Raw genomic sequence first — 56,557 nt, 5'->3', positions numbered from 1 at the left:
GACCCTCACCAGGCATGCAGTAGCAGCGTGCCGACAGGCAAAACACCCCGCAAGCCAAGCACCCAGCCCTCGCCACCCACCCACTCACTCCCGATGCGAAGCGAGCCACCCCGATGCGAAGCGAGCCACGCGCAACCATCGCACCGTGGGGGTCTGGGGGCTCGGCCCCCAGGAAGAAATGCGAAGAGGCCCCCTGCTCCGCGTTCTCCGCGGACAGAAGGCCCCTAGGACTCGTAGCGGGGACAGGATTTGAACCTGCGACCTCTGGGTTATGAGCCCAGCGAGCTACCGAGCTGCTCCACCCCGCGTCGGCTTGTTAACACTAGCGCAACCCGGAGGCCGCCTGCAAAACGGCCTCCGGGTTGCGCGCGTCACGTTATCCGCCGCTGGCGCTGGGGGCGGGGTTGACGGGTGTGCTCGCCCCGGCGCTGGGGGCGGGTGTGCCGGAGGGGTTGGCCGACGGCGTGGTGCCGTTGGCGCCCTTCTGGGCGTTCTGGAACTTGCTCATGGCCGCGTCGAGGGCGGACAGGGCTTCACCGTATTTCGCGAAGTCGCCGGACTGCTGGGCGGTCTTCACGTTCTGGATGGCCGTGTCGAGTTCGGAGGCGGCTTGGGCGAGTTCGGTCGGCAGGGTGGCCGGCGGGGCGCCGCCGGTGTTACCCGTGTTGCCGGTGTTGCCCGGGTTACCGGTGCCGGCGTTGTTGCCTGCCTGTTTGCCCTGGTTGGCAAGGGCTTGCAGGCCGGATTTGAGGTTGTCGGCGAGGACCACGTAGGTGCCGCCGTCGCCGTACGACATCAGGATCTTCTGCAGCAACGGGGCCGCGGTTTCCTGGTTGCCGGTCTTCACGTAGACCGGCTCGACGTACAGGATGCCGCTTTCCACCGGCAGCGAGATCAGGTTGCCGTAGAGGACCTGGGCCTGGCTGTTGTTCGTCGACAGCAGGCTCAGCTGCTGTCTGACCGCGGCGTTGTTGGTCATCTTCTGATGGACCTGCACCGGGCCGGGGATGACCGTCTGGTCGGGTAATTCGAGCACTTGCAAGGTCGGCTGGTTGTTGACGTAGGAGCCGGAGACCAACGCCGCCAGGTTTTCCCGGTTGAACGGGGTGACCGCGGCGGTCAGTTGGAACCTCGTGTCGTCCTGCTCGGGCAGTTTGAGGTTCAGGTAGTACGGCGGCTGCTTGACGTTGCTCGACGGCGCGTCCGGCGCGTTCGGCACCTGCCAGAAGTCCTGGCCGGAGAAGAACGCCCGCGGGTCGGTGACGTGGAACTTGGTCAGCAGGTTGCGCTGCACCTTGAAGAGGTCCTGCGGGTAACGGAAGTGCGCCGCGAGCGAGGGCGGGATCTCCGCCTTCGGGACGATCAGGTCGCCGCCGAACGCCTTGTTCCAGGCCTTGAGGACCGGGTCCTTGTCGTCGAACTGGTACAGCTTGACCGTGCCGTCGTACGCGTCGACGGTGGCCTTCACCGAGTTGCGCATGTAGTTGACGTCGTCGCGGGCGAGGGCGAACTGCCCCTGCCCGGTCAGTTCGTCCTTGGTCTCGTTGGCCAGGTTGATCTTCTGGGAGTACGGGTAGCTCTGCGACGTCGTGTATCCGTCGAGGATCCACACGATCCGGCCGTCGACGGCGGCCGGGTACGGGTCGCCGTCGATGGTCAGGAAGGGCGCGACCTTCTCGACCCGGGAGCGCGGATCACGGATGTACATCAGCTTCGACTTGGAGTTGACCGCGTCGGAGAGCAGGAAGTTGCTCTCGGTCATCTTCACCGAGAAGACCAACCGGCGGAAGAACGAGCCGATCGCGACGCCGCCCTTGCCGTCGTAGGTGTAGAGCTCCTCGGCGTTGTTGTTGCTGACCTGCGGCCGGTCGAACTCGACGTTGCGGGCCTTGTCCTCCTGGCCGACGATCGCGTATTCGGTGGACTGCTCACCGAAGTAGATGCGCGGCTGCTGGACCGGGATCTGGTCGGTCGCCGACGAACAGTTCGCCTGCCGGTCGTCACCGAGGAAGCCGGAGACGAAGTACGGCAGACCACCGCAGACGACCTGGTTGGCGGGCGCCGCCACGAGGCCGTAGCCGTGCGTGTAGACGGTGTGCCGGTTGATCCAGTTGCGCTGCTGCGGGGTCAGCTTGTCGTCGTTGATCTCCCGGGCGCCGACCACGTAGTCGGAGGTCGTGTTGCCGACCGTGTAGCGGTCGACGTCGAGCTTCTTGCCGAAGTCGTAGAAGCCGCGGGACTGCTGCGACTGGGTGAACGCCTGCGACACCAGCTGCGGGTCGACGAGCCGGGCGTTCTGCGCGCTGGTGTCGCTGCTCAGCCCTTCCTGCGGGGTCACGTTGTTGGCCTGATACTGCGCGATCTTCGTGGTGTTCAACCCGAACGCGTCGCGGGTCGCGTTGATCGACCGCTGGATGTACGGCGCTTCCTTGTCGGCGAGGCTGGGCTTGACCGAGAAGCTCTGCACGGCCAGCGGGTAGATGCCGCCGATCGCGACGGCCGAGATGGCCAGCAGCGCCAGCGAGATGCCCGGCCACACCAGGTTTCGCATGCCCGCGTTGGAGAAGATGATGATCGCGATGGCCACCACGATGGAGATGTACGCGAGGATCTCCTTGGCCGGGAGCAGCGCGTTGACGTCGGTGTAGCCGGCGCCGTACAACCCCGGGGATACGTGCTGCTCGAGCAGCAGGGCACGCCTGTCGAGAACGTACGCCACCGCTTTGAGCAGCACGAAGACCGCGACCAACGTGGTCAGGTGGGCCCGCGCGGCGGTCGTCATCCGGTCGCCGACGCCCTGCAGGCGCACGCCGCCGAAGATGTAGTGGACGGCGAGCGAGCCGAGCACCGAGAGCACGACCGCGGTGAAGGCGACGCCGAGGAGGTAGCGCCAGAGCGGGTATTCGAAGACGTAGAACCCGATGTCCACCTTGAACTGCGGGTCGGTGACGCCGAACGGCTGGGCGTTCTGGAAGAGCATCCAGTCTTTCCAGCGGCCTTGGGCGGACAGGCCGGCGAAGAAACCGATGATCACGCAGAGTACGGAGATCCAGGTGCCCAGGCGCGGGCCGATCACCATGCGGTAGCGCTCGAGCGTCGCCTGTTCGGCCGAGTGCGGCCGGAGCAGGGGGCGCAATCGGTACGCCAGGTAGAGGTTGGCGCCGATGATCAGTGCCACGGCCAGGCCGATGACCAGGAAAAGAAGCAGTCGAGTAATCAGTACGCCGGAGAAGACGTTGACGAAATCCACCTCATGGAACCAGAGGTAGTCCGTATAGGCGTCGATTCCCCAACCGAGCAGCGTGAATAGAAGGAAGACCCCGACCAGGACGCCGACAGTGACGCGACCGCGCCGGCTCATCCTCGGTAGCGGACTGTTACGCATCACCAACGTGGGCTCCACACATCATTTGGGCGGCGGTGTCTCACATTACGACATCTGTCAGGACGCTGAGCAGGGCTTCGGGGTGCCGCCGGAGGTGAACGTCTTGAGCGCGGTGAGCGCGTCGTCCACGGTGGCCACCTCGGCCATCGGGAGTCCGTCGACCGCGTTCTTGAGGGCCTCGGCGCAGTTGTCCTTCGGCACCAGGAACAGTTGAGCGCCGGCGCTCTTGGCGCCGACCAGCTTCTGCGGGATGCCACCGATCGGTCCGACGTTGCCTTCGTCGTCGATGGTGCCGGTCCCGGCGATGATCTTGCCGCCGGTCAGATCCGCCGGCTCGAGCTTGTCCATGATCCCGAGGGTGAACATGAGGCCGGCGCTCGGTCCGCCGATCTTGTCAAGATCAATCTTGATCTTGAACGGGTACGGCTGTTTCTTCTCGATCTCGATGCCGAGGCGCGGGGTCTTGTCGTCACCCGTCGCCTTGGTCGTGATCCGGGCGGTGCCGGCCTTGCCCGCACGGGTGTAGGCGACCGTGAACGTGGTGCCGACCGACTTGCCGCGGACCACGTCGGTCAGCTTGCCGGGATCGGTGATCTTGGTGTCGTCGACGGCGGTGAGCACGTCACCGGCCTCGAGCAGCCCGGTCGCCGCGCCGCCCGCGGTCACGTTCTTGACCACGGTCTGCACCGGGTAGCCGAGCTTGGTCAGGGCCACCGTGACCGCGCTGTTCTGCGACTCGGTCCACTCCTGCGCGTTCTGCGCCTCGACCTGCTTCTCGGTGGTGTCGGGCGGGTAGATCAAGGCGCGCGGCACGACCGCGTCCTTGTGGCTGAACCACCCGCTGATCGCCCACACCAGCTCCACCTGCGACTGCACGTTCACCGTGGTCAGCCGCAGCTGACCGGCCGAGGTCGAGGTCTTCGCGTCCGTCACCTGGATCACCTCGGCGCCGTTGCTGGAACCAAGGGTGTTCACCGTGGGCCCCGGCTTCAGCACGACGTACGGCAGGGGGGCAGCCATGACACCGACTGCCAGCAGCGCGGTGAGCAGGGCGCCGAGGATGACGGTGACACCGCGACGTCTCATGCGCGTGAGACTATCGCCCTACCCTGAGTTCTCTCTGAGCTGACTCCGCCCTAGGTCCGAAGCGGGCGTTTCGCGCGTACGGTTGACACGTGCCTGATATCCCGTTCGGCTTCTCACTGCCGGGCGCCCAGCCGCCCGACCCCTCCGACCCGCAGCAGATGCAGCAGTTCATGGCCCAGCTGCAGCAGATGTTCGCCGGTGGCCCCGACAACGGTCCGGTCAACTGGGACCTCGCCCGGCAGGTCGCGGCAAGTCAGCTGGCCGGCTCCGGCGACCCGGCCGTGACCATGTATGAGCGCCATCATGTCGAGGAGGCCCTCCGCCTCGCCGACCTGTGGCTCGACCCTGTCTCCGCGCTGCCGAGCGGCATTCGGGTCGCCGCCGCGTGGAACCGCAACGAGTGGATCTTCAACACTCTCGAGGTCTGGAAGAAGCTCTGCGATCCGATCGCCGGGCGGATGGTCGGCGCGATGGGCGACCTCGTGCCCGACGAGGCGAAAGCCCAGCTCGGCCCGATGCAGTCGATGGTGGCCACGCTCGGTGGCGCGCTCTTCGGCGGCCAGCTCGGGCAGGCGCTGGGTCAGCTCGCCGCCGAGGTGCTCTCGGCGGGCGACATCGGCCTCCCGCTCGGACCGACCGGCACGGCCGCGTTGGTCCCGGCCAACATCAAGGCGTACGGCGAGGGCCTGGAGCTTCCGGAAGACCAGGTCCGGCTGTACGTGGCTCTGCGCGAGGCCGCCCACCAGCGCCTTTTCGGGCATGTCCCGTGGCTGCGGGCACACGTGCTGACCGCCGTCGAGACCTACGCGAACGGCATCACGGTCAACCGTGAGGCGATCGAGGAGGCGATGAGCCGCGTCGACCCGAGCGATCCCGAGTCGATGCAGGCCATGGCCCTCGAAGGCATCTTCACGCCGGAGGACACGCCGCAGCAGAAGGCGAGTCTGGCCCGCCTCGAGACGGCGCTCGCGCTGATCGAGGGCTGGGTCGGCCACGTCGTCGACTCGGCTGTCGCCGACCGCCTGCCGAGTGTCGCCTCGCTGGCCGAGGCGTTCCGCCGGCGCCGGGCCGCCGGTGGCCCGGCCGAGCAGACCTTCGCCGCGCTGGTCGGCCTCGAGCTGCGCCCGCGTCGTCTGCGGGAGGCCGGCGCGCTGTGGTCGGCGGTCACCGAGCAGCGGGGCATCCAGGGCCGGGACGCTCTCTGGGGTCACCCCGACCTGCTGCCGACCGACGAGGACTTCGCCGACCCGCAGGTCTTCGCCCAGGGCAGCAGCGAGTGGGACATCAGCGAGCTCGACGACCTCGACAAGGGTCCCGAGGAGAAATAGCTCAACCGCCCAGGAGGGCTCGGGTGTTCTCCCAGCCTTCCAGGGCGGGGTCGAGCGTGGCCAGCTCGGCGGCCCCGCGAAGCCGGCGCCACTCCGGGGTGGAGCCGACGTCGCCCGGGCGCGGCGCGGTCTTGCGCAGGAGCTGAGCGGAAGCGCTGTCGAGCTCGCAGTCGACCAGCCACTCGGGCACCGGCAGCCCGGCAGCCACGCCCATCAGGCCGTTTCCAGGGCCGCCCGGGGCAACCGTCACCGCTTTGCCGTCGAGCGGCTGGAGCAGTTTCCCGAGGATCATCCCGGGCATGTCGGGCGCGTCGGCCGCGATGACAGCGGCCTGGTCGAAGCCGTCGGCGGCGGCCGCGGCCAGGACCGGCAGATAGGTCGCGGACGGCACCTCGTAGATCCGCATGCCCGGCCAGGCGATCTCCTCGGCCAGTGCCCGGTCGCCGGCGGTGGCGGCGATGGCCGCCTCGGCCTGGGCGAGCCGCGCCAGCAGGTCGACCACGTCCTCGGCGAGAGCGGAGCGCCAGGCCCGCTGATCAACCCCGGGCGGACTCCACGTCACCGGGACCAGAAGCGCCGCAACAACCCGTCGGACCACGGGCCAACCCTAGTCGTCGCTGAGAACCAGGCCGGTGGCGGCGGAGATGCCCTCGAGGTAGCCGCGGGCGCGCTCGGCCTTGGGGAAGCGGCTCACCAGCTCCCAGAAGTCGGCGCTGTGGCTGGGCACGACCAGGTGGGACAACTCGTGCAACAGCACGTAGTCGATCACCCAGTCGGGCATCTCCTGAATGCGGTGGGAGATGCGGATCGTGCCGTCGTCGGGAGTGCAGGAGCCCCAGCGCCCGTTCTGATTGGTCACCCAGCGAACGCTTGCCGGGGCCACCCGGTGCGCGTGATCGCCCAGGTAGCGGCTGGTCAGGCGGCGGGCCCGGGCCAGCAATTCGTCGTCGGTGCGGCGGATGCGTTCCTCGCGGGCCGCAAGCCGGGCGAGCATCCGCTCGACCCACTCCGTCTCCTCGGCCCGGGAGAACCGGTCGGGGATGAGGACGACCACGCGCTCGCCGTCTCGATATGCGGACACCGTCCGACGCCGGCGCTGGCTGCGCCGCACTTCGACGACAGGCTTACGCGTCCGGGCCATTACCGGCTCGCGCGGCCCGGATTCGGGTTCACGTTGAGACGCTAAACCGTGAGACCCATGTCACCGCAAGGGTACGGCCGATGACACGCGCCGGATATGTGCGCTTGCTCCCGGTATAACCGAAAAAATTTTCCGGGCCGCAACATCCGCACGGATTTGCCAACCTAGCGCACGTCACGATGCTGACAAAACGCGTGGAAAGTCCGCTTTGATCACGTTTGCCGGTAATTCTCGGCGTGTTTAGGCGGAACTTCGCGAAAAGGGCGTTTTCTCCCGGCACACTCACGACGGCGGCGACACCGCCGGCGCCGTACCGACTTGACCGGCCAGACATGGAATGGGCCGGACATGGGTAGTGACGGCCACTGGCGGGAGGCCACACATCCACGTGGCCGGGAGGGCCAGCGACAAGCTGCGAAAGCCCGGCCGACGACACGACTAGGAGGAACCGTGGCCGACAACACGTACAACGGCTACTGCGTGAAGTGCAAGGAGAAGCGCGACTTCCAGGGCACCGTGGAGGTCTCGAAGACCGGCATGAACATGGCCAAGGGCAAGTGCCCGGTCTGTGGCACGACCGTGAACCGGATCCTCGGCAAGGCGAAGGCCTGATTCACGCTTACGGGTAGAGCGGTGCCAGGGGTGCCGCTCTACCCATAACCGTGTCGGAGCCGACACGTTGAGTAATCTGTGGACGACCGGCAGAGCCTGTGGATAACTAGCTCGTAGCTGTGGACAACCCGTTCCGCGGGCGCGCCGGCCCTGTGGACAACCAATTCACTCCGCATGCCGTCGGTGACACGCTGTCACCGTGAACCGTCCCACCCTCATCCCCGGCCTGCCTCGGCTCTGGCGTGGCCCCGCCGAGCTGCAGATCGGTTCCGACCCGGCTCGGGCCCTGCTGCTCCAGCTTCCCGACCGCCGGGTCGCCCAGGTCCTCGACCTGCTCGACGGCACCCGATCGGAGCGTCTGGTCGTGCTCCGCGCCGCCGAGCTCGGCGTCCCGGCCGACGAGTGCCGTTCCCTGTTGGCGACGTTGCAGCAGGCCGGCCTCGTCCTGCCCCGGTCGGCGCTGTTGCCGAAGGGCCGGACCGACCATCTCACCGGCGAGGCCGCCGCTCTCGCGCTGCGCGACTCCGGTCCGCCGGCCGACGTCCTGCGCCGCCGCCAGACCGCCCAGGTGGTTCTCGCCGGTCAGGGCCGGCTCGCCGCCGGCATCGCGGTGACGCTGGTCGAGGCCGGCGTGGGGCACGTGCACCCCGACGTGGCCGGCGCGGTCCGGCCGGGCGAGCTGGCCGGCGGCCCACTTCGCGCGTCCGACGTCGGGCGGCCCCGGCGGGCCGCGATCAGTGACGCGATATCCCGCGTGACCGGCCCGACCGGCGGTCGGCAGGGCCCCGCCGACCTGGTCGTCCAGTTCGACCACGACCAGCCCGTCAACCTGCTCGCCGCCGCCATGGCCGCCCGCCGGCAGGCTCATCTGACCGTTACCATCCGCGAGGGCGCGGTGGTGATCGGCCCGCTCGTGCCGGCGTCCGGGCAGCCGTGCCTCAACTGTCTCGACCTGCACCGTAAAGATCGCGACTCGACCTGGCCCGGCCCGCCGGCGACCGCGTCCGTTCCGGAGCCCTGCGCGGTCACCACACTGCTGGCCGCCACCGCGTTCGCGGCCGGGGAGGTGCTGGCCTTCCTCGACGGTGGCCGGCCGCCGACCGCCGGCGCCACGATCGAGCTCACCAGTCCCGGCCGTGTCCGCCGACGCACCTGGCCCGCGCACCCGTCTTGCCCCTGCGCCCGGCAATGACTTATCCGATCTTTTTGCCCATAAGCGGGCGAAGGCCACGCAGGCAGGCGGACGCTCGGCGAACCGTCGGTCACAATGATCTGGTGACCGACATTCCACGTCGTGCTGCCTCCCGCACCGCGAAGCTGGCCGCGCTGCCCCTGGGCTTCGCCGGGCGCGCCGCCCTGGGGCTCGGCAAGCGCGCGGTCGGCATCGCCTCCGACGTCATCGCGACCGACATCCAGCAGCGCACGGCCGAGCAACTGTTCAGCGTCCTCGGCCAGCTCAAGGGCGGAGCGATGAAGTTCGGCCAGGCGCTGTCGGTCTTCGAGGCCGCCATGCCCGAAGAGATGGCCGGCCCCTATCGGCAGGCCCTCAACAAGCTTCAGGAGGCCGCGCCGCCGATGCCGGTGGCCAGCCTGCACAAGGCGCTCGCCGAGCAGTTGGGCCCGGACTGGCGCGACAAGTTCGCCGAGTTCGACGACGTCCCGGCCGCCGCCGCGAGCATCGGCCAGGTGCACCGCGCGCTGTGGAAACTGCCCCCGGCCCGCAAGAACGCGAAGCCCAAGACCATCCCGGTCGCGGTCAAGGTGCAATACCCGGGAGCCGGCGACGCGCTGCTGGCCGACCTGAAGCAGCTGTCCCTGCTGGCCGGCATGTTCAAGATCATCCAGCCCGGCATGGACATCAAGCCGCTGCTGGCCGAGCTGCGTGAGCGCATCACCGAGGAGCTCGACTACGCGATGGAGGCCGAGACCCAGACGGCCTTCGCCGACGCGTTCGCCGGCGACGAAGAGATCTTCGTCCCGCGGGTGATCGCCTCGGCCGAGCGCGTGCTGATCACCGAGTGGGTCGAGGGCACCCCGCTGGCCCGGGTGATCAGCGAGGGCACCCGGGAGGAGCGCGACGAGGCCGGGCGACTCATGGCCACCCTGCACTTCTCGGCGCCGGCCCGGGCCGGCCTGCTGCACGCCGACCCGCACCCCGGCAACTTCCGCATGCTGCCCGACGGCCGGCTCGCCGTGATCGACTTCGGCGCCGTGGCCCGTCTTCCCGACGGGCATCCCGAGCTGATCGGCCGGCTGGTGCGGCTCGCCCTGGCCGGCGAGGCCGAGGCGGTCGTCGACGGGCTGCGCGAGGAGGGCTTCATCAAGCCCGACGACGAGGTCGACGCCGAGGCGGTGCTGACTTTCCTGCGGCCGATGATCGAGCCGTTGGCCGTCGACGAATTCCAGTTCACCCGCTCCTGGCTGCGTGGCGAGGCGACCCGGCTGACCAGCCCACGCTCCCCGGCTTACCAGTTGAGTCGCAAGCTCAACCTGCCGCCGTCCTACCTGATGATCCACCGAGTCACCCTGGGATCGATCGGGGTGCTGTGCCAGCTCGAAGCCGAGGCGCCCTACCGCGCGATCGTCGAGAAGTGGCTTCCGGGGTTTGCGCCGGTCGCCTGACCAACACGGGGCCGACCATGATTCGATGAGGGGCATGGATGCCACCGGCCACATCGACGACCTTGGAAGCTTCATCGCGGCCTCGCCCAGTTCGTACCATGCGGCGGCCGAGGTGGCCCGCCGGCTGGACGACGCGGGTTATGCCACCCTCGACGAGAGGTCCGACTGGCACGAGATCGTGCGGCCGGGAGCCAAACTCGTGCTGGTTCGCGACGGTGCGGTGATCGCGCTGGCGCTGCCCGCCCAGGCCGGCCCGGCCACCCCGTTCCGCATCCTCGGCGCGCATACCGATTCGCCGACGTTCAAGCTGAAGCCGAAGCCGGCACTCACCTCGAACGGCTGGCTCCAGGCCGGCGTCGAGGTCTACGGCGGGCCGATCATCGCTTCCTGGTTCGACCGCGAACTGGAGTTCGCGGGCCGCCTGGTCGACCGGGACGGCATCGTCCATCTGGTGCGCACCGGCGCGTTCGCCCGCATCCCGCACCTGGCCGTCCACCTGGATCGCGAGGTCAACACCGGGTTCACCCCCGACAAACAGCGCGACACCCAGCCGATCTTCGGGGTGTCCGGACCCGACGTGCTCACCCACCTGGCCCATCTGGCCGGCCTGTCCTCGGCTCACGACGTGGGCGGCTTCGACGTGGTGACCGTCGACTCGACACCCGCCGCCCGGTTCGGTGCCGACGATTCGCTGTTCGCCGCGGCCCGTCTGGACAACCTGTCGTCGGTGCACGCCGGCCTGACCGCACTGCTGCGCGCGGCGCCCGGTCCGGCGATCGCGGTGCTGGCCGCCTTCGACCACGAGGAGATCGGCTCGGAAAGCCGGTCCGGCGCGGCCGGCCCGCTGCTCGCGACGGTTCTGGAGCGCGTCTCGTCGGCGCTCGGCGGCACCCGCGACGACCTGGCCCGAGCGATCTTCGCCTCGTGGCACCTGTCAGCCGACGCCGGTCACGCCGTGCACCCCAACCGGCCGGAACGCCACGACCCGGCCAACCGCCCGATCGCGGGTGGCGGCCCACTTCTGAAGATCAACGCCAACCAGCGCTACACGACCGACGCGATCGGCGCCGCGCTGTGGGCCCGCACCTGCGACAAGGCGGGTGTGCCGTTCCAGGAGTTCGTTTCCAACAACGCGGTTCCGTGCGGCTCCACCATCGGCCCGATCACCGCGACCCGCCTGGGGATCCCGACGCTGGACGTGGGCACGCCGGTGCTGTCGATGCACTCGGCCCGGGAGTTGTGCCACGTGGCCGACCCCGGCCGCCTGTCCGCCGCCGCCGAGGTCTTCTTCACCGGCCTGCCGTAGACGTGAAGAAAGGCCCGTCCGCGTCGAACGCGGACGGGCCTTCAACTCATTTCAGCAATCAGAAGCGACCGCCGCCGAGTTCGCGGGAAGCCCGGTGCTGAGCTCGCATGGCTACCAGGCGAGCGGGGCGGTGCGCCTCAGGTGTGAAGTCACGCTGAGGCCGAGGCATTCGAGCCCTGGAGAGCGCTTCTTGGATAAGTCTCATCTTGCTGGCTCCACTCGTGTTCATTTCGTTCTCAGCTTTCGGTTGATGGCCTGATGGCCGTCGGGGAGGGACAGTTCTCAGGCCGCGAGGCGGACCTGGTTGCGGGAGTCGAGACCGTTCGCGGCGAGCCGCTCCTCGACCTCCACGGCGAGCTCGGCGTCGCGAGCCACGTCCGCCTTACGCGGACGGCCACGCGGCCGCTTGCGGGGAACCACGGCTCCACGCTCGAAGATCTCGCCGCCCCAGACACCCCAGGGCTCGTTCCGCTCGACCGCACCGGCGAGGCACTCGACGCGCAGCGGGCACTCCCCGCAGAGCGACTTGGCCAGCTCCAGCTGGGCCGGGGAGTCCGAGAACCACAGGTCCGGGTCGAACTTCCGGCAGGGCAGGTTTGCCTCGATGTCGACGCTCACGTCGATCGGGGCCAGCGCCAGACTCATAAAGCCCGGTCACCTCTCTCTTTTTCAGCGATCTTCTGGATCGTCGGGTGTTACACCGACCGGTGAGCCGGCAAAAAATTAAGGCCGCGGGACCCTGTAAGGGTTCCGCGGCCTCGAGGTGAGCCGGAGGTCTGATTAATCAGACCGGCCTTCCTCGAGGCGGGACACCGCTGCCACCATCCGCGTAGCGCTTCGTGGAGACTTTGGAGCCCTTGAACCCAGTGGTGGTGCCATTGGTGCCATTGATCCCGTCGGTGCGCAGCAGGGCCATGGCCAGCTCGGCCTGGACCTGGACCTGGTGCACCCGCGAAACCGGAGCCCGCTCGGCGGCAAGAATCGCCATCGGTCGGACGGCCTCGGCCGGGACCCAAGCCCGCTCAGCGGCCGGCGCCACGGGGGCCACCGGCAACAGAGCGGACGGAGCGCAGGCAAGGGTCAGCGGCATCGACAGACTCGTCATCGTGTAGATCTCCATCGTTGCCACCTCCTCCATTCGCATTGCGCTCGTAGTTCGTTTTACGTGCTCAGCCACCCGGTAGAGCAGGACGCCCCGCAAGGTGTGCACTGAGGCTAAGCCTCTCGCGCAAGCGAGGGCAAACGAATTAACGGACTAGTTTTCAAAGTTTTTTTACGAGGCCGTGTCGGGTGTGGTGCCGCCCACGAGAGCAAAGACCGCGGCGCCGTACTGGCCGAGCTTGCGCGGCCCGATCCCGGCGATCGCCAGCAACTCGGCCGGTGACGACGGCCGGCGCTCGGCCAGGGCCACCAGCGTCGCATCGGTGAACACGACATAAGCAGGAACTTTGAGCTCGGCCGCGGTCGCCGAACGCCACTCGGTGAGGCGGTCGAGCAGGTCCTGATCGAGGTCGGAGGGGCACGTCGGGCAGCGCCCCAGCTTGCGATCGGCGCCGGCCAGCAGGGTGGCCCCGCAGATGCGGCAGGAGGACACCTGAGAGCGCCTACGGTCGGGTTTGCGACTGCGGTCGGCGGCACCCGCCCGTTCGGTCGGTGAATGCCGCTCCAGCTGCGGCAGGAAGCGGCACGGACGGCGCGCCCGGCCGCCGCCGGACCGTGTCTGGCCGTAGGAGAGCCACAGCCACTCGCGGGCCCGGGTCACCCCGACGTAGAGCAGCCGGCGCTCCTCCTCGAGCTGGTCGGGCGTCTTCGCGTACGTCGTCGGAAGAGTGCCGTCGGCGAGGCCCACCAGGAAGACCGCATCCCATTCGAGGCCCTTGGCTGCGTGCAGTGAGGCGAGCGTCACACCGGACAGGGTCGGGGCATGCTGCTGCTCGGCGCGGCGAGCCAGCTCGTCGTTGAAAGCGGACAGCGTGACGTCCCGTTGCACGGCACCGGCCTGCCCGATCGGCAGGAGTGCGGGTGCTTTCTCATATTCCTCGGCCAGCGTGACCAGCGCCGCGAGCGCCTCCCACTGCTCGCGCGCCGCACCGCCGGTCGGGGGTTGCCCGCGCGCCCAGCCGGTCGCGGCGAGCGCATCGACCACCGCGGTCACCAGCGGGGTCTCGCCGGGCGTGGACCGCACAGCCGCACGCAACGCGATCATCGCCTGCCGGACCTCGGGCCGTTCGAAGAACCGCTCGGCGCCACGCACCATGTAGGGCACCTGGGCCTCGGCGAGCGCCTCCTCATAGGCCTCGGACTGGGCGTTGATGCGGAACAGCACAGCGATCTCGCTGGCCGGCGTGCCGGCGGCGATCAGCTCGCGGCACCGGCGGGCCACCGCGGCGGCCTCCCCGGCCTCGTCGGGGAAGATCTTCAGTTCGGGCTCGGCGCCGGGCGGGCGCTGGCCGACGAGTTCGAGGCGGAGCCGGGCCTCGTTGCCGCGCGCCTGCCGGATGACCGCGTTGGCGAGGCCGACCACCTGCGGGGTCGAGCGATAGTCACGGACCAGCCGGACCACCACGGCCGCACGCCGCTGCCGGGCGAAGTCGATCAGGTAGCCCGAGGTGGCACCGGTGAACGAATAGATCGTCTGGCTCGCGTCGCCGACCACTGTGAGATCGTCGCGACCACCCAGCCAGGCGTCGAGCAGGCGCTGCTGGAGCGGGTTGACGTCCTGATATTCGTCGACCACGAAATGCCTGTACTGCGCGCGGATCTCGTCGGCCACGTCGGCGTGTTCCTCGATGCCCCACACGACGGCACGCAGCATGTCCTCGAAGTCGATCACGCCCTGGCGCCGCTTGAGGGTCTCGTAGGCGGCGAAGACCTCGGCGACCCTGGCCGGCTCGTGCGGCGGCTCCCGGTGCGCTTTGGTGGCGGCCACCGCGTACTCCGCGGGCTCGACGAGCGACGACTTGGCCCACTCGATCTCGCCGGCCAGGTCCCGGGCGCCGGTGCGGTCGGCGCGCACGCCGGCCTTGGCGGCGGCGAGACCGATCAGCCGCACCTTCGACTCGACCAGCTCGGGCACCGCCCGGCCATCGAGCAAGCGGGGCGCGAAATAGCGCAACTGGCGCAAGGCGGCAGCGTGGAAGGTGCGCGCCTGCACGCCGGTCGCCCCGAGCGCTCCGAGCCGGGCCCGCATCTCGGCGGCGGCTCGGGCGGTGAACGTCACGGCCAGCACGTGCCGGGGGCTGATCTCGCCGGTGAGGGTCCGGTAAGCGATGCGGTGGGTGATCGCCCGGGTCTTGCCGGTGCCCGCGCCCGCGAGGATGCAGACCGGCCCGGCCGGGGCGGTCACCGCCGTCCGCTGCTCGGGGTCGAGCCCGGCCAGCACCGCATCACTCAGCACGTCGGGAATCATGGCACTCCGGTCCGACGTTATGTCGCAGGGCGGAGTGCCATGTGACCCAGCCGAGAGGATCCTGACCGATGTTGACCATGTATTCGACGTCCTGGTGTGGTTACTGCCACCGACTCAAGTCGCAGCTGGACCGGGAGGGCATCGCCTATGACGTCGTCGACATCGAACAGGACGAGGTGTCGGCCGAGTTCGTGCAGAGCGTCAACGGCGGTAACCGGACCGTTCCGACCCTGAAGTTCGACGACGGTTCGGCGCTGACGAACCCGTCGATCATCCAGGTCAAGGAACACCTCGCGGCTCTCGCCGCGTAACCCCTGCAAGATCAGGACCCCGCTCACGTACGTCGTGAGCGGGGTCTTCGTCTTCACGCCGGAACGAGGGCCGACACCTTCTCCTCGGCCTCCGCGACGATCGCGTCGAGTTCCTCGTCACCGAGTGCCAACTCGTCCGCGATCGACGCGAAGAGCAGCAGGTGCACGGCCACCAGGACGTCGCCGGGAAGGTCGCCGACCGGGACGATCTCGCCGAGCGCGTGGCGCACGAGCATCTCGGCGTCGAGTGCCGGCAGCCCCGCCGCCGCGTGTTCGTGCACCGCCGTCGCCACGGTGCGGCTGATCTCGGCGAGCGGCGAGTCCGGTTCGAAGCGACGTCGCACCACAAGACCGAAAGCGATCTCCCACACCTGTCGGGCCGCGTCGTCCACCGCACCGGTGGGCGCACCGAACCGGGCCGGCGCGTCGTCCCGCGCGGCCCGCCGCAGGTAACGCCCGGCCTCGGTGGAGATCTCGCCGGCCCGGTATTCCGTGCCGTGCGGCAGTTGTCCGGAGAGCGCCCCGACGGTGTGCTCCGCGCTCGGCTCCGGCGCGGCCGTCCCGGCATCCGGTGCCGACCGGCGGCGGCCTCGGCCCGCGCGCTCCGGCTCAGCCGGGTCCAGCCGGGGCTGCGCGCCGGCGCCCTCCGGCTGTCCCTGCGCGGGGCGACGCCGGCCCCGCTCGGCCGGCGGTTCCGCCGCTGCGGAGCGACGGTTCCCCTCCGCGTCCCAGTGCGGATCGGCCTCGGCCGGCGGGATCGACCGGCGGCGGCCGTTGCTCGCGCCGGGCGCCGGCTCCTCGATCGCGTCGGCCGCGAGCGACGGTGCCGCGGGAGTGGGCTGGAGTGATCGGCGACGGCCCCCGGCCACTGTCGGCGACGTACCGGCGGTGTCGCTCAGCTGCTCCCGGATCGCGGCGGTGCTTTGCGTGGAACGGCGACGGTTCTTGCTCACATCGACCTCCGGCCGACGACACGGTTGCGCGGACGGTCGAAGCGGGCCACCCGCTTCTCGGCCTGGTCGACCAGCGCGAACAGCTCGGCCGCGGGCACGCCGGGCGGCCGGGTCAGGTCGCCGATCACGTGGCAGATCAGCTCGAAGCGGCGCAGCTCGGGCACCCCGTGCGCCAGTTCCGGCTCGCCGATGGCCCCGCGGATCATCGCCTCGGCCTGGCGGGCGAGCTCGCCCCCGGCCGGCAGCGTCTGATATTCGAGCAGGTCGCGGACGTACCGCGTGACATCTCGCGGATCACGGCCGACGAAACTGCGGCGGACCGCCACGGTGAACAGCTCGCGCAGCAGGCGGACGGCTCGTGGTGAGTCGTTGAGACGAGACAGCGACCGCGCCGGGCGCTCCTCCCCCATTGCCTCGAGGATGAGCCGGCCCGCCGCGGTCGCTGCTTTGTCTAATGTCCCGGTTTGCCCCACATGCGGACTCTAACCGGTGAAAGGGCCCTACGGGATGAGAGCCGGAATGCTGGAGTCGAGCAGACCCCGCTCCTTGAGAGCGCCGTAGAGCGGCGTGGTCTCCGGGTAGTGGCCCCAGGCGTGGTCGCCGCTGCCGTCGCCCTCGGGGCAGTGGCCGAGCAGCTGCTTCTGCACCGGGTTGAGGCCGTCGAACCACTCCTGCTGCGGCAGGCCGGCGGTGTCGTCACGACCGGCGATCCAGCGCGGGGTGTAGCCGAAGAACGCGCCCATGCGGGTGACGGGCGAGTAGTTGTCGGAGCGGGCGTGCCAGATGCGCCGGTCGAAGACGACCAGGTCACCCGGGTTGGCGGTGATCTGGGTGGCACCCTCGGGCTGCGGCCACGGCACGCCACGGCTCGGCGGGCCGGGGAGCCAGTTGGTCTTGTGGCTGCCCGGGATCACCGTGAAGTTGCCGCGACCGGTCTCGCTCACGTCGGAGAACCAGAACGCCAGCTTCACCGAGAACATCGGGCGGGGGTCGGTCTCGATCTCCCGGTTCTGGCGGCCACCGTCCTGGTGCCAGTGCCACCACTCCTTCTGCTTCTCGTGGATCTGCGGGTGCACGTCCACGTGGGAGTGGTAGATGTGAATGTTCCACCCCAGCAGCGACCAGATGTACTTGAACGCGGTCGGGTGGTCGATCAGGTAGGCAAGCTCGGGGACCGAGGTCACCGCGGAGAGCTGGTGCAGGGCGCCGGTCGCGTTGAGCCCGTGACCGCCGGGCTCCTGAGCCCGCTCGTACGCGCCCTGGATCGCCCTCTGCCCCTTCTCGATCTCGCTCTCGCTGAGCACCCCGGGCACGACGAGGATGCCATCCCGGTCGAACGTGGCACGCTCGTCCTCCGTCATGGAGGTCCATGCGGGCGCTTCCACCTGCGTCATCGAATATCCACCTCTCGGTCTTTGTCTTTCGAGACGCGGTCGAGGCCCGTTTTGGTTACTCCGGAAGCAGAAAACTTCTCTACTTCGAGCAATATCGATCCGTTATCGGCCGAAACCGCCCAACCAAGTCTCAATCAGGTAGAACGCGATAGAGGATCGCATAGGAAGGCTCATCTTGATGCCCGTATCGGCGTGAACGAAATCGCCGGCGATCATCTTGGCCACGTCGTCGCGCGTGAACCAGTGGGCTTCGTCGATCTCCTCGGGGTCGAGGTGGATCGGCGCGTCGGGATCGGCGGTGGCGTGGAAGCCCAGCATCAGCGAGCCGGGGAACGGCCAGGACTGACTTCCGGCGTACGTCAGCGCGGAGAGCCCGATGCCCACCTCCTCGGCCACCTCGCGCCAGACCGCCGCCTCGGCCGACTCGCCCGGCTCGACGTAACCGGCCAGGCAGGAGAAGCGGCGCACCCCGTCGGGCGCGGTGCCCCAGGTGGCGTTGTGCCCGAGCAGACACCGCCCGGCCGGCCCGTCGGCGCCGTCATGCACCAGCACGATCATCGCCGGGTCGGTGCGCGGCCACATCGTGTTGCCCTCGGCGTCCTTACGCGCCCAACCGGCCTCGACCACCTCGGTGGGCAGACCGGTACGCGGCGAGAACTGGTGGCTGGCGTGCCAGTTGCCGAGCGCGGCCGCGGTCGTGAACAGCCCCGCGTCCCGATCGTCGAGCAGGTGCCCGACGTCCCGAAGACTGGCCGCCCGGGTGCCCTCGACCTCGGGCAACGGCCCCGCCACCGTCCAGAGCGGGGTGCCGTCCGGGTCGACCCCGAGGAACCAGTGCTCGCTGCCCGGCACCTCGGCCGCCGGCCTCAGCACCAGTCCGGCCCCGCCGTCCGGCCGGTCGGCGACCAGGGCCCGGCCGCCCTTGGTCAGGTCGACGACGAGCACCTGACCACGCGTCCAGGCGTCGGCCAACCAGGCGTCGTCGCGCCGGCGCAGCGCCGACCGGTCGAGGGTGCTGCGGGCCAGCGGCGGAACGTCACTGGCGAACTCCGGCGGGATGGTCACGCGGGCTCGATCGTGGTCAGCGCCGCCAGGGGCGCCTGAATCCGAGCGGCGTCGCCGAGCACGACGGTGACCGCCCGGGACGGAGCCATGAACTCGGCCGCCGCCGCGGCCACCTGGTCGAGCGTCGCGCCGGCCAGGGCCGCCGAGTGCTCACGCAGGTGTTCCAGGCGCAGGCCGAAGCTCGCGTACATGCTCGCCAGCCCGGCCAGACCGGCCTGGGTCGACATGCCCAGTCGCAGGGTGCCGAGAGCGTAGCGGCGGGCCTGCTCGAGCTCCTCCTCGCGGGGCGGCAGACTGGCGATCCGGCCCAACTCGTAGAGCGTCTCGAGCAGGGACGGGCCGGTCACCTCGGTGGCGACCTCGGCCGCCACCATCAGGGCCGAGCCGGCCAGGTAGTGCTCGATCGAGGTGTGCGGGCCGTACGTGTAGCCCTTGTCCTCCCGAATGTTCTCCACCCAGCGGGACGAGAAGTAGCCACCGAAGATCAGGTTGGCCAGCTGAAGCGGTGCGTAGCTCGGGTCGGTGCGCGGCACCGCGGGCAGGGCCATCCGCAGCGAGGACTGCACCGAGCCGGGCCGGTCCACCAGCAGCAGCGGGCCGGGCTCGAGAGCCGGGGCGGCGGGCAGGTTCTCGTCGCGGCCGGGGCCGGTCCAGCTGCCGAGCGCCTTCTCGGCGGCGTCGATCGCCTTCTCCGGGTTGATGTCGCCGACCAGCACCAGCACGGCACCGGTCGGGCTCACCCGGTCGGCGTGCAGGCTGCGCAGTCCGGCCGGCCGGACGGCCCGGATCTGCTCGGGCTCGGGGGTCTGCACCGCGTACGGGTGGCTGCCGTACATGCGCTTGAGCAGGGCGGTGCGGGCCAGATGAGCCGGCTGCTGGAGTGCCACCTGGAGGTGGTCGACGAGGCGGTCGCGCTCGGTGACCACCTCCTGCTTGGGGTAGGCCGGGTCGGTGAGCACCGCGGCCAGGATCTCCAGCATCCGGTCGAGCCCGCCGGCCAGCGCGTTGCCGGTGACCAGCAGCCGGTCGGGGTCGAGGCCGGCGGACAGCCCGCCGCCGACCTTCTGCAGCTCGGCCGCGATGTCGACGCTCGACATCGTGCCGGTGCCGGTGAACAGCGATTGGGACAGCAGGGTGGCCCGGGGCAGCGGAGCCTTGCTGAACGGCACCCGCAACCGCACCTCGACCAGCGGCACCGAGGTGCGCCGGATGGCGATCACGGTCAGCCCGCTGGGCAGCGTGCGCTCGACCTCTTTGGGCAACTTGAGCTTGGCGTCGGGGACCAGGTCGGGCAGGGTCTTGGTGCTCATGCGGCAGCTCCGGGAAGGACCTCGACGGTGGCGCGCTGATCGGGGCGCAGGGTGGCCGCGGCGGTGACGATCTGGGCCTCGGTGACCTCACCGATGAGTTTCGGCAGATCGTTGAGCAGCCCCGGGTTCCCGCGCTGGAGCTCGAGCACGGCCATCGGCAGCGCCCGGCCGAGCACCGCGTCGGTGTCGCGCAGCAGATGGGTGGCGATACGAGCCTGGGTGCGCTCGAGCTCGCCCGGGGTGAGGCCGTCGTGGACCAGCCGGTCGAGCTCCTCGTCGACCGTGCGCAGGACCTTCTCGGAGTCACCGCCGGGCGGCATGTGCGCCTGCAGCAGAAGAGCGGTCGGATTGCGTACGCCGAACTCGTCGCCCATGAAGCCGATGTAGCCGCCGATGCTGGTGACCGAGCGGTCACGCTGGACCAGCCGCTCGACCAGCCGGGACGCCTCGCCATCGGTGAGCACCTCGGCGAGCACCACGAACGGCAGGTAGTCGGCGAAGTCGCCGATCGGGTCAGGCACCCGCCAGGCGCTGGCCACGCCGCCGATCGGGGCGAGCCGGTCGGTGTAGGTGTCGCGGCGCTCGGCGGTCAGGCCGGGCTCGTCGAAATCCGGCAACTTGGGCGCCGGCCGGGCCGGTACGTCGCCGAAGTGCCGCTGGATCATCGCGGTCGCCTGGGCCACGTCGAAGTCACCGGCCACGGCGAGGGTGGCGTTGCCGGCCGCGTAGTAGCGGTCGAAGAAGGCCTTGGCGTCGTCGACCGTGGCGCTCTCGAGGTCACCGAACGAGCCGTAGCCGTCGTGCGCGTTGGGGAACGTCTCGAACATCACCGGTGGCAGCTTGAGCCAGGGGAACCCGCCGTAGGGCCGGTTGAGGACGTTTACCCGGATCTCTTCCTTGACCACGTCGATCTGGTTGAGCAGGTTCTCCTCGGTCAGCCGCGGGCCGCGCATGCGGTCGGCCTCGAGGAAGAGCGCCCGTTCCAGGGCGCCGGCCGGCAGCACCTCGAAATAGTCGGTGTAGTCGAGGTGGGTGGAGCCGTTGAAGGTGCCCCCGGCCCCCTGCACGTGGCGGAAGTGGGCGAGTTTCTCCAGGTTTTCCGAACCCTGGAACATCAGGTGCTCGAACAGGTGGGCGAAGCCGGTGCGCCCCTCGGGCTCGGACCGGATGCCGACGTCGTAGACGACGGCCACCCCCACCACCGGAGCGCTGCGGTCGGGCGTGAGCACGACCCGCAAGCCGTTCTCCAGCGTGAAGCGTTCGACCGGGTACTTCGTTGCGGGGATTTTTCTGCTGCGCGCCACGACCTGACATTAGCGCGCTCCGTGTATCCGGTCGCGACGGCAGGTCACCAAGCCGGACATCACCCGCCCGAGTCCCGCCATGCGGATCGGGCCTTGACCTACCACTCCTATCTCATCCATTATTCCCATCCATCAGATAGAGAAAGCAGAGTTTCGAACGGGGAGACCGGAGAGGAGGGCCAGATCGTGTACGTGTCGGCACGCACCGATTACGCCGTCCGGGCCATGCTCGCCATCACGGTTGAGCACCCGCACCTGGTCAAGGCCGCCGGCCTGGCCGCCACCCAGGACATCCCGCTGAGCTTCCTGCAGGGAATTCTCCTCGACCTCCGCCGGGCCGGCCTGCTGCACAGCCACCGCGGAGTCGACGGGGGCTACGCACTCGCCCGCCCCGCCACGGAGATCACGGTCGGTGACGTCGTCCGGGCCGTCGGCGGCGCGCTGACCACCGTCCGCGGGCTCCCCACCAACAACACCAGCTACCACGGCGCGGCCTACGGGCTTCGCGACGTGTGGGTGGCCGTCGAGGAAGCCATCGAGGGCGTCGTCGACCACAGGACCATGGCCGAGCTGTCCCGACTCGCCAAGGCGCACGACACCGTCCCGATCAAGAACTAAGAACCACCAAACGCCCCGATAAAAACTGAGAACTAGGAGTGAGATGAGCTCCCCCACCTTTCCGCAGCTGGGCGCCGGGTTGCCGCGACGGCGTGTGTTCGCCATCGCCGGCGCTCTGCTGACCGCGTCCGCCCTCGCGGCCTGCGGTGACGACGACGAGGACGGCGCTCCCACCACGTCCGCGTCCGGTGGCGCCGAAGCGGGCACGATCCGGCTCGGCTACTTCCCGAACATCACCCACGCGCCCGCTCTCGTCGGCGTCGACAAGGGCCTCTTCGCCGAGGCGCTGGGCAGCACCAAGCTCGACGCGAAGACCTTCAACGCCGGCCCGGCCGCGATCGAGGCACTGATCTCCGGCGCCATCGACGCCACCTACATCGGCCCGAACCCGGCGATCAACAGCTGGGCGCAGTCCAAGGGCCGGTCCTTGAAGATCATCGCGGGCAGCACCTCGGGCGGGGCCGGTCTGGTGGTCAAGCCGGCCATCAACGGCCCGGCCGACCTCAAGGGCAAGAAGATCGCCACGCCGCAGCTGGGCAACACCCAGGACGTGGCACTGCGCGCCTGGCTCAAGTCGAACAACCTCACCGCGAACGCCCAGGGCGGCGGCGACGTCTCCGTCCTCCCGCAGGACAACGCCACCTCGTTGCAGGCCTTCCAGCAGGGCTCGATCGACGGCGCCTGGCTGCCGGAGCCGTTCCTGAGCCGGTTCCAGCTCGAGGCCGGCGCCAAGCTGCTGGTCAACGAGAAGGACCTGTGGACCAGCACGAGCGGCCAGTTCGTCACCACCCACCTGATCGTCAGCCAGGACTTCCTGAAGAAGTCGCCGGGGACGGTCACCAAGCTGATCCAGGGGCACCTGAAGGCGCTCGAGTTCATCAAGTCCAACGACGCCGACGCGCAGAAGGCGGCCAACGCCCAGATCGCGGCACTCAGCGGTAAGCCGCTGAAGGACAACGTGCTCGCGGCCGCGTTCAAGAACCTCACGTTCACCGCCGACCCGATCGCCGCGTCGCTGTACACCAGCGCCAAGCACGCCGAGGAGGTCGGACTGCTCAAGTCCGTCGACCTCAAGGGCATCTACGACCTCAACGCGCTGAACCAGCTGCTGACCACGGCCGGCCAGCCGACGGTCAGCGACGCTGCGGCCTGATCCGAGCAGGGAGAGCCAGTGAGCCTTGTTGAAACCCAGACCCCGCGGCCGGTGACCGGCCGCGGGGACGCGGTCGTCCGCCTAGAGAACGTCTCCAAGCAGTACGGGTCCGGCAGCAACGCCCTGCTCGCCCTGGACCGCATCTCGCTGACCGTCCGGCAGGGCGAGTTCGTCTGCCTGCTGGGCGCCTCCGGCTGCGGCAAGAGCACGCTGCTCTCGCTGGTTGCCGGGCTCGACAAGATCACCGGCGGCACCCTGGACATCGGCGGCCGGCACGTCTCGCTGATGTTCCAGGAAGCCGCCCTGTTCCCCTGGCTCTCGGTGGCCGGCAACGTCGAGCTGCCGCTGCGCCTGCAGGGGGTCGGCAAGGCCGAACGGCGCAAGCGCGCCGAGGAACTGCTGGAGATCGTGCGACTCAGCGGCTTCGGCCACAAGCGGCCGCACGAGCTCTCCGGCGGCATGCGCCAGCGTGTGGCCCTGGCCCGCGCCCTCGCCCAGAACGCCGACATCCTGCTGATGGACGAGCCGTTCGGCGCGCTCGACGCGATGACCCGCGACATCCTGCACGACGAACTCGAGCGGATCTGGCGGGAACAGAAGTTGACCGTGCTGTTCGTGACGCACAACGTGCGCGAGGCGGTCCGGCTCGGCGACCGGGTGATCCTGCTCAGCAGCCGCCCCGGCAAGGTGATCGAGGACTACCCGATCACCCACGAGCGCCCCCGGCGCATCGACTCGCCCGAGGTCTCCGGCCAGGCCGCCGAGATCACCGACCGGCTCCGCGCGGAGGTCGCCCGCCATGCCAATTAAGTACCCCTCCGCACGCGCCGGCCTGGACGGCGTCAGTGGCGAGACCGCGACCCCGCGGACCCCGGCGAAGGTCGGCGTGAACCCCGAGGGCAGCGAGGTCTCCGGCCTCGACGCGCTCGAGCTCGGCCCGCAGACCGACCGGGGGACGCTCGGCCGGCGGATCTGGCGCAACACCTGGCCCAAGCTGATGGCCATCGCCATCGTGGTGCTTCTCTGGCAGATCGTGGTGTGGTCGAAATGGAAGCCCGACTACGTGCTGCCCGGCCCCGGCACCGTCTTCGGTGACCTGGGTGACGTCCTCAAGACCGGCGACTTCTGGGACGGCGTGCTGCTCACCCTGCGCCGGGCCGTCACCGGCTTCGGGCTGGCCGTACTGATCGGCACCGTCGTCGGCGCCGCGGTGTCCCGGTTCGCGCCGCTGCGGGCCGCGATCGGCTCGCTGATCACCGGCCTGCAGACGATGCCGTCGATCATGTGGTTCCCGCTGGCGATCCTGCTGTTCCAGATCAGCGAGAGCGCCATCATGTTCGTGGTCATCATCGGCGCCGCCCCGTCCGTGGCGAACGGCCTGATCAGCGGCATCGACTACGTCCCGCGCACGTGGCTGCGGGTCGGCCAGGTGCTCGGCATGAAGGGCTTCGCGAAATACCGGCACCTGATCCTGCCGGCGTCGCTGCCGTCGTTCATCTCCGGGCTCAAGCAGGGCTGGGCGTTCTCCTGGCGCAGCCTGATGGCCGGCGAGCTGCTGGTCATCGTGCCGGGGGCGCTGTCCATCGGCGTACGCATGCAGCAGGCCCGGGACCTGTCCGACTCGAGCCTGGTGATCTGCTACATCATCGTCGTACTCGTCATCGGCATTTTCATCGACGTCTTGTTCAACGCGGCCGACAACGCGTTGCGCAAGCGGTGGGGCCTCACGGGCTCCTGACCGATTTGAAGACGTCGTCGATCACGTAGTCGAACTGCTTGTGGGTCCCCGGGATGGAGACGTAGAGGACGGCCGCCGAGGGCTTGCCGACATCGATGACCGCCACCGCCGAGAGCTCGTCGGTGGCGGTCAGCCCCTCGGAACGGAAGTGCAACCGGAACTCGTTCACGTAGGCCGGCTTCCCGCCCAGCGTGGTCATCCCGTCCCGCATCGTCTCCATGGTGTTGGGCTGCGGGTAGTACTCCGCGCGCACATCCGCGGCCACCTGCCGGCCCACGCATTCGAGGTCGACGATCCCGCCGTCGTTGTCGGTGGCCGGCACCGCCGCGGACAGGATCGACGCGTGATATTGCCCGCCGCTGTAGGTCTCGGTCACGAAGTGCTGGCCGACCTTGTACGGCACCTCGAGCGTCCCGGCCCGCCAGACGGTGTTCCACGGCTCCCAGGGAGCTCCGTAGGTCTTGTACGAGATGCCGGCGTCGGGATCGACCGTCCGCGCGCCTGATTCCGGCGGCTGAACGCTCGGTGCCTGGGTGGGCGCCGCACTCGGGGACGCGTTGGGCGGCGGGCAGGCCCGGGCCAGCGGCGGCCGCACGTCGGCGGGACCGGCGGCCTTGCGGCTGAACGGGTTCGTCGACGACGAGAAGACCAGCACCAGGATGACCGTCAGACCGATCGCCAGGATGCCGCCGGCGATGCCCGCGAAGATCAGCATCTGCCTGCGGCGCCGTTGCGGCCCGGTCGGCTCCGGTTTCGGCGCGGACGGCGGCGGATCAGTCGGCGGGGGCGTGGCCGGCGGCGGGCCGGGCGCCGTGACCATGCCCGACGACAGGCTCCCGCCCGGCTGTTGCCAGGAGAAGGTCGGCTCGGACATGGGTTCCAGTGAACACCACGATCGTCGCTATCGCGTCACGGCGTCAACCGGCGAGTGGCACCGACGCGTACCACGGGGTGAAGACGACCACGAGCACCAGGGCCAGGCCGACGAACGAAACCCCGAGCACGAACCCGAGCTCACGGCGGGCTGTCGTGGTGCGCATGCGGATCCCCCCAGGGCGGTGCACAGCGAACTGGTGCACAGGAAATTTGCGTCACCGAGTAAGACGCTGGGAAGCTCGAACTGGTTGCACCCGGCCCAGCAGATCTTCAGGATGTTCCGCTACCGTCTGCCCATGGAACTCGTGTATCCCCCGGTCATCGTCCTAGCCAAGACGATGTTCCGCGCACTCGACATGCGAATCGAGATCGATGGGGCCGAGCACATCCCGACCGACGGCGGGGCAGTGCTGGCGAGCAACCACGTGAGCTACCTCGACTTCACCCTCTGCGGTCTCGCCGCCCAGCCGTCCAAGCGGCTGGTCCGGTTCATGGCGAAGAAGCAGGTCTTCGACCACAAGATCAGCGGCCCGCTGATGCGCGGCATGCGGCACATCCCGGTCGATCGTGACGCCGGTGCCGCCTCGTTCCGGGCGGCCACCAACGCCCTGAAGAACGGCGAGGTGGTCGGGGTCTTCCCGGAGGCGACGATCAGTGAGTCGTTCACCGTCAAGGAGCTGAAATCGGGTGCGGTCCGGCTGGCCCGCACGGCCAAGGTGCCGCTGATCCCGATCGTGGTCTGGGGTCCGCACCGGCTGTGGACCAAGGGCCGCAAGAAGGAACTCACCAAACGGCACGTGCCGGTGATCATCAAGGTCGGCGAGGCCATCGAGATCCCCAAGGGTGTCTCGCCCGACGCGTTGACGGTCACGTTGCGTGAACGGCTCAGCGAACTGCTCGACGCCGCGCAGAAGGCGTACCCGGACAAGCCGGCCGGCCCGGACGATCGCTGGTGGCTGCCCGCGCACATGGGTGGCACGGCGCCGCTGCCGGAGGCAGCGGCCGTCTAGGGTCTCGGCCGGGGAAAGCAAACGGCGTCGCAGCCCTATCGGGATGCGACGCCGCTCTCGTTTTAACGCTGAACCTGGATCAGATCGCGCGGATGTTGGCGGCCTGCGGGCCCTTCTGGCCCTGGGTCACCTCGAACTCCACCCGCTGGTTCTCCTCCAGGCTGCGGTAACCCGACATCTGGATTGCGGAGAAGTGGGCGAAGACGTCGGCGCCGCCGTCGTCGGGGGTGATGAACCCGAAGCCCTTGTCCGCGTTGAACCACTTCACAACGCCGGTAACCATGCTCGTCTCCTCGACGGTCAATCCGCTCCCGGCCATTATGGACGGGAGCGTGGTAGTAAAACTCGGATTTCCCGAGTCTCGTGTCGCCGTACTGATCGCCCGTACCGGAGAAACCCGGGTTACGACAAAGAGCGCCTGGGCAAATTCCCCCACAGGCGCTCCTAAGTACTTGGGAACCAAACGAACAACGGTCGGAGCGTAGCACGGCAGAAGGGCGTCAGCGGTGATCAACATAGAACTGGCACAGCGACTGAAAGAGGCCGGTCTGGCATGGAAGCCGGCGCTCGGCGACCGCTTCGCCATACCCGACCGTGACCTGGACGAAGAGGTCTTTGTCCTGAGCAATATGACCATCGAGGTGCACACGGTTCCGGAGGGTCAGGTGATCGGTTTCAACGGCACCACGGAGTGGGCTCTGGACGACGTGGAGATCGACGAAACGACCTGGTTGCCGCGCGAGGACCAGTTGCGGGAACTGCTCGGCGGAACCTTCCGCGCACTGCGGCGCGACGCCGCCGGCTATGCCGCGGAAATCGATCTGCTGGGCGCGGAGCGGTCGTTCCCGGCTTCGACCCCGGAGCAGGCGTACGCGGCGGCGCTACTGCACCTGCTGGCCTCGATCAACCAGTAACGGCACCTCGGCCACCAGGTCCTCCAGCGCGGCCGCGTCGAGCAGGTCGGCCGGTCGCACCGTGACCTGCTCGCGTACGTAGTGGAAGCCGGCCCGGACCCGGTTGACCGGCACCCCGGCCAGCGACGCCCAGGCGATCCGATAGGCGGCCAACTGCACGGCGGCGGCCTCCGCCTCGGGACCGGACGGGCGGCGGCCGGTCTTCCAGTCGATCACGTCCCAGCGGTTGCCGGACTCGGTGAAGACGGCGTCCATCCGGCCGCGCACCACCACCCCGGCCACCGACGTCGCGAACGGGACCTCCACCTCGTACGGCGTGCGGTCGGCCCACTCGCCGGACAGGAACGCCTCCTGCAGCGCCGCCAGTTCCTCGTCGGCCGCCGCGTCCTCGTCGGCCGCACCCGGCAGCTCGTCGATGTCGATCAGCCGGGCCGACCCGAACCGCTGCTCCAGCCACGCGTGGAAGGCGGTTCCGCGGCGAGCCTGCGGGGCCGGCCGCTGCGGCAGCGGCCGGCGCAGCGACCGGGCCAGGCCCTGCGGGTCACGTCGCAGCACCACCAACTGGGAGACCGACAGGTGGGCGGGCAGCGCCACCTCCAGCGGGCCGTCGTGGTGCGCCTTCTCCTCCCGCTCGGCAAGCAGCAGACTCGCCTCCCGCCGCCAGCGGGCGATGTCCGGTTCCACCCCGTCCGGGATGCCGACCAGCTCGGCCGCGAAGCCGGCCCGCGCCGCGATCTCCGGATCACGGGTGGCCAGCTCGGCGAACGCCTCCGCGGCCGACGCGGACGGGTCGGCGATCATCCGGCGGATCAGGTCGGCGGCCACCGTCATGGCCGGCCGGCGCCGGCCCAGCGGGTCGAACGGCCACTGCATCGGCTCGGCCTCGGTGGCCGCCGGGTTGACCGCGTCCGAGGCCGGCTCGGGAGTCCACACGTCGACCACCCCGGCACCACCCGCGCAGGTCGCCCGGACCTCGTCCAGAAAGACCGACGGGCCCCGCGGGCGCTTCACCCCGTCCCCCCACCAGTAACCGGAGCAGAGCAGGAGCCGGCGGGGGCGAGTCACCGCCACGTACGCGAGCCGGCGCTCCTCCCGCTCGTCGTGCTCCCGCCAGGCCCGCACGAACGCGGTCACCGCGGCCAGCACACCCTTCTGGTCGACCGCCTCCGACAGGTCCAGCTCGGGCAACCCATCCGCGTCACCACGCAGCGGGAACGGCAGCACCCCGATGCCCATCAGGTAGTGGTCGGTGCCCCGGGTCAGCCCCGGCCACACCCCCTTGGCCAGGCCGGCCACCGACACCACGTCCCATTCCAGGCCCTTGGCGGCGTGCGCGGTGAGGATCTGCACGGCGCCCTCGACCACGTCGACCTGGCCCGGTTCGAGACCACGCTCCTCCTCCTCGGCCGCGGTCAGGAAGGCCAGGAAACCGGCGAGCGTGCCGCCGTCGGTCTCGCCCGCGTAGCGCGCCGCCACGTCACCCAGCGCATCAAGGTGACCGCGGGCCAGGCCGGCGTCCCCGGCGTGCCAGCCGCGCACCGCGACCTCGACATCGAGGCCGATGGTGCGCTCGATGTCCGCGACCAGATCGGGCAACGGCTGGTCGAGCCGCTGCCGAAGGGCGCTCAACTCCCGGCTGTACGACCGCAGCCGCAGATAGCCCTCGGCCGAGAACTGCTGCGGGGCGCCCAGATCGGCCATCGCCTCGATCAGGGTGGCGTCGTCCAGCCGGTCGCCGACGATCTCCTCCGGATCGACCCGGTTGACCACCTCGGCGCGGGCCGCCGCCAGCCCACGGGCCCGCCGGTGCAGGGCGACCAGGTCACGTGGCCCGATCCGCCAGCGCGGCCCGGTCAGCAGACGAAGCAGCGAGGCGCCGTCGGTCGGGTCGGCCAGCACCCGCAGGGTCGACGTCACGTCGCGTACCTCAGGGGTGTCCAGCAAACCGCCCAGACCGACCACCTCGACCGGCAGGCCCGCGTTCCGCAGCGCCTGCTCGATCGCCGGGATCTGACTGCGTACCCGCACGAGCACGGCGCTGGTCGGGCGCAGTTCCACCGGGATCTCGTCGGCTTCGGCCTGCGGCCGGCCGGACGCGATCCGCCAGGCGGTGAGAATCTGGTGGGCGATCCAGTCAGCCTCTTGCGCGTACGTCTCCAGCAGTGCCGTCGTCACGGTACGGCCACCGACCGGGGCCGCCACCCGCGGCGCCGCGACCAGCGTGGCCACCCGTGCGCCCGCGGTTCGCAGCGGCCGGGACAGCTCGTTCGCCACCTCGAGAATTTGCGGCCGGTTGCGCCAGCTCTTGGTCAGCCCGAGCACTTCGGCGTCGCCGCCCGAGCGGTCCGGAAAAACTCGGGGGAAGCGGTCGAGTGTGCCGGCCGACGCCCCGCGCCACCCGTAGATCGACTGGCACGGGTCACCGACCGCCGTCACCGGATGACCGCCGCCGAACAGGTTGTTCAGCATCGTCACCTGGGCGTGACTGGTGTCCTGATACTCGTCCAGCAGCACGATCCGGAACCGGTCGCGCTCGACCTCGCCGACCTCGGGGTGATCGCGGGCCACCAGTGCGGCCCGGGCCATCTGGTCGCCGAAGTCCATCGCCTCCAGGTCCAGTTTGCGCTGCTCGTAGAGCCGCACCAGGGGCAGCAGGGTCAACCGGTGACGCTGCCGCGCGAGCACGTCGGCGACGTCCTTGTAGACCCGGCCCGGCATCTCCTGCACCGCGGCGAAGAACCGGCCGGTCCAGGCGGCCAACTCGTCCGGGCTGATCAGGTGCTCGGCCAGCTCACCGGAGAGCGCCAGCACATCGTCGGTGACCGTGCCCGGCGCCCGGTTCACCCCGGTCATCTCACCCGTGTAGGAACGGACCAGCGAATCGACGATCTGCCAGCGCGCGGCCTCGGTGAGCAGCCGCGCCGACGGCTCGTAACCCGCTCGCAGGCCGTGCTCGGTGACGATCCGAGCGGCGTACGAGTGGTAGGTGGAGATGGTGGCCTCACCGGCGAACGCGTCGTCGCGGCCCACCCGGCGGATGAGCTGCCCGAGCCGGGTGCGGACCCGATGCGCCAGCTCGCCGGCCGCCTTACGGGTGAACGTCAGGCCCAGGATCTGGTCGGGACGTACGTAATTGTTGGCGACCAGCCACACCACCCGCGACGCCATCGTCTCGGTCTTGCCCGACCCGGCTCCGGCCACCACCAGGAACGGCTGCACCGGCGCCGAGATGATCTTTTCCTGCTCGTCGGTGGGCCGCGGCAGGCGCAGCAATCCGGCCAACTCGGCCGGCGTGTAGCGCGGTCCCGAGTCGGCACGACGGCGGGGCGCCGCCGGTTCGTCGGCGAAGAGGCTGGGCTGGGTCACTGCGTATCTTCTACTACCTGACGTCCCTTGCCGGAAATCGGGCAACTCGTGCGGACCGGGCAGACGCGGCACCGGCTGTTGGCCACGGCCGAGAAAGTGGAGGCCGCCATCGTCTCAGCGGTCCGCTTGACCATCGCGTGCGCCCACTGCGGATCGACCGCCTCGGCGAGCGGCAACTGCATCTGCTCCCGTGCATCCTTGCCCGGCCCGAGCTGCACGAGCGCCGCGCCGCCGCTCTGCGCCCCGTAGTCGGCGAACGCGCCCGCCTCCACCGCCGCCTGATAGCCGGCCAGCTGGGCGTGCTCTTCCAGGTCGGCCGACGACACAGTGGTGCTCTTGCCGGTCTTCAAGTCGACGACGACGAGCCGGCCCTCCTCGTCGATCTCGAGCCGGTCGACCCGCCCGGTGAGCTGAATGGGCCGCGTCTCGTCCTCGAGCCGAACCGTGAACTCGTGCTCGATCGCCAGCAACCGCCGCGGATTGACGGCCAGCCAGCGAAGCAGCTTGTCCACCATGCCCTGGGCCCGCTCCTGCTCTGGGCCGGCCAGCCAGCGCGCGGCCAGCTCGATGGCGTCGAACCGGGCCGACACGTACTCGACGAGCTTCTCCCGATCGGCGTTGGCGTCCTCGGCCAGCATCGCGGCCGCGTGCACCAGGTTGCCCACACCCTGCGCCGGCCCGGCCGGCGCCGACCCGCCATGACGTTCGAGCAGCCAGCGCAGACTGCAGCGAAGCGCACTCTCCATCGAGGAGGGGGTGACCTTGACCGGCTGCCCCTCGTCGACGAGGGGACGGTCGTCACTGAGCGGCCGAAGCCCCCACCACTCGTCCGGATGAGCGCCCGGCACCCCGGAAGCCGCCAGCCGGGCGAGCTCAGCCGCCGCCGCGCGCCGCCGGCTGGGCGTCTCGTCCTTCGCCACCACGACGGTACGCAGTTCGGCGACCAGTCCCGCCAGCGTCAGAGCACGTGGCGCCCGCCCGACCGGAAGCTCGATGGCCGCATCGACCCGCTCCGTCACCGCCGACGCCGCATCCCCGCCCCCGACCGGCGGTTCCGAGCTCTCCCCCGGCCCCGGCTCGACGACATGCTCCCGCCCGTCCGGCCCGACCAGGGCCACCGCGGGCGATTTGTCCACCCGGCCCGGATCGCTTCCCACCGCCCGCTCCGGGCCGTCCGACGCGGGCCGCCCATCCGGGTCCAGCTCCCACGGATCGGTCTCGACCGAGACGGCCGGCGAGCCCGGACCCGAGGAGTCATCCCGCCCCGCCGAGGCCTCCTCCGCCCGCACCGGATTGTTCGGGCCGGCCGAGTCAGCGGGGCTTACCGGGCCGTCCGGGTTGTCCGGGCCGCCGGGGCCGGCTGGGCCGGCCGAGTTGTTCGGGCCGCCAGGGCCGACCGGACCGTCGGGGCTGTCCGGGTCGGTCGGGCCGTCCGGGTCGGTCGGGCCGTCCGGGTCGGTGTCCCATGGGTCGGGTGGGGGCGGGGTGTCGGGGCCCGGGGCGCCCGGGGAGTCGGGGGTGCGGCCGGGGATGGCGACGGCCAGCTCGGTCAGGAAGCGGCTTGGCTGTTCCTCGCCCTCGGAACCGCCCACGCCGGCCGAGGCCACGGCGGTGACGATCAGTTGGCGGCGGGCTCGGGTGGTGGCTACGTAGAAGAGGCGGCGCTCCTCGTCGAGCAATGCGGACGTCTCGCCGACGACGGCGGCCGGGCCGCTGGTGGCCCGGCCGGCCAGGTAGTCGATCAGCCGCTCGGAGCCGAGCAGGCTGCCGCGCAGTCGCAGATCGGGCCAGATGCCTTCCTGCACGCCGGCCAGCACCACCACGTCCCACTCGAGGCCCTTGGCGGCGTGCGCGGTGAGCAGCCGGACAGCCTCGCCACGGTCGGCGCTGGGGGCGATGGAGTCGGCCGGCAGGTCCTGGCCGAGCACGTGGTCGAGGAAGACCTCGGTACGCGCGCCGGGCAGCCGGTCGACGAACCGGGCCGCCGCGTCGAACAGCACCACCATCGAGTCGAGGTCACGGTCGGCGGCTTCGGCTCGCCACTGCCGTGCCCGCCCGGCATCGGGATCGTCGGAGGCGAGCGGGCGGGTGCTCAGGCCGTACCAGCGTTCGTTGAGTCCGCTTTCCTGCCAGACCGTCCAGAGCACCTGCTCGGCTGTCGCGCCCGGAGCGGCGGCCGCCTCGCGGGCGGTGGCCAGAAGTCGGGCCACGGTTTGTGCCGGTTTGGCCCAGCGGCGTTCCACCATGTCGAGCCCGGCCGGGTCACGCACCGAGTCGACCAGCAGCTCGCCGGACGGCCGCCGGTCACCCGCGGCCAGCGCCAGCGCCCGAAGCCCCTGGCGGAGCCGCCGTTCGGCCAGCGGATCGGCGCCACCGAGCGGCGAGTGCAGCAGAGCGACGGCGGCTTCCTCATCGAGCAGCTCAGGCTGCAGCGCACACCGAAGGAGAAGCAGGAACGGCGCCACCGCTGGTTGCAGATGCAGCGGCAGGTCTTCGGCGTGCGTCACGGTCGGCACGCCGGCGGCGGCCAGCGCCCGCTGCATGGAGGGCAGCTGCAACGAGGTGGACCGAAGCACCACCGCCATCCGCGACCATGGAATCCGATCGAGAAGGTGGGCCTCGCGCAGAGCATGCGCGACATAGGCAGTCTCCGCGGTCGGTGACCGGAAGGTCCGCACCACCGCCGCCCCCGTCCCAGCCCCAGCGCCGGCGGTCGGATCGCTCCGGCCGGCGTCGACCGCAAGCGCACTCCCGCCGCTCGCCGCAAGCCGGCCCGGTGGGGTCGAGGCGGGCTCACCGGGTGCCGAGGAGACCGGTCCAGTGGATGCGGGCGAAGCAGGGGCGGGCGAAGCAGGAGCGGGGCCAGCAGGTGGCGGAGCGGGTGGAGGGGTGGGGGGCTCCGGGGGTGGGGGGTGCATCGGGCGGTGTTTGATCGGGCCTCGCATGTGGCGGGCCACGAGTGTGGTGGAGGTCAGCAGCGGGGGCGTCGCCCGGTAATTCGTGTGGAGGGTGATCACCTCGGCCACGGCGCCGGAGGCGGTGCGGAAATGCTGGGGGAAGGAGGAGACCACTGTCGGGTCGGCGCCGCGGAAGCCGTAGATCGAGGAATCCGGATCGGCGAATGCGACAAGGGGCTTGCCGCCGCCGGCGACCAGGTGGAGCAGCTCGATCTGGGCGGGGTCGGTGTCGGCCAGCTCGTCGACGTAGACGTAGGCCAGGCGGTCACGCTCGGCGGCCAGCAGGGACGGGTCGTCGGCGAGCAGGCCGGATGCCGCTCGCACCAGCTCGGCCGGGTCGTAGGCGGCCGAGCCGCGGGTGGTGACGTCGCGCAGGGCCAGGACCGCGACGTATTGCCGCAGGAAGCGGGCGGCGGCGGGCCAGTCGGCTCGGCCCACCCGCTCGCCGATGCGGGCCAGCTCGGCGGCGTCGACACCGCGCTCGGCGGCTCGCTGCATCAGGTCGCGCAGCTGCTGGGCGAACGCCTTGGTGGGCAGGGCCGGGCGCAGGGACTCCGGCCAGTTGATCTCGTCGGTGGCCTCGTCGTCCCCGACGACCTGCAGGAGTTCACGGATGATCAGGTCTTGCTCGGGGCCGGTGAGCAGGCGCGGGGACGGCTCACCTCGTTCGGCGGCGGCTCGGCGCAGCAGAGCGAACGCGTACGCGTGGAAGGTGCGCACCAAAGGCTCGTGCACGATGCGGCCGGGGTCGTCGGCGATGCGGGCCTCGATGCGGTCACGCAGGGCGGTCGCCCCCCGGCGGCCGAAGGTCAGCACCAGGATGTGCTCGGGGTCGACACCCTCGGCGATGCGGGCGGCGACCGACTCGACGAGCGTGGTGGTCTTGCCGGTGCCGGGGCCGCCGATCACCAGGAGGGGACCGTCGACGTGGCCCGCCACATAGCGCTGCAGCTCGTCGGGGCGCAACGTGGGCACGGCCGGCCGGGGGCGCCGGACCAGGCGGTAGGCCGGCCGGCGCACCGCTGGGTTGCTGACCGGCGCGCTCACGGCATCTAGGAAACCACGGGGGTACGACGTTCTTCGCGGGGCGGTCCGGTGACACCCACCCGGCGCGATTCATCCGGCGGGCGTGGTCACCCGGTTGCGCTCAGACGCCCCTCGATCTCGTCGAGGGCGGCGCCGATCGACTTGGCGATCACGACCTTCTCCAGCGCCGACGTCCGCACGAACGCGGTGTCGGCCAGTTGGTCCAGCCAGCGCAGCATGCCGTCGTAGAAGCCGTCCGGGTCGAGCAGCACGATCGGCTTGGCGTGCAGGTCGAGCGTGGCCGTGGTCCACACCTCGAACAACTCGTCGAGCGTGCCGAGGCCGCCGGGCAGCGTGAGGAACGCGTCCGAGCGCTCGATCATGATGTTCTTGCGGGCGCCCATGTCGGCGGTGACGACCAGCTCGTCCGACGACATGTCGGCCACCTCGAGGTCGACCAGGGACTGCGGGATCACCCCGAGGGTGTGCGCCCCGCCGGCTCGGGCGCCGTCGGCGACGGCGCCCATCATGCCGACGCAGCCGCCCCCGGAGACGAGGCTGTGCCCGCGGGCGGCCAATTCATTTCCGGTACGGGTGGCCAGGTCGAGCCACTTCGGTTCGAGGGTGCTGGACGACGCGCAGAACACACAGATGGCAGCCATGTCACCGGTTCCCGTTGGCCTCGGCGAGTGCCGCGTCGGCGTCCACGATTATCTGTACCGCCTCGTCGACGTCGTCGGTCACCTGGATGAGTTCCAGGTCGGCCTCGCTGATCTTGCCGCCCTTCAGCAGGGTCGACTTGATCCACTCGAGCAGGCCGGTCCAGTAGTCGACGCCCATCAGGATCACCGGGAAGCGGGTGACCTTCTTGGTCTGCACCAACGTGATCGCCTCGAACAGCTCGTCGAGCGTGCCGTACCCGCCGGGCAGGACGACGAACGCCTGGGCGTACTTGACGAACATGGTCTTGCGGACGAAGAAATAGCGGAAGTCGATGCCGATGTCGACCCAGTCGTTGAGGCCCTGCTCGAACGGGAGCTCGATGCCGAGGCCCACCGACATGCCGCCGGCCTCGGTGGCGCCCCGGTTGGCCGCCTCCATCACGCCCGGCCCGCCGCCGGTGATCACCGCGTAGCCCGCCTCGGCGAGGGCGGCACCGAGATCGGCGGCCAGTTCGCACTCGGGGCTGTCGGGGGTGCTGCGGGCGGAGCCGAAGACGCTCACCGCGGGCGGCAGGTCGGCCAGGGTGTCGAAGCCCTCGACGAACTCGGACAGGATGCGCAAGGCCCGCCAGGCGTCCTTGGTCTTCCACTCGCCGCGGTGATGGGAGTCGAGCAGTTTCTCGTCGGCGGTGCTCGGCGGGATGGACTCGCGGCGGAGTGTGACCGCTCCGCGATGACGCTCCGCCCCCACCCGCCGTCGCCCGTTGGTGCTGTCCGTCATGCCACCAAGGTAGTGCGGACGGTCAGTAACCGGTGAATAACCGGTTGGGTTTCGGTAAGAGGATTGCGACCGGCTTGCCTTTTTGCCAGATTGAAGCAACGGACGGTAGCTCTGAAGCGTCTGTACTGTTACCGAAATCGACGGCAAGCACGGCGCCCGGTCACCATCCGGGCTCCTGGGCAGAGGAGCCACCGTGACGAACCGACACGAGCAGTTGAAGGCGCAGCGTCGCATGCAGCGGCGCATCCAGCTGGTGGTCGAGGAGCGCCGGGTGGCTCGCGCCGCCCAGGCCAGTGATCCGGAACGCACGGTGGAGATCCCGCCCCAGGCTCTGCGGGCCATCGGCCGGGTGTCGGCGTCGGCCATCTGACCTCTCAGTCAGACGCAAGCCATCGGTGCAGCGTGGCCGCACCGTCCCGGATCTTGCCGATCTCCACGTGCTCGTCCGGGGCGTGCGCCAGCAGCGGGTCACCCGGGCCGTAGTTGAGCGCCGGGATGCCCAGCGCGGCGAACCGGGCCACGTCGGTCCAGCCCAGCTTCGCGGCCGGCTCGGCGCCGACGGCGGTGAGGAACTCCCGGGCCGGCGCGGCGGTGAGACCGGGCAGTGCGCCGGGTGCCGAATCGGTCAGCTCCAGCTCGTAACCGTCGAAGATCTCGTGCACGTGTTCGAGCGCCTGCTTCTCGGTGCGATCCGGCGCGAACCGCATGTTGACCTCGACGACACACTCGTCGGGCACCACGTTGCCGGCCACGCCACCCGAGACGCGTACCGCGCTCAGGCCTTCCCGGTACGTACAGCCGTCGATAGTGACCGTGCGGGGCCGGTAATCCGAAAGCCGCCGCAGCACCTCGCCGGCCGCGTGGATCGCGTTGACCCCGCGCCAGGCGCGGGCGGTGTGGGCCCGCCGGCCGGTGGTGCGCACCGACACCCGCAGGGTGCCCTGGCAGCCCGCCTCGACCACGCCGTAGGTCGGCTCGAGCAGCACCGCGAAGTCGGCGAGCAGCCACTCCGGCCGGGACTCGGCGACCAGCGCCAGACCGTTGTATCTCGACTCGATCTCCTCGGCCTCGTAGAAGAGGTAGGTGATGTCGTAGCCGGGGTCGGGCAGCGTGGCGGCCAGGTGCAGGGCCAGCGCGGTGCCGGACTTCATGTCGGAGGCGCCGCAGCCGTAGATGAGATCATCGACTACAGTCGATGGAAAGTTGTCGTTGATCGCGACCGTGTCGAGGTGACCCGCGAGGACCACCCGCTGTTCCCGCCCGAGATCCGTCCGGGCCATCACCGTGTTGCCGAGCCGGTCCACACTCAGGTGCGGGATCTGCCGCAGGACCTCGTCGACGTAATCGGCGATCTCCTTCTCGTTGCGGGACATGGACTCGACGTCGACCAGGGCGCGGGTCAACGCGACCGGGTCCGCCAGAACGTCCGGGGTAAGCGGGTTGGCCATAGGGCGCACCATACCGGGCCAGGGTGAATGGCCCCCGCCAGTTACCAGTAGGGTTCCCGGCGTGGACACCGTGATCTCGACCTCGCCCGCGTGGGGCATCGGCCTCGCGACCGTCACGACCGACGGGCAGGTGCTCGACACCTGGTTCCCCGAGGGCTTCCTCGGTCTGGGCGAGACGCCGGCCGAGCCGCCGGTGCTGCCGGCCGGGCTGACCGGCCCGCGTGCGCTTCCGGGCCTGTCCACGGTTGAGGCCCGCGTCACGATCGGCTCGCTCGTCGACCCGATCAAGGACGCCACCGACGCCTACCTCCGCCTCCATCTGCTGTCCCACCGGCTGGTCCGGCCCAACGCGATGAACCTGGACGGCATCTTCGGCTCGCTGGCCAACGTGGCCTGGACCTCGGCCGGCCCGTGCCCCGCCGACCGGGTCGACGAGTTGCGCCTGATCGAGCGCGCCGGCGGCCGTCACCTGGCCGTCTACGGCGTCGACAAGTTCCCGCGGATGACCGATTACGTCGTCCCCTCCGGCGTGCGGATCGCCGACGCCGACCGGGTGCGCCTCGGCGCCCACCTGGCCGCCGGCACCACCGTCATGCACGAGGGCTTCGTCAACTTCAACGCCGGCACGCTCGGCACCTCGATGGTCGAGGGCCGCATCGTGCAGGGCGTCGTGGTGGGCGACGGTTCCGACATCGGCGGCGGTTCGTCCATCATGGGCACACTCTCCGGCGGCGGGAAGGACCGGGTCAGCATCGGCGAGCGCAGCCTGCTCGGCGCCAACGCCGGCATCGGCATCTCCCTCGGCGACGACTGCGTGGTGGCGGCCGGCATCTACATCACCGCCGGCTCCAAGGTCACCCTGCCGGACGGCCGGGTGGTCAAGGCACGTGAGCTCTCCGGCCAGGACAACCTGCTCTTCTGGCAGAACTCGGTGACCGGCGCCCTGGAGGCCAAGCCGCGTCAGGGCCAGGGCATCGAGCTGAACGCCGCCCTGCACGCCAACGACTGAGGCCCACCGCGTGCTACTCCGCGATTCCGGCCCGGGGGTCGGGAGCGGGCCGGTCGAGGAACTGCGCGGCGGCTGATTTGACGGCCGCGGTCAGGTCCTTCAGAACCGTCGAGTCGATTTTCCAGTATTGCCAATAGAGCGGCACGTCCAGATGTGTGCCGGGCGCTATTTCGACGTAGTGGCCCAGGGCGATGTCCTTTCGGGCGATCGGCTCCGGCACCATGCCCCAGCCCAATCCGAATCGGATGGCGTCGACGAAGGACGCCGCGGCGGGCACGTAATGGATGGGCGGATCGATCCGGCGGCGGATCGAGGCCAGGAAGCGGTGCTGCAACTGGTCCTTGCGGTTGTAGACGATCATCGCCAGGTCCGACAGGTCGGTCGACGGGCCGACCGCGAGGTAGCGCATCGAGCCGAGTGCTTCGATCCGGCAGCCTTGCACCGGGACGTGCTCGGCGGTCACCGCCGCCATCGCTGTGCCGGATCGCAGCCGGTCGGCGGTGTAGTCCTGGTCGTCGGTGTGCAACTCGTACATCGGACCGGGCACCGCCGCCAGGGCCGGCAGGAACCACAGGTAGAGCGAGTCGGCGTTGACCACGATCGAGACGCGGGCGCGGTCACGGGCCTGGGCGAGCGCCTCGCGCTCCAGCAGCGCGACCTGCCCGGCGAACCGGACCAGTGCCTCCCCCGCCGTCGTCGCCACGCACGGTTTCGCCCGCCGGACGAGCACCTGGCCGACCGCGCTCTCCAGGGCCTTGATCCGCTGGCTCACCGCCGACGGCGTGACGTGCAACTGGCGGGCGGCGGCCTCGAAGCTTCCGGTCTCCACCACGGCCTGGAAAGTCGTCAACTGCACCTGATCCACGTAAGAAAATCTAACTCATCCCCAAAATCTTTAGCTGGAGTACGCCTCGAGCACCGCCTAGCCTCGAATCCGTGCTCACCTCCGCCCTCGCCGGGTTCGCCGCCTCCGCCGTCCTGATCATCGCGATCGGCGCGCAGAATGCGTTCGTCCTGCGGCAGGGGCTGCGTCGCGAGCACGTGGTCGCCGTCGTGGCCGTCTGCGCCCTGTCCGACCTGTTCCTGATCCTGGTCGGCATCGGCGGCCTCGGCGCCGTGGTCACCGCACGCCCCGACGCGGTCACGCTGATCCGCTGGGTCGGAGCCGCTTTCCTGACGGCCTACGCGATCATGGCGGCCCGCCGGGCGATGCGTCCCGCCCAGCTGCAGCCGGCCGACCGCGCGCCGGCCACGCTCGGCGCGACGGTGCTCACCTGCCTGGCCCTGACCTACCTCAACCCGCACGTCTACCTCGACACGGTGCTGTTGCTCGGCTCGGTCGCGCAGCGGCACCCGCATCGCTGGATCTTCGGGCTGGGTGCGGCCGCGGCCAGCCTGGTCTGGTTCACCGCTCTGGGCGCGGGGGCGCACCGGCTGGCTCCGCTGCTCTCCCGGCCGGCTGCCTGGCGGGTTCTCGACGGCCTGATCGCGGTGGTCATGGCGGGCATTGCGCTCAGCCTCCTCCTTGGTTGACTCTCGACCAGGTTGAGACACCAAGGTCAGCGGGGTGCGAGGAGACATGCGCGGCATCGGCGAGATGGCTCGGGCCAGTGGGCTGTCGGTGAGTGCGCTGCGGTTCTACGACGGTGCCGGCGTGCTGGTGCCGGCCGAGGTGGACGCGGCCACCGGCTATCGCCGATACAGCGCCGAACAGCTTCGGGCGGCCCGGTTGATCGCCGGGCTGCGCCGAGTGGGCATGCCGGTCGCGGAGATCGCGCTGGCGGTCCAGGAACTGAGCAACAGACCGGATTCGGTTCGCCGCCGGCTCGACGAGCATCGTCGGCGGCTCGAGGACGGTCTGGCCGACGCCAAGCGTGAGCTTCTGCGCATCCATGCCCTGCTTGACCTGGAGGAGAAACTCATGACACGCATCACGCTGCCCGCCGCCGCACTCGCTGCGGGCCTCCACGCCGTGCGCTTCGCCGCCGCCGACCCGGCCGGCCTGTTGCCCGGCGTCCTGTTCGAGACCGGCGATCGCGGACTGACCCTGGTCGCGACCGACCGGTTCCGGATGGCGCTCGCCACCGTGCCGGCCGATGTCGAGGGGCCGCCCGTGCGGCTGTCGTTGCCGGTGTCGTTCGTCGACGAGCTGCTGTCCTCCGGTGCCGGTGAGGTCGTGCTGGAGTTGGCCGGCGACGCGATCCGGGCCGAGACCGGCGGCCGGGTCGTCGACGGCAAGCCGCTGCCGGTCGACTTCCCCGACTACCGCCGTCTGGTCGAGCTCGACGAGCCGGCGACGCGGGTGACCATCGACACCGCGCGCTTGCGGGAGTTGCTGACGGCCGCGCCGCTTGTGCACCGGGAGCACCACGGAACCCCGTACGATGTCGCGATCTTGGGGGTTGACCAGGCCGGAAGCCTCCGCCTGGCAGCCGAGAGCGAGTGGACGCAGGCCGCCGAGCGGCATGTCGCGGTAAACCGGGAGTTCCTGCTGCAAGCGATCGATGCCGGCGGTCCGGGGCAGCTCGTGCTGGAACTGGACGGGCCGATCAAGCCGCTCGCGCTGCGGGTCGCGGGCAACGACTCCCGCTTCTCGATCCTGATGCCGGTGCGCGACTGACCACTCGATCGGGCGTAGATGCCATACCGTAACCATGTTTCAGGCTTGAGACAGGTCACACCCCTGCCTGTTGCACAGCTTGGCTGGTTACGGTCAGCAGGTGCGCAGCGGGCAGCAGTACAGCGGGTCGGCCGACGCCCTCGGCGAGCGCGCCACCGGCTGGGAGTTTGCCTGGCTGGACGGGCGGCTCGGCGAGGCGAGCTGGTCATACCCCGATCTTGCCCGCGCCCTCCTGCGCCGCACCGAGTCCCTGCTCGACCTCGACACCGGCAACGGCGAACTGCTCGCCGAGCTGGCTCCGCTCCCGCCGCACACCGTCGCGGTGGAGAGCTGGACCCGCAACACCGCTGTCGCCCGGGACCGGCTCGCCCCCTACGGCGTGCCGGTCCTGACCGAACTACCCGGCGGGGAGGACGAGTTCGACGTCGTCCTCAGCCGGCATGGGCGCCTGCCCGCGCCCGACATCTTCCGGCTGCTCCGCCCCGGCGGCACGCTCCTCAGCCAGCAGGTCGGCAGCGACGACCTGGCCGGCCTCAACACGGCGCTCGGCGCACCACCGGCCTACCCCCGCCGGTGGAACGCCGACGTCGCGGTCGCCTCTCTCGAGGCGGCCGGGCTCGAGGTCACCGACGTGCGCGAGGAGCGCCCGGCCGTCGCGTTCCGCGACGTCGGCTCCGTGGTCCGGCAACTGCGCGACCTGCCCTGGCAGGTCCGAGACTTCAACCCACAGCGGTACGCCCAGGCGCTCGACCGCCTCGGCCTGTTCATCCGGTTGCACGGCGAGCTCACCGTCACCACCCACCGCTTCCTGGTTCAAGCAGTCCGCGGTTAGCCACCTTAGGAGTTAATCCCCCATGCGCTCCCTCATCATCGCCGTCGCCCAACCTCGCGTAACTCCCCACGATGTCGCCGCCAACGCCCTGGTCCACGCCTCCGCCGTGCGCGCCGCGTCGGCCCGGGTGGTCGTCTTCCCCGAGCTCTCCCTCACCGGTTACGAGATGGACGCGGCGCTGATCGCCCCCGACGATCCCCGCCTCGCGCCGCTCGTCGCCGCCTGCGCCGCCACCGACACGGTCGCCCTGGTGGGGGCGCCGGTCGAGGGTCCGCACATCGCGATGCTCGCGGTCGATCGGGAGGGTGTCCGGGTCGCCTACCGCAAGCAGTACCCGCATCCCAGCGGCGAGCCGTTCCGTCCCGGCCCCGGCCCGGAGGTTCTCGAGATCGACGGGTGGCGCCTCGGTCTGGGGATCTGCCGGGAGACCGGCATCGCCGAACACATCGCGGACACGGCGGCGCTGGGCATCGACGCGTACGTGGCCGGGGTGCTCGACTCGCCGGCCGACGCGGTGGTGGCGGCGCAGCGGGCCGAGCGCATCACGGCGGAGCACTCGGTGTGGGTGGCGTTCGCCTCCTTCGCCGGGCCGACCGGTGGCGGTTACACCGAGACCGCCGGACGTTCCGGGATCTGGGCGCCGGACGGCACCGTTGCCGCCCGGGCCAGTCGGACAGCCGGTGAGATCGCCCGCGCCACCATGGTGGCCGGGTCGCTGGCCTGCGTTTAGGCCCCGGGCGAGAACCACGGTGGTCCGCAGGTCGAGGGTCGACTCGCCGCCGAAGCCGTCGAGCAGCGTGCCCAGCTCGTCCAGGGTGGCGGGCACGTCCGGGTAGCCGGGGCGCGCGTCGTCGTAGGTCGAGGCCACCTCACCGAAGACGAGGGCCATGCCGACGGTTATATCGCGAAGACCGGCATAACTGCGCGTGGCCTTTTCGGTCCGGCCGCTCGCGGCGCGATCTATTCCTTCGGCGCGTACGGATTAGGCCGAGCGGCCGTGGTTGTTTCCTCAGGCTCCGGGGCGATGGACGAATACAGCTTTCCGAGTTACCCGGGATAAAGCGTTCGCGCTGATCAACGGGGGTGAGAATGGCGTCCCCCATTGGAGTTAAGCCGGATAGTCCCACCTGTGCGATATATCCGCGTACAACGGCGAACGGAATCCCGATCGCACTACCGGTGGTCGTCGGGGAACGTTGAAACAACCAGTCCCAGTCGGTCCGAGGAGCAGGAGGAACGCGTCCGCATGCGAACGCTCAGCAGCGAACCGGACCCGTCGGGGCACATCGAGTTGCGCCCGGCCGACCACGAGGAGCCGACCTGGGAGGTCCGGCCCGGTGATCAGCGGAGGCGCCGGCTTGACAGCCACACCCGGCGAATCCTGTCCGCCGCCGCCGTCGCTGCGGTCGTGGTGAACGCCGCCGCGGCCTGGGTGTACTGGCGGACCACCGGCTCGGAGACCGGACCCCCGGGCAGCGAGACCTCGATCGAGCTGCTGCTGCGGGCGCGCTCCGACCTCAACCGTCCACTGCTGCGCGGGCAGGCCGGCGCGCTCACCGTGACGGTGACCAACGACTACGACTTCCCGATCCGGATCACCTCGGTCACCCCCGGTGCCGCGAAGGTCGCGGCCGACGCCGAGCATCGGAACGCGGGCTGCCGGGTGCGGGTCACCCGCAGCCACTTCCCGGTTTCGTGGGAGGTGCCCCGCAACACGATCGGCGCGTTCACCATCCCGGGGGCGCTGACCATGCGTACCGACTCCGGCCGGACCTGCGACGGCGCCACCTTCACGGTTCCGCTCGAGGCCGCCGGCGTACGCCTGGAGGCGCTCGGCTAGAGCGGGCGGTAGTGCCGCCCGTTTGCCGGAAGGACGGTCGGCTCCCCGTCGATGATCACCGGGGTACGGATCGACCGGCGGTGCCGGCCGTTGCGCATCGGCTCGTTCTCGTCGTCGGTGCCCAGCAACTCGCCGTGCACGGGCCGGTAGTGCCGGCCCCGGTGCGCGGTCAGCTTGCGTACCGCCTCCGGCAGCGCCACCGAGGTGAACAGCACCGCACCGGCCCGCTCGGCCGCTTCCCGGGCGACCTTCTCGTCGTGGATCGCGGTCTGGATGCCGTCCGTCACGACCTTGGCCATCGCCAGGCTGTAGGTGCGCGCGTCCTCGATCTCCCGCTCGTGCAGCAGGGCCGCCTCGTGCTCCCGGCGGCGGGCGATGCGGGCCTCGTTGCGCTCGTACGCGTTGCCCCGGGAGGCGAACTTGAGCCCGACCGCGGCACAGTCCAGGGCCACCAGCAGCAGCGTGATGCCCAGGTAGAAGACGCCGACGCCCCAGAAGTCGCTGGTCACCAGGTACCACATGGCGGCCGTACGGGCCCCGAAGCCGGCGTCGGCCCGCACCGCGTCGTGGTTGGTCTGCCGCTGCTCAGCGATCTGCCGGGTGAGCTCGGCCTGTTCGGTGGCCCGGGCGTCGCGGGCCGACCGCTGCGTGTCGAGAAGGGTCCCGGCCTGCTGGTCGAGCACCGCGGCCTGGTCGTCGAGGCTTCGGGAGCGCCGCACCAGCTGATCGCAGTAACCGCCGTGCGGGCAGCCGGTGTTGCGGGAGACCCCGTCGCCGGCCGAGTCGTCGATCGCCTGCTGGTACATGGTGCGGGCGTCACGACGTTTCTGCGCGGCCCGTTCGGTGAGGTCGCGGACGACCGCGTCGTCGGCCGCCGCCTCCTGCTTGAGCTGGTTGAGCCGGGCCGTCCAGGTGCCGACCACGCCGTGCCGGTCGATCTCGTTGAGCTGCTCGTTGTGCATCACGTTGAGCCGGGCGTCGATCTCACCCTGGTAGCGGGCGAGCATCAACGGCTCGGTGATCAGCACCGCGAAGAGCACGGCGAGGCCCAGCCGGCCCAGGTAGAGGCCGACGGTCGGCTTGCGGAGGAACTCGTGCGGGTCGGTGGACTCCAGCTTGTCGTAGCTGATCCCGACTCGGCCGATCACCGCCCGGTCGTAGGCGACCACCCCGGCCGCGATCATCGGGCCGACCAGCCAGCGGTACCACGGCTGCTGGTAGTTGGAGCTGGCGTCGATGAACGCGGCACCGCCGACGGTGGCGTACACGAAGTACAGCAGGACGAACACGCCGATGGCGGAGTAGAGGACCCGGTCGGTGTGCGTGCTCACACTGTCCGGATTGACGTTCGCCACCTTCAGCAGGACGTCTCGACGACCGTTCGGCATGGTGCCGAGTCTTGCCGATCAGGCCGGACTTCGCGGACAAAACCGAATTTTACTTGTTTATAAGGACAGGTCGGGATCGGTGATAGTTACCCGGACGATCACCGACGCCTGCACCGTCTGCACCTGTGGATCCAGCTCGAGGCCGGCCGTGTCGGCCGCCATCGCCGCACGAGCCGCCTTGGAGTGGAAACCGCCGCCCCCGCCGATCTCGTCGGAGATCTCCACGAGCCGGTCGATCGTGCTGCCGACCGCCGCCGCGTATTCGCGGGCCCGGTCGAGCGCGTCGGCGATCGCGGCCCGGCGCACCTCGGAGCTCGCGGTGCTGCCCGGCCGCAGCTGCCACCACGGGCCGGCGATCGCCACCTGATCCAGGCCGGCCAACCGGGGCAGCATCTCCCCGAGCGCCGTGAAGTCGGTCACTGTCACCGTCGTGTCGACGTTTCCGGTCCACCCAGCCGGGCGGTCGGTGCCCCGCTTGAACTCGGGAAACACGTGCACTCCGCCGGTCTCCCGGCGCTCGATCGCCTCGCCGTAGCCGTCCAGTGCCGCGCGCAGCACCGCCGCCCGCTCGGTCAGTTGGGTGAGCACCGTGTCTTTGTCCCGGCCGCGAGCCGTCACCGTGACGGAGAAGACGGCCTGCTCGGGCGGGACCTCACTGATCGACTCACCGCGCACTACGATCGTCGGCTGCATCCCCTGACGCTAGCGCCCCGCCAGAGCCTCCCGCGCGTCGGCCACCAGCGCATCGGTGTCGTCGGCGGTAAGGCCGGGCGCCGCCTCCGCCCGGTCGATCCGGCCACCCCGTACGTGCAGGCGGAACAGCGTGTGCCGGCCGGTGACGATCCGGGCCGCCACCTGTTCGGCATCGATGGAGCGACGCGCCTCGGCAATACCCTCAAGGAGCGCGTCGTTACCGGGCGTATGTTGCCCCATGACATCTATTGGTGACTTGGAGTAGTCGAGGCGACGCAGAATCAACGGCACGATGGCAGCCTTCAGCCGCGCCGCGGAAAGCGCCTCGAGCAGGCCGGACGCCACCCCCGACGGACCCAGTGCGGTCCACCAGCCCGGGTGCAGACCGACGTCGACAAACCGGCCGAACGCATCGACCACGGCAAACGCCGTGCCGGTGCGGTCCGACCCGGTGATGCGGTCGAGTCGCAGCGGCCGGCCTCCCCCGAATGCCAGCACCGCCAACCGTTCGACCTCGGATGCGAAGCGGTGCGCGTCCCCGACCCGCGCATCGTCACGTTCTGATTGGACAGACGGAAACACCGAAGATCCCCCCGATCTCAGCGGCACTGAGAGTAACCCACGGTGGGCACGCAGACGACCCCCAGGCCGCGAAGATCGTGCCAACTCCTCGCCGTTGCGGCGGCGTTTCGGGAATGTCGGGAGAGGACCGAAGTGTCAGATAAGTCGGGTCACCGCGGCGGCCACCCGCTCGTCGGTGGCGGTCAGCGCGATGCGTACGTGCTGCGCCGCGGCCGGGCCGTAGAAGGCGCCGGGAGCGGCCAGGATGCCCCGCTCGGCGAGCCAGTCGACGGTCTGCCAGCACTCCTCGCCGCGACTCGCCCACAGGTAGAGGCCGGCCTCCGAGTTGGTGATCTCGAAACCCGCCTTGGTGAGAGCTGTCCGCAGCGTGTCGCGGCGCGCCCGGTATCGCTCGCGCTGCTCCACCACGTGGGTCTCGTCGCCCAGCGCCGCGACCATCGCCGCCTGCACCGGCGCCGGGAGGATCATGCCGGCGTGCTTGCGGACGGCGAGCAGCCCGGCGATCAACGCTGGATCGCCACCGAGGAACCCGGCGCGATAACCGGCCAGGTTGGAGCGCTTCGACAGGGAGTGCACGGACAGGACGCCCGTGTAGTCGCCGGCCGTCACCGCGTCGGACAGCACCGACACCGGGTGCGTCTCCCAGCCCAGCGCGAGGTAGCACTCGTCGCTGGCCACCACCGCGCCCCGCTCGCGGGCCCAGTCGACCACCTTGCGCAGGTGCTCGGCCGGCAGCACCCGGCCGGTCGGGTTGGACGGCGAGTTGACCCAGATCAGCTTGACCCGAGGGCTGGGGCCGACCGCGGTCAGCGAGTCGGAGCGCACCACGGTCGCGCCCGCCAGCAGCGCACCCACCTCATAGGTCGGGTAACAGACCGACGGGATGACCACGATGTCGCCCGGCCCCACGCCGAGCAGCGTGGGCAGCCAGGCGACGAGCTCCTTGGAACCGATCGTGGGCAGCACCCCGAAATCGCCGGACGCGCCGGTGGTGCGAGTGAGCCAGCCGGTGATCGCCGCCCGCAACGCCGGAGTGCCCGCGGTCAGCGGGTAGCCCGGCGTGTCGGACTCCTCGGCGAGGGCCCGGCGGATCAGCGCGGGCACCGGATCGACCGGGGTGCCGACCGACAGGTCGACGATCCCGCCCGGATGTGCCGCGGCCTTCGCCTTCGCCGGCTCCAGGAGGTCCCAGGGGAAGTCCGGCAGAGCCGACGCGAGAGCGCTCAGTGCTCGCCTCGGGGCGGCTGCTGCACCACGAACGAAGCGTCCTTGTCGACCTTGCCGAGCTTGGAAGCACCACCGGGCGAACCGAGATCCTCGAAGAACTCGTAGTTCGCGTTGGTGTAGTCCTTCCACTGCTCCGGGACGTCGTCCTCGTAGAAGATCGCCTCCACGGGGCAGACCGGCTCGCAGGCCCCGCAGTCAACGCATTCATCGGGGTGGATGTAGAGCATCCGGTTGCCTTCGTAGATGCAGTCGACCGGGCATTCCTCGATGCATGCCTTGTCGAGCACATCGACGCACGGCTCAGCGATGATGTAGGTCACGGGTCTTTCCCTCCAAAGCCACGCCGCGAGAACAGTCGGCGACAAATGCAGAGCCTAGTATCTCCGCCGAAGGAGGTGACACGTGCTCCGTCGACAGGATGTGGGACACCGGGTAGTAGTGCGTCGGATTGTAGGCGTTTCCCAGGATCGGACCCTGTATTCGGATGCTCTCGGGGAGCTCGTCGACCTGACCGAGACCGATCTCACAATCGCCACCTCCAAGGGCACGCTCCGCGTCCCGCTGCACGAGGTGCACCGGGCCAAGCGGGTGCCTCCGGCGCGCCGGCCCCCAGCTGCGGATGTGGTCGCTCTGGAGCTCGCCGCGAACCATGCCTGGCCGGCCCCGGTCCAGTCCCGGCTCGGCCACTGGATCCTGCGGGCGGCCGGCAACTGGACCGGCCGGGCCAACTCGGCGCTTGCCGTCGGCGACCCCGACCGCACCCTCGAGGCCGCGATCGACGCCGTCGTCCAGTGGTACGAAGCACATGGCCAGCGACCGTTGATCAACGCACCGATGCCGCTCGCCGCCCCGGTGAACGCCGCCCTCGATGCCCGCGGCTGGACCGCCCGCCCGCTCACCCTGGTGCAGACCGCCCTGCTCGGGCCGTTGCTCGGCAGGATCGAGCCGCGCGCCGAGCTGCCCCCGGTGGAGTTGGCCGACTCGCCCGGCGACGACTGGTTCGCGATGGTGGCCGAGCACAAGGGCACCCTGCCGCCGACCGCCGTGCGCATTCTCACCGGCGTACCGGAAGTGGTCTTCGCCCATGTCCGCGACGCCGACGGCAGCCTCCTCGCGGTGGCCCGCGGCGCGGTCACCGGCCCCGACCGGTGGCTCGGCATCTCGCTGCTGCAGACGGCTCCGGCCGCGCGCCGGCGCGGCATCGCCCAGCAGGTGATGCGCGGCCTGGCGCAGTGGGCGGCACAGCGCGGAAGCACCCGGGCCTACCTTCAGGTGGAGGAGCGCAACACTGCCGCCGTCGGCCTCTACGGTCGGATCGGCTTCACGACCCACCACACCTATCTGACGCGCGAGGCGCCGACCGGCTAGCGGCGGACGACCTTGCGCGGCTTGGCCCGGGTGCGCTCGGTGTAGGCCTTCAGCGAACGCGAGCGGTAGTCACGTCCGAGCGCGACAGCCAGCCAGTAGCCGATGAGCGTGCCGACGATCGCGAAGCCGGCGTAGAGCCAGACCTGGGCGAAGAAGTCGCCGGCGCCGGCCTGGAACGGCTCGTTGCCACTGATGAACGGTCCGACCAGGACGGTCAGGAGAAGGCCGCCGACGGCGCCGAAGACCAGGTCGGGCAGCAGCCAGGCGCTCGGGCGCTTGCGCTGGCAGGCCAGGAACGTCCAGACCGCGAAGGTCAGGCCGAGCACCGCGAACATGACGAGCGTCGCGCGGTCGCCCGCCGTGTCGTCGCCGTTGAACCCGAGGCGGATGACCAGGCGGGCCACCACGTTTATCGCGAACAACCCGACCGCCAGCGACACGGGCGGGAACCAGCGCTGCTGCCTCATGCGTCCTCCCCGGAACAGGAACTCGTGGCTCGGGATCGTAACTCCGGGCGAACCCCCGGTGTTCGATCCGCCGGTCATCTTCGCGGATGACGCGCCCTGTGCTCGGCCACGAACCCTGGCAGTCCGCTGTCAGTTCCGGGCAAAACCCTTCAAGATCATTCGGTACGAGAAGATCGCGTACGCCAGGCTGCCGAGCAGGATCGTCACCAGAGCGATCCAGTCGTTGCCGCCGATCAGGTAGTCACCCTCGCTCCTTCGGGTCCCGGCCGCGAACAGCATCAGGATCGTCCAGAGCGCCCACGGCGGCCCGAGCGACCAGCGCTTGGCGGTAGTGCTCACGGCGAACCAGGCGATCGCGTAGTTGGCCACCACCGCCAGCAGGATGGCCAGCCCGATCGGCGGGCCGCCGCCGGAACCGATCGCCTCCCCGCGCCAGATCGTCAGCACGTCCCCCGCGCGCAGCGGGGTCAGCAGGACCTCGAGCACGCCGGTGACGAAGGCGGCCAGGATCGAGACGACGATGCCACCGATGACGATCACCGGCTCCCAGCTCCACTTCCGCCGCGGAGCGGGGGCTTGGACCTCGGTCATATCGCGGCCGCCTCCGCGGCCGTCGGCTCGCCCAGGCTCAGGCCGCTGAACAGGTCGTTCTCCCAGTCGTGCGGACCCTCGCCGGGACCGCGCTCGCCCTTGGCCAGCAGGAAGTACTCGACGCCCATGAACTCGCCGCCGAAGTCCCCGGCGATGCCGTACAACCAGGAGTTGTCGGGGATCTGGGTGGCGTGCGCGCGCATCGCCGCGACCTTCCGGTCGTAGTGGTCGGTGCCGTCCATCCGGGCCGCGATCTCCTCGTCGCTGTGCCCGAACGGAAGATCCTCCACCTTCTCGACGTCCGCGAACGGGTTGTCGTCGAGCTCGCGGAACGCCTCCATGCCCTCGCGCAGCACGCTCAGCGGCATGGCCGTCCAGTAGATCTTCGCCGGCCCGTCGGCGCCGGCCAGCTCGGCCGCCCGCATCGCCACCCGGTGCGCCTGGATGTGGTCGGGATGACCGTAGAAGCCGTTCGCGTCATAGGTGATCATGACCTGCGGCCGGACCTCCTTGATGACCTCGAGCAGCAGGCCGGCCGCCTCGTCGAGGTCGGCCTGCCAGAACGCCCGCGGGTGCTCGTTGGTCGGCAGCCCCATCATGCCGGAGTCGCGGTAGCGCCCCGGCCCGCCGAGGAAGCGGTGGTCGGTGACGCCGAGCGCGGCGCAGGCCCGGGACAGCTCGACCAGGCGGTAGCCGCCGAGCTGGTCGGCCTGCCGGGCCTCGAGCTGGGCCAGCGCCGGCACGTGGATCTCACCCTCCTCGCCGAGAGTGCAGGTCACGAGCGTCACGTGGGCGCCGGTCGAGGCGTAGTGGGCCATCGTGGCACCGGTGCCGGTGACCTCGTCGTCGGGATGGGCGTGCACCAGCAGCAGACGGCGTGCGGGCAGGGCATCAGTCACCGCGCCACTTTAGCCGGGCTGCCGGTTTGCCCGGCACAACGGCGTCGTGATCAGCGATGCTGGACCAGTGGACTACCCCGGACTCGCCGGTCGCACCGGTCACTTCAGCTACGGAGCCCCGCGCGACGTCACGGTCGGCGGCGACGGCAGCCGGGTGACGTTCCTGCGCTCGGCCGGCCCCGAGGACCCGTACCCGGCACTCTGGCTCTTGAATGTGCCCCTGGCTTCGGAAATCAAGATCGCCGAAGGACCGATCGACGCGTACGCCGTTGATCGCGACGCCCGCGTCGCCGCCTTCGCCCGCGACGGCCGCCTGTTCCGCGCCGACCTGATCGACGGAACCGTCACCGAGGTGGCGACCGATGAACCGGTGTCGGACCCCCGGCCCGACCCGATCGGCCGCAACATCGGCTACGTGACGCCGGGCGGCTCGGCCGCGCTGCGGGTGGTCGGCCCCGGCGGCGACCGGTTGATGGCCGGCGAGCCCGGCACCGCCTGGCGCGAGCACGGCGGGCTCATCTCCTGGGGCGTGCCCGACCCGGCGGCGGTCCAGTTCGGCCGGCGGCGCGGCTGGTGGTGGTCACCCGACGGAAACCAGATCCTGGCCGCCCGCACCGCCGCGGCGACCAGCCTGCACCTGCTCGACCTCAACGAGGGCTGGGTGGACGTGCACTGGGACCGGGAGACCTATCCCTATGTGGTCAACGTGCGCTGGGCCGAGGGCGGTGGACCGCTGATCACCGTGCTCCGCCGGCTCCAGCAGCATGGCCTGGTGCTGGCCATCGACCCGCGCACCGGCGAGACCCAGGTGCACGCCGAACTGGCCGACGCCCGCTGGGTCGAGCCGGTCGACGGCACCCCGCGCCATCTGCCGGACGGCCGGGTGCTGGTCGGCGGTGAACTCGCCCACGACGGGTTCGACGCCCGCTGCCTGTTCGCCGACGGCAGCCTGCTCACCCCACCCGGCCTCTACGTCCGGCAGGTCATCGGCACGCTCCCGCGTCAGGGCACCCCGTCCGGCGCGCCCGATCTCGTGGTCGTGGGCACCGACGGCGACCCGGCGACCCAGTCGGTCTTCCGGGTGCGTACCTCCCTCGGCGGCGGCGGCGGAGCGGAAGCCCGCAAGATCAGCTTGACCCCCGGCTGGCATCGGGCCGTCGCCGGCGGCGACGTACTCGTCGTCGACGACACCGTGTGGCGAGGCGAGGCCCGCGTCGCCACGCTCGGTAACTTCGCCGCACCCCTGCCCTACCACCCGCGCCCGACCTTCGAACGCGTCACCGACCGGCGACTGCCCGCCGCCGTGCTCTACCCGGCCGGCTTCGTGGGCGGATCGAAGATCCCGGTACTGGTCACCCTTGGCGACGGCCCCGGCCATCAGCAGGTGATCTCGGACCCGGCCGCGTGGCAGGAACGGCAGTGGTGGGCCGACTCCGGCTTCGCCGTCGTCAGTGTCGACAGCCGGGGTACGCCGGGGGTCGCGCCCAGCTTCGAGAAGGTCGTGCACCGGCGCCTCGTGGACGTGGCCCTGACCGATCACGCCGACGCCCTGCACGTGCTGCTCGGCAAGCATCCCGACCTGGACCTCTCGTCGGTGTCGGTGCTCGGCAGCGGGCTCGGTGGCTGGCTCGCGGCGATGGCGGTGCTGCGCCGGCCCGAGGTCTTCCACCGGGCCGTGGCCCGCCGGCCGGTGACCGACTGGGCCGAGTTGCCGGCCCCGTTCGCCGAGCGCTACCTGGGCGATCGACTCGACGTGGCCGACGTCTACGCCCACCACAGCCTGCTCGAGGCCGCCGCCCAGTCCGACCGCGACCGGCCCCTGCTGCTGGTGGGTGCGACGCTGCCCGGTTTCGACTCGGTCCCGGCGGCCACACTCGACGAAGAGCTGGCCTTCCTGCGAACCGCAGGCACGCAATAGTTCGACCCCACGGCCCGCACAGTTCAGCTCCACCGGCTGGTCGACGGCACCTACCAGGAGGAGTCGGCCACCAAGGCCGGGGAGATCCTGCGCCTCACCGAGCCGATCATCGCCACCATCGATCCGGAAGAGTTGCTTCCGCCGGTCTGAGAATTGTCGTACCGGTCCCCTAGGGTCGGTACATGAGCCACTTCGATGAGGCGTACTCGGCGGTGCAGGCCGCCCTGGACGCCGGGGCGCGTTATGCCGATGCGCGGATCATGCTGCGCCGCACCGAGTCGATGAGCGCCCGTAACGGGGATGTCGAGGATCTCAGTTCCGATGAGAGCGCCGGTCTCGGCGTTCGAGCCCTGGTCGGCTCGAGCTGGGGCTTCTATGCGGTGCCCGACCTGTCCGACGCGGCCGCCCGCGCCGCCGGGCGGCGCGCGGCCCAGATCGCGGCGGCCAGCGCCGGCGTGCCGGGGCCGCCGATCGACCTGGTGCCGGCCGGGGCCGGTGGCGGCAGCTGGGCCAGTGACTGCCGCATCGACCCGTTGGCGGTGCCGCTGGCCGACAAGGGTGACCTGATGGTGCGGGCCACCACCGCGGCCAAGGAGGCGGGCGCCGACCAGGCCGAGGCGCACTACGCCAACTGGGACACCCGCAAGTGGTTCGTCTCCAGCGACGGCCACCGCATCGACCAGCACATCCGCGAGTGCGGCGGCGGCGTGATCGCCAGCGTGCTCGGCGACGGCGAGGTGCAGCGCCGGTCCTACGGGCAGCAATACGGCACCCGTGGCTGGGAGCTGATCGAGGAACTCGACCTGGTGGCCAACGCACCGCGGATGGCCGAGGAGGCGCGCGCCCTGTTGACCGCGCCGGTCTGCCCGCCCGGCGAGACCTCGCTGATCCTGGCAGCCGACCAGCTCGCGCTGCAGATCCACGAGTCGGTCGGGCACGCCATCGAGCTCGACCGCATCCTCGGCTGGGAGGCCGCGTTCGCCGGCACGAGCTGGCTCGACCTGGAAAAGCTGGGCTCGCTGCGATACGGCTCCGAGCTGATGAACATCACGATCGACCCGACCATCCCCGGCGCCCTCGGCAGCTTCGGCTACGACGACGAGGGCACGCCCGCCGCCAAGCGTGACGCGGTGCGCGACGGCATCTGGGTGGGGGTGCTGGCCGGGCGCGACTCGGCCGCGGTCGCCGGGCTCGACTACGCCGGCAGCGTCCGCTCCGACGGATGGGCCCGGCTGCCGATGGTGCGGATGACGAACGTCGGCCTCGAGCCCGGTCCGCACACCCTCGACGAGATCATCGCGGCCACCGACGACGGCATCTACATGGAGACCAACCGGTCCTGGTCGATCGACGACCGCCGGCTCAACTTCCAGTTCGGGTGCGAGATCGGCTACGAGATCAAGAACGGCAAGCGCGGCCGCATGCTGCGCAACCCGACATACACCGGCATCGGCCCGAAGTTCTGGCAGTCGATGGACATGCTGTCGTCCGAGATCACCCCGGTCGGCATTCCGAACTGCGGCAAGGGCCAACCCGGCCAGGTCGGTCACACCGCCCATTCGGCGGCCCCGGCTCGCTTCACCAACGTACGCGTGGGGGTGCGCGGATGAGCATCGACATCGCCCGCACGGGCGCCGAACTGGAACTGGCCGCCCGGGTCATCGAACTGGTCCGCGCGGCGGCCGGCCCGGCCGCCGCGGCCGAGGTCATGGTGCAGCACGACGCCCAGGCCCTGACCCGGTTCGCCAACTCGGCCATCCATCAGAACGTGGCCGAGGCGACCACCTCGGTGCGGCTGCGGCTGCACCTCGACGGCCGCACGGCGAGCGCCTCCACCACGCTCACCGGGCCGGACGGCCTGCACACCCTGGTCGAGCGCACGATCGCGGCGGTCCGGGTCAGCCCGGCCGACCCGACGTGGCCCGGCCTCACCGCGCCGACCCCGCTGCACCACTCGGCCGGCTACCATGGCTCCGGGCCCCGGTCCGGCCTCGACTTCGGTTTCGACGAGGCGACCGCGCGGGCCACCCCGGCCGAACGGGCCGAACGGGTGCGCGACTTCGTGCGGGCCGCCGACGGTCTCGAGACGGCCGGCTTCTGCCGCACCGTCTACACCTCCGCGGCGTTCGCCAACACGGCCGGCCAGGCCGTCGAGGGCCGCACCGCCGACGCCGCGATGGACGGCATCGCCCGGCTGGACGGCTCCGACGGCGTCGCCCGGCTGGCCGCCGGCCGACTCGCCGACCTCGACGGCTCGGTGCTCGGCGCGCGGGCCGCGGCCAAGGCCCGAGCCGGTCAGCGCCCGGTCGAGCTGCCACCCGGCCGTTACGAGGTGGTGCTGGAGCCCACGGCGGTCGCCGACATTCTCGGCAACTTCGCCTACTTCGGCTTCAACGGCAAGACGTTCGCGCAGAAGCAGTCCTTCGCCGACCTCGGCGTCGAACAGTTCGACCCGTCCGTGACCATCGTGGACGACCCCCTCGGCAGCCGCGGCGAGCCCGCCCCCGGCCTCCCCTTTGACGTCGAGGGCACGCCCCGCCAGTCCCTGGTCCTGGTCCGCGACGGCGTCACCAAGGCGGTGGCCCACGACCGCCGCTCAGCCGCCGAGGTGGGCACCCAGTCAACCGGTCACGCCTCCGAGTCCTCCAGCACGTGGGGCCCGATGACCACCCACCTACGCCTGGAAGCATCGCCGCCCGGCACCACTCCCCTCCCAGCCCCGGCCTCTTCCCAAACCCAGTCCCAGGCCTCGTCGCAGAGCTCTTCGCAGACCCAGTCCCAGACCTCTTCCCGGGCCCAGACCTCTCCGCGCGCCCAGACCTCTCCGCGTGCCCAGACCTCTCCGCGCGCCCAGACCTCGACCCCCGGCCCAGCGACCGACCCGGCCGGCCCCACCGCCGAGTCGGCCCGCCCGCTGGTCGCCCGCATGGAGCGCGGCCTGCTGATCACCGACTTCTGGTACACCCGGGTCCTCGACCAGAAGAGCCTCATCATCACCGGCCTGACCCGCAACGGCGTCTGGCTCGTCGAGGACGGCGAGGTGACCGCCGCCGTCAGCAATATGCGCTTCACCCAGTCCTATCCCCAGGCGCTGGGCATCGGCGCGGTGCGCGGCATCGGCAGCGAAACCGTCCTGCTCCCCGACAACTTCCCCGGCATCCGCTTCGCCGCCCCCGCCTTGCACCTGGCCAGCTGGAACCTCACCGGCAACGCCTCCGGCTGACCGTCGACGCCGGCTGCCCTCCTCCACGGCAGCCGGCGTCCGCACCGCTGTTGTCGGGGCCCTTCGCGTTCCTCTTTACTCAGGGCTCGGTTCTGTTCAGGGCTCGGTCCTGTTCATGGGCTCGG

52 protein-coding genes, 1 tRNA gene and 1 pseudogene are annotated in these 56,557 nt (G+C 70.4%); 23 read left to right on the top strand and 31 right to left on the bottom strand.

Annotation, left to right across the window (positions count from 1 at the left end; genetic code table 11):
* Nucleotides 1-234: 234 nt before the first annotated feature.
* The 3 genes from Afe05nite_RS03045 to Afe05nite_RS03035 form a co-directional block, all read right to left on the bottom strand.
* Nucleotides 235-308, bottom strand: a tRNA-Met gene (locus Afe05nite_RS03045).
* 68 nt (nt 309-376) lie between these two features.
* Nucleotides 377-3,361 carry a UPF0182 family membrane protein gene (locus Afe05nite_RS03040; RefSeq protein ID WP_203815394.1) on the bottom strand — a complete coding sequence of 995 codons (2,985 nt, stop codon included), beginning with the start codon at nt 3,359-3,361 and terminating at the stop codon, nt 377-379.
* An 81-nt stretch (nt 3,362-3,442) separates the two neighbouring features.
* Complete coding sequence (locus tag Afe05nite_RS03035; protein WP_203815393.1) at nt 3,443-4,471, bottom strand: YlbL family protein; 1,029 nt, start codon at nt 4,469-4,471, stop codon at nt 3,443-3,445.
* An 89-nt stretch (nt 4,472-4,560) separates the two neighbouring features.
* On the opposite strand from Afe05nite_RS03035, the gene Afe05nite_RS03030 reads away from it, so the two are divergent.
* Nucleotides 4,561-5,799, top strand: a complete 1,239-nt coding sequence (locus Afe05nite_RS03030) for a zinc-dependent metalloprotease (RefSeq protein ID WP_203815392.1) — start codon at nt 4,561-4,563, stop codon at nt 5,797-5,799.
* A 1-nt stretch (nt 5,800) separates the two neighbouring features.
* On the opposite strand, the gene Afe05nite_RS03025 is transcribed toward Afe05nite_RS03030, so the two are convergent.
* Together Afe05nite_RS03025 and Afe05nite_RS03020 are read right to left on the bottom strand one after the other, a co-directional pair.
* Nucleotides 5,801-6,397, bottom strand: coding sequence for a hypothetical protein (locus Afe05nite_RS03025; RefSeq protein WP_203815391.1), 597 nt, complete (start codon nt 6,395-6,397; stop codon nt 5,801-5,803).
* Nucleotides 6,398-6,406: 9 nt separating this feature from the next.
* Nucleotides 6,407-6,940, bottom strand: a complete 534-nt coding sequence (locus Afe05nite_RS03020) for a M48 metallopeptidase family protein (RefSeq protein WP_203815390.1) — start codon at nt 6,938-6,940, stop codon at nt 6,407-6,409.
* A gap of 450 nt (nt 6,941-7,390) precedes the next feature.
* Here Afe05nite_RS03020 and Afe05nite_RS03015 point away from each other — a divergent pair, with 450 nt between their 5' ends.
* The 4 genes from Afe05nite_RS03015 (at nt 7,391) to Afe05nite_RS03000 (ending at nt 11,480) form a co-directional block, all read left to right on the top strand.
* Nucleotides 7,391-7,552: a DUF5679 domain-containing protein gene (locus tag Afe05nite_RS03015; RefSeq protein WP_015625326.1), complete on the top strand. Its 162-nt coding sequence runs from the start codon at nt 7,391-7,393 to the stop codon at nt 7,550-7,552.
* Nucleotides 7,553-7,751: 199 nt separating this feature from the next.
* Nucleotides 7,752-8,744 (top strand): ubiquitin-activating E1 family protein, encoded by a 993-nt coding sequence (locus Afe05nite_RS03010; protein ID WP_203815389.1) that lies wholly within the window; start codon nt 7,752-7,754, stop codon nt 8,742-8,744.
* 83 nt (nt 8,745-8,827) lie between these two features.
* Complete coding sequence (locus tag Afe05nite_RS03005) at nt 8,828-10,174, top strand: ABC1 kinase family protein (RefSeq protein WP_203815388.1); 1,347 nt, start codon at nt 8,828-8,830, stop codon at nt 10,172-10,174.
* A gap of 25 nt (nt 10,175-10,199) precedes the next feature.
* Nucleotides 10,200-11,480 carry a M18 family aminopeptidase gene (locus tag Afe05nite_RS03000; protein ID WP_239117507.1) on the top strand — a complete coding sequence of 427 codons (1,281 nt, stop codon included), beginning with the start codon at nt 10,200-10,202 and terminating at the stop codon, nt 11,478-11,480.
* Nucleotides 11,481-11,762: 282 nt separating this feature from the next.
* Here the strand turns inward: Afe05nite_RS03000 and Afe05nite_RS02995 are convergent, their stop codons facing one another.
* The 3 genes from Afe05nite_RS02995 to Afe05nite_RS02985 all read right to left on the bottom strand — a co-directional run bounded on the left by Afe05nite_RS02995 (nt 11,763) and on the right by Afe05nite_RS02985 (nt 14,877).
* Nucleotides 11,763-12,125 carry a WhiB family transcriptional regulator gene (locus Afe05nite_RS02995; RefSeq protein ID WP_203815387.1) on the bottom strand — a complete coding sequence of 121 codons (363 nt, stop codon included), beginning with the start codon at nt 12,123-12,125 and terminating at the stop codon, nt 11,763-11,765.
* 139 nt (nt 12,126-12,264) lie between these two features.
* Nucleotides 12,265-12,600, bottom strand: a complete 336-nt coding sequence (locus tag Afe05nite_RS02990; RefSeq protein WP_203815386.1) for a hypothetical protein — start codon at nt 12,598-12,600, stop codon at nt 12,265-12,267.
* A 153-nt stretch (nt 12,601-12,753) separates the two neighbouring features.
* A complete protein-coding gene (locus Afe05nite_RS02985) occupies nt 12,754-14,877 on the bottom strand; it encodes an ATP-dependent DNA helicase UvrD2 (protein WP_438867482.1) in 2,124 nt (707 codons plus the stop codon).
* An 80-nt stretch (nt 14,878-14,957) separates the two neighbouring features.
* Between Afe05nite_RS02985 and Afe05nite_RS02980 the strand changes: the two genes are divergently transcribed.
* Nucleotides 14,958-15,200 carry a mycoredoxin gene (locus Afe05nite_RS02980; protein ID WP_203815384.1) on the top strand — a complete coding sequence of 81 codons (243 nt, stop codon included), beginning with the start codon at nt 14,958-14,960 and terminating at the stop codon, nt 15,198-15,200.
* A gap of 53 nt (nt 15,201-15,253) precedes the next feature.
* On the opposite strand, the gene Afe05nite_RS02975 is transcribed toward Afe05nite_RS02980, so the two are convergent.
* The 6 genes from Afe05nite_RS02975 to Afe05nite_RS02950 form a co-directional block, all read right to left on the bottom strand.
* On the bottom strand, nt 15,254-16,153 hold the full coding sequence (locus Afe05nite_RS02975) for a hypothetical protein (protein ID WP_203815383.1): 900 nt from the start codon (nt 16,151-16,153) through the stop codon (nt 15,254-15,256).
* Complete coding sequence (locus tag Afe05nite_RS02970) at nt 16,150-16,563, bottom strand: hypothetical protein (protein WP_203815382.1); 414 nt, start codon at nt 16,561-16,563, stop codon at nt 16,150-16,152. Before Afe05nite_RS02970 ends, Afe05nite_RS02975 begins: the two co-directional genes overlap by 4 nt.
* A 90-nt stretch (nt 16,564-16,653) precedes the next feature.
* On the bottom strand, nt 16,654-17,547 hold the full coding sequence (locus tag Afe05nite_RS02965; protein WP_203815381.1) for a phytanoyl-CoA dioxygenase family protein: 894 nt from the start codon (nt 17,545-17,547) through the stop codon (nt 16,654-16,656).
* Between the two features lie 102 nt (nt 17,548-17,649).
* On the bottom strand, nt 17,650-18,612 hold the full coding sequence (gene nudC, locus Afe05nite_RS02960) for an NAD(+) diphosphatase (RefSeq protein WP_239117506.1): 963 nt from the start codon (nt 18,610-18,612) through the stop codon (nt 17,650-17,652).
* Nucleotides 18,609-19,922, bottom strand: a complete 1,314-nt coding sequence (locus tag Afe05nite_RS02955) for a M16 family metallopeptidase (RefSeq protein WP_203815380.1) — start codon at nt 19,920-19,922, stop codon at nt 18,609-18,611. The genes nudC and Afe05nite_RS02955 overlap by 4 nt, the downstream gene beginning before the upstream one ends.
* On the bottom strand, nt 19,919-21,226 hold the full coding sequence (locus Afe05nite_RS02950) for a M16 family metallopeptidase (protein WP_203815379.1): 1,308 nt from the start codon (nt 21,224-21,226) through the stop codon (nt 19,919-19,921). Before Afe05nite_RS02950 ends, Afe05nite_RS02955 begins: the two co-directional genes overlap by 4 nt.
* 186 nt (nt 21,227-21,412) lie before the next feature.
* Between Afe05nite_RS02950 and Afe05nite_RS02945 the strand changes: the two genes are divergently transcribed.
* From Afe05nite_RS02945 to Afe05nite_RS02930, 4 genes are read left to right on the top strand one after another with little or no spacing between them, the layout of a single operon-like run.
* Nucleotides 21,413-21,844, top strand: coding sequence for an RrF2 family transcriptional regulator (locus tag Afe05nite_RS02945; RefSeq protein WP_203815378.1), 432 nt, complete (start codon nt 21,413-21,415; stop codon nt 21,842-21,844).
* A 43-nt stretch (nt 21,845-21,887) separates the two neighbouring features.
* Nucleotides 21,888-22,997, top strand: coding sequence for an ABC transporter substrate-binding protein (locus Afe05nite_RS02940; protein WP_203815377.1), 1,110 nt, complete (start codon nt 21,888-21,890; stop codon nt 22,995-22,997).
* Between the two features lie 18 nt (nt 22,998-23,015).
* Entirely contained in the window at nt 23,016-23,807 is a 792-nt protein-coding gene (locus Afe05nite_RS02935) for an ABC transporter ATP-binding protein (protein ID WP_438867477.1), read from the top strand.
* Entirely contained in the window at nt 23,797-24,735 is a 939-nt protein-coding gene (locus Afe05nite_RS02930; protein ID WP_203815376.1) for an ABC transporter permease, read from the top strand. Before Afe05nite_RS02935 ends, Afe05nite_RS02930 begins: the two co-directional genes overlap by 11 nt.
* On the opposite strand, the gene Afe05nite_RS02925 is transcribed toward Afe05nite_RS02930, so the two are convergent.
* Both Afe05nite_RS02925 and Afe05nite_RS44455 read right to left on the bottom strand, forming a co-directional pair.
* Nucleotides 24,722-25,609, bottom strand: coding sequence for a hypothetical protein (locus Afe05nite_RS02925; RefSeq protein ID WP_203815375.1), 888 nt, complete (start codon nt 25,607-25,609; stop codon nt 24,722-24,724). The genes Afe05nite_RS02930 and Afe05nite_RS02925 overlap by 14 nt on opposite strands.
* 43 nt (nt 25,610-25,652) lie before the next feature.
* Entirely contained in the window at nt 25,653-25,775 is a 123-nt protein-coding gene (locus tag Afe05nite_RS44455; protein ID WP_275407437.1) for a hypothetical protein, read from the bottom strand.
* A 132-nt stretch (nt 25,776-25,907) separates the two neighbouring features.
* Here Afe05nite_RS44455 and Afe05nite_RS02920 point away from each other — a divergent pair, with 132 nt between their 5' ends.
* Nucleotides 25,908-26,621, top strand: coding sequence for a lysophospholipid acyltransferase family protein (locus tag Afe05nite_RS02920; protein WP_438867474.1), 714 nt, complete (start codon nt 25,908-25,910; stop codon nt 26,619-26,621).
* A gap of 79 nt (nt 26,622-26,700) precedes the next feature.
* On the opposite strand, the gene cspE is transcribed toward Afe05nite_RS02920, so the two are convergent.
* On the bottom strand, nt 26,701-26,904 hold the full coding sequence (cspE, locus tag Afe05nite_RS02915) for a transcription antiterminator/RNA stability regulator CspE (protein WP_203815374.1): 204 nt from the start codon (nt 26,902-26,904) through the stop codon (nt 26,701-26,703).
* 223 nt (nt 26,905-27,127) lie between these two features.
* On the opposite strand from cspE, the gene Afe05nite_RS02910 reads away from it, so the two are divergent.
* Entirely contained in the window at nt 27,128-27,535 is a 408-nt protein-coding gene (locus Afe05nite_RS02910; protein ID WP_203815373.1) for a pilus assembly protein CpaE, read from the top strand.
* On the opposite strand, the gene Afe05nite_RS02905 is transcribed toward Afe05nite_RS02910, so the two are convergent.
* The 4 genes from Afe05nite_RS02905 to Afe05nite_RS02890 all read right to left on the bottom strand — a co-directional run bounded on the left by Afe05nite_RS02905 (nt 27,503) and on the right by Afe05nite_RS02890 (nt 36,327).
* Nucleotides 27,503-30,901 carry an ATP-dependent helicase gene (locus tag Afe05nite_RS02905; protein ID WP_203815372.1) on the bottom strand — a complete coding sequence of 1,133 codons (3,399 nt, stop codon included), beginning with the start codon at nt 30,899-30,901 and terminating at the stop codon, nt 27,503-27,505. The two genes, Afe05nite_RS02910 and Afe05nite_RS02905, sit on opposite strands and share 33 nt — an antisense overlap.
* Nucleotides 30,898-34,857 (bottom strand): ATP-dependent helicase, encoded by a 3,960-nt coding sequence (locus tag Afe05nite_RS02900; RefSeq protein ID WP_438867554.1) that lies wholly within the window; start codon nt 34,855-34,857, stop codon nt 30,898-30,900. Before Afe05nite_RS02900 ends, Afe05nite_RS02905 begins: the two co-directional genes overlap by 4 nt.
* A 134-nt stretch (nt 34,858-34,991) precedes the next feature.
* Complete coding sequence (locus tag Afe05nite_RS02895; RefSeq protein ID WP_203815370.1) at nt 34,992-35,546, bottom strand: LOG family protein; 555 nt, start codon at nt 35,544-35,546, stop codon at nt 34,992-34,994.
* 1 nt (nt 35,547) lies between these two features.
* Nucleotides 35,548-36,327, bottom strand: coding sequence for an LOG family protein (locus tag Afe05nite_RS02890; protein WP_203815369.1), 780 nt, complete (start codon nt 36,325-36,327; stop codon nt 35,548-35,550).
* Nucleotides 36,328-36,520: 193 nt separating this feature from the next.
* Here Afe05nite_RS02890 and Afe05nite_RS02885 point away from each other — a divergent pair, with 193 nt between their 5' ends.
* Complete coding sequence (locus Afe05nite_RS02885) at nt 36,521-36,697, top strand: hypothetical protein (RefSeq protein WP_203815368.1); 177 nt, start codon at nt 36,521-36,523, stop codon at nt 36,695-36,697.
* A 4-nt stretch (nt 36,698-36,701) separates the two neighbouring features.
* On the opposite strand, the gene dapE is transcribed toward Afe05nite_RS02885, so the two are convergent.
* Nucleotides 36,702-37,775, bottom strand: coding sequence for a succinyl-diaminopimelate desuccinylase (gene dapE / locus Afe05nite_RS02880; protein ID WP_203815367.1), 1,074 nt, complete (start codon nt 37,773-37,775; stop codon nt 36,702-36,704).
* A gap of 61 nt (nt 37,776-37,836) precedes the next feature.
* Here dapE and dapD point away from each other — a divergent pair, with 61 nt between their 5' ends.
* A complete protein-coding gene (gene dapD / locus Afe05nite_RS02875) occupies nt 37,837-38,784 on the top strand; it encodes a 2,3,4,5-tetrahydropyridine-2,6-dicarboxylate N-succinyltransferase (RefSeq protein ID WP_239117505.1) in 948 nt (315 codons plus the stop codon).
* Nucleotides 38,785-38,797: 13 nt separating this feature from the next.
* Here the strand turns inward: dapD and Afe05nite_RS02870 are convergent, their stop codons facing one another.
* Nucleotides 38,798-39,649: a LysR family transcriptional regulator ArgP gene (locus tag Afe05nite_RS02870; RefSeq protein ID WP_203815365.1), complete on the bottom strand. Its 852-nt coding sequence runs from the start codon at nt 39,647-39,649 to the stop codon at nt 38,798-38,800.
* 71 nt (nt 39,650-39,720) lie between these two features.
* Between Afe05nite_RS02870 and Afe05nite_RS02865 the strand changes: the two genes are divergently transcribed.
* The 5 genes from Afe05nite_RS02865 to Afe05nite_RS02845 all read left to right on the top strand — a co-directional run bounded on the left by Afe05nite_RS02865 (nt 39,721) and on the right by Afe05nite_RS02845 (nt 44,076).
* On the top strand, nt 39,721-40,317 hold the full coding sequence (locus Afe05nite_RS02865; protein WP_203815364.1) for a LysE/ArgO family amino acid transporter: 597 nt from the start codon (nt 39,721-39,723) through the stop codon (nt 40,315-40,317).
* A gap of 46 nt (nt 40,318-40,363) precedes the next feature.
* Nucleotides 40,364-41,404, top strand: coding sequence for a DNA polymerase III subunit beta family protein (locus tag Afe05nite_RS02860; protein ID WP_203815363.1), 1,041 nt, complete (start codon nt 40,364-40,366; stop codon nt 41,402-41,404).
* Nucleotides 41,405-41,504: 100 nt separating this feature from the next.
* Nucleotides 41,505-42,236, top strand: a complete 732-nt coding sequence (locus tag Afe05nite_RS02855) for a class I SAM-dependent methyltransferase (protein WP_203815362.1) — start codon at nt 41,505-41,507, stop codon at nt 42,234-42,236.
* 22 nt (nt 42,237-42,258) lie between these two features.
* Nucleotides 42,259-42,966: a carbon-nitrogen hydrolase family protein gene (locus Afe05nite_RS02850; RefSeq protein ID WP_203815361.1), complete on the top strand. Its 708-nt coding sequence runs from the start codon at nt 42,259-42,261 to the stop codon at nt 42,964-42,966.
* A gap of 516 nt (nt 42,967-43,482) precedes the next feature.
* Nucleotides 43,483-44,076 (top strand): hypothetical protein, encoded by a 594-nt coding sequence (locus Afe05nite_RS02845; protein ID WP_203815360.1) that lies wholly within the window; start codon nt 43,483-43,485, stop codon nt 44,074-44,076.
* Here the strand turns inward: Afe05nite_RS02845 and Afe05nite_RS02840 are convergent.
* From Afe05nite_RS02840 to fdxA, 5 genes are all read right to left on the bottom strand, one after another.
* Complete coding sequence (locus tag Afe05nite_RS02840) at nt 44,073-45,464, bottom strand: DUF4407 domain-containing protein (protein ID WP_203815359.1); 1,392 nt, start codon at nt 45,462-45,464, stop codon at nt 44,073-44,075. The two genes, Afe05nite_RS02845 and Afe05nite_RS02840, sit on opposite strands and share 4 nt — an antisense overlap.
* Before the next feature lie 57 nt (nt 45,465-45,521).
* Nucleotides 45,522-46,157 (bottom strand): SIMPL domain-containing protein, encoded by a 636-nt coding sequence (locus Afe05nite_RS02835; protein ID WP_203815358.1) that lies wholly within the window; start codon nt 46,155-46,157, stop codon nt 45,522-45,524.
* 9 nt (nt 46,158-46,166) lie between these two features.
* On the bottom strand, nt 46,167-46,739 hold the full coding sequence (locus Afe05nite_RS02830) for a hypothetical protein (RefSeq protein WP_203815357.1): 573 nt from the start codon (nt 46,737-46,739) through the stop codon (nt 46,167-46,169).
* Nucleotides 46,740-46,874: 135 nt separating this feature from the next.
* Nucleotides 46,875-47,966: a succinyldiaminopimelate transaminase gene (gene dapC / locus Afe05nite_RS02825; protein ID WP_239117538.1), complete on the bottom strand. Its 1,092-nt coding sequence runs from the start codon at nt 47,964-47,966 to the stop codon at nt 46,875-46,877.
* On the bottom strand, nt 47,963-48,286 hold the full coding sequence (gene fdxA / locus Afe05nite_RS02820; RefSeq protein ID WP_239117504.1) for a ferredoxin: 324 nt from the start codon (nt 48,284-48,286) through the stop codon (nt 47,963-47,965). Before fdxA ends, dapC begins: the two co-directional genes overlap by 4 nt.
* Before the next feature lie 82 nt (nt 48,287-48,368).
* Here fdxA and Afe05nite_RS02815 point away from each other — a divergent pair, with 82 nt between their 5' ends.
* Nucleotides 48,369-49,334 (top strand): GNAT family N-acetyltransferase, encoded by a 966-nt coding sequence (locus tag Afe05nite_RS02815; protein WP_203815355.1) that lies wholly within the window; start codon nt 48,369-48,371, stop codon nt 49,332-49,334.
* Here Afe05nite_RS02815 and Afe05nite_RS02810 read toward each other — a convergent pair.
* From Afe05nite_RS02810 to mshB, 3 genes are all read right to left on the bottom strand, one after another.
* Entirely contained in the window at nt 49,331-49,801 is a 471-nt protein-coding gene (locus Afe05nite_RS02810) for a hypothetical protein (RefSeq protein ID WP_203815354.1), read from the bottom strand. The genes Afe05nite_RS02815 and Afe05nite_RS02810 overlap by 4 nt on opposite strands.
* 129 nt (nt 49,802-49,930) lie before the next feature.
* The gene (locus Afe05nite_RS02805; protein ID WP_203815353.1) at nt 49,931-50,392 is read right to left on the bottom strand and encodes a hypothetical protein; all 462 of its coding nucleotides are present in this window, start codon (nt 50,390-50,392) and stop codon (nt 49,931-49,933) included.
* Nucleotides 50,389-51,291, bottom strand: coding sequence for an N-acetyl-1-D-myo-inositol-2-amino-2-deoxy-alpha-D-glucopyranoside deacetylase (gene mshB / locus Afe05nite_RS02800; RefSeq protein WP_203815352.1), 903 nt, complete (start codon nt 51,289-51,291; stop codon nt 50,389-50,391). Before mshB ends, Afe05nite_RS02805 begins: the two co-directional genes overlap by 4 nt.
* Before the next feature lie 154 nt (nt 51,292-51,445).
* Between mshB and Afe05nite_RS02795 the strand changes: the two are divergent.
* The 3 genes and pseudogenes from Afe05nite_RS02795 to Afe05nite_RS02785 all read left to right on the top strand — a co-directional run bounded on the left by Afe05nite_RS02795 (nt 51,446) and on the right by Afe05nite_RS02785 (nt 56,432).
* Nucleotides 51,446-53,382 (top strand): annotated as a pseudogene (locus Afe05nite_RS02795) (S9 family peptidase).
* A 9-nt stretch (nt 53,383-53,391) separates the two neighbouring features.
* Nucleotides 53,392-54,819: a TldD/PmbA family protein gene (locus Afe05nite_RS02790; protein ID WP_203815350.1), complete on the top strand. Its 1,428-nt coding sequence runs from the start codon at nt 53,392-53,394 to the stop codon at nt 54,817-54,819.
* Entirely contained in the window at nt 54,816-56,432 is a 1,617-nt protein-coding gene (locus Afe05nite_RS02785) for a TldD/PmbA family protein (protein ID WP_203815349.1), read from the top strand. Before Afe05nite_RS02790 ends, Afe05nite_RS02785 begins: the two co-directional genes overlap by 4 nt.
* Nucleotides 56,433-56,557 lie beyond the last annotated feature (125 nt).

This window comes from Paractinoplanes ferrugineus (assembly GCF_016862195.1).
Lineage (GTDB): Bacteria > Actinomycetota > Actinomycetes > Mycobacteriales > Micromonosporaceae > Actinoplanes > Actinoplanes ferrugineus.
Note: the sequence above shows the minus strand (reverse complement) of the source record. Positions and strands in the feature narration are given on the sequence as shown.

What these genes read in the sequence shown, in the direction of transcription:
- dapE (WP_203815367.1), bottom strand. Translation starts at nt 37,775, where the DNA reads ATGGCCAACCCGCTTACCCCGGACGTTCTGGCGGACCCGGTCGCGTTG.
- Afe05nite_RS02805 (WP_203815353.1), bottom strand. Translation starts at nt 50,392, where the DNA reads ATGACCGAGGTCCAAGCCCCCGCTCCGCGGCGGAAGTGGAGCTGGGAG.
- Afe05nite_RS03040 (WP_203815394.1), bottom strand. Translation starts at nt 3,361, where the DNA reads ATGAGCCGGCGCGGTCGCGTCACTGTCGGCGTCCTGGTCGGGGTCTTC.
- cspE (WP_203815374.1), bottom strand. Translation starts at nt 26,904, where the DNA reads ATGGTTACCGGCGTTGTGAAGTGGTTCAACGCGGACAAGGGCTTCGGG.
- Afe05nite_RS02920 (WP_438867474.1), top strand. Translation starts at nt 25,908, where the DNA reads ATGGAACTCGTGTATCCCCCGGTCATCGTCCTAGCCAAGACGATGTTC.
- Afe05nite_RS02930 (WP_203815376.1), top strand. Translation starts at nt 23,797, where the DNA reads ATGCCAATTAAGTACCCCTCCGCACGCGCCGGCCTGGACGGCGTCAGT.
- Afe05nite_RS02980 (WP_203815384.1), top strand. Translation starts at nt 14,958, where the DNA reads ATGTTGACCATGTATTCGACGTCCTGGTGTGGTTACTGCCACCGACTC.
- Afe05nite_RS02925 (WP_203815375.1), bottom strand. Translation starts at nt 25,609, where the DNA reads ATGTCCGAGCCGACCTTCTCCTGGCAACAGCCGGGCGGGAGCCTGTCG.
- Afe05nite_RS02990 (WP_203815386.1), bottom strand. Translation starts at nt 12,600, where the DNA reads ATGGAGATCTACACGATGACGAGTCTGTCGATGCCGCTGACCCTTGCC.
- Afe05nite_RS44455 (WP_275407437.1), bottom strand. Translation starts at nt 25,775, where the DNA reads ATGCGCACCACGACAGCCCGCCGTGAGCTCGGGTTCGTGCTCGGGGTT.
- Afe05nite_RS02810 (WP_203815354.1), bottom strand. Translation starts at nt 49,801, where the DNA reads ATGAGGCAGCAGCGCTGGTTCCCGCCCGTGTCGCTGGCGGTCGGGTTG.
- Afe05nite_RS02835 (WP_203815358.1), bottom strand. Translation starts at nt 46,157, where the DNA reads ATGCAGCCGACGATCGTAGTGCGCGGTGAGTCGATCAGTGAGGTCCCG.
- Afe05nite_RS02890 (WP_203815369.1), bottom strand. Translation starts at nt 36,327, where the DNA reads ATGACGGACAGCACCAACGGGCGACGGCGGGTGGGGGCGGAGCGTCAT.
- Afe05nite_RS02895 (WP_203815370.1), bottom strand. Translation starts at nt 35,546, where the DNA reads ATGGCTGCCATCTGTGTGTTCTGCGCGTCGTCCAGCACCCTCGAACCG.
- Afe05nite_RS02845 (WP_203815360.1), top strand. Translation starts at nt 43,483, where the DNA reads ATGCGAACGCTCAGCAGCGAACCGGACCCGTCGGGGCACATCGAGTTG.
- Afe05nite_RS02860 (WP_203815363.1), top strand. Translation starts at nt 40,364, where the DNA reads ATGCGCGGCATCGGCGAGATGGCTCGGGCCAGTGGGCTGTCGGTGAGT.
- Afe05nite_RS03020 (WP_203815390.1), bottom strand. Translation starts at nt 6,940, where the DNA reads ATGGCCCGGACGCGTAAGCCTGTCGTCGAAGTGCGGCGCAGCCAGCGC.
- Afe05nite_RS02970 (WP_203815382.1), bottom strand. Translation starts at nt 16,563, where the DNA reads ATGGGGGAGGAGCGCCCGGCGCGGTCGCTGTCTCGTCTCAACGACTCA.
- Afe05nite_RS02955 (WP_203815380.1), bottom strand. Translation starts at nt 19,922, where the DNA reads ATGAGCACCAAGACCCTGCCCGACCTGGTCCCCGACGCCAAGCTCAAG.
- Afe05nite_RS03000 (WP_239117507.1), top strand. Translation starts at nt 10,200, where the DNA reads ATGAGGGGCATGGATGCCACCGGCCACATCGACGACCTTGGAAGCTTC.
- Afe05nite_RS02785 (WP_203815349.1), top strand. Translation starts at nt 54,816, where the DNA reads ATGAGCATCGACATCGCCCGCACGGGCGCCGAACTGGAACTGGCCGCC.
- Afe05nite_RS02850 (WP_203815361.1), top strand. Translation starts at nt 42,259, where the DNA reads ATGCGCTCCCTCATCATCGCCGTCGCCCAACCTCGCGTAACTCCCCAC.
- Afe05nite_RS03035 (WP_203815393.1), bottom strand. Translation starts at nt 4,471, where the DNA reads ATGAGACGTCGCGGTGTCACCGTCATCCTCGGCGCCCTGCTCACCGCG.
- Afe05nite_RS02940 (WP_203815377.1), top strand. Translation starts at nt 21,888, where the DNA reads ATGAGCTCCCCCACCTTTCCGCAGCTGGGCGCCGGGTTGCCGCGACGG.
- Afe05nite_RS02790 (WP_203815350.1), top strand. Translation starts at nt 53,392, where the DNA reads ATGAGCCACTTCGATGAGGCGTACTCGGCGGTGCAGGCCGCCCTGGAC.
- Afe05nite_RS02995 (WP_203815387.1), bottom strand. Translation starts at nt 12,125, where the DNA reads ATGAGTCTGGCGCTGGCCCCGATCGACGTGAGCGTCGACATCGAGGCA.
- Afe05nite_RS02840 (WP_203815359.1), bottom strand. Translation starts at nt 45,464, where the DNA reads ATGCCGAACGGTCGTCGAGACGTCCTGCTGAAGGTGGCGAACGTCAAT.
- Afe05nite_RS02965 (WP_203815381.1), bottom strand. Translation starts at nt 17,547, where the DNA reads ATGACGCAGGTGGAAGCGCCCGCATGGACCTCCATGACGGAGGACGAG.